Below are 57,330 nucleotides of genomic sequence, written 5' to 3' on the forward strand. Positions count from 1 at the left end.
GTTCCGGTCGCCGTGCTGGTAGCCGAGGTGGGCATCCATCTCGGCGTTGAGGCCCCGGTTGATCGAGGCCTGGAGCAGGCCCCGGACGAGATCGTTGGCATCCGTGGTGGAGGTGCCGAGCTCGTCGATCAGCTTCGCCATCTCAGGATTGGCGAGGAGCTTTTCCTCGATCGCTTTGATCTTTGCGGAGTCCTCTGGGTTTCGTCGTGCCACGGTAGTCATTCTGGTTCATCTCCTTGGTGTGAGGGGAATCCCTCACACACAAACCATCTGACACCCTCGGCTTCGGGCGTGCGCCTACGCAGCATCTTGGGTGCAGATTTCGCTATCGCGCGTGACGACGAGCACGTGCCCGCTTTGGCTGCTGGGGTCACGGTGGTGACCGGTGATATTCCGGAGGACCTGTTGACCGCTCCGCGTGACCGAGTAATCGTGGCTCCGCACTCCGCTGACTTATTTTCGGGCACGGTGGCCAGCAATATCCACGAGGACCAGGATGTGATTAACACGGCCTTGTACGTTGCTGCTGCCGACGATATCCCTGGAGGTGCCGAACGCGAGGTAGGGGAGAACGGCGGGCAACTGTCCGGCGGCCAGCGCCAACGCGTGGCCCTTGCCCGCGCAATTGCGGCTGATCCAGATATTTTGGTGCTGCAGGACCCGACCACCGCCGTGGACTCCATCACAGAACAGCGGATCACCGAACGCGTGGCACGCCACCGCGGCGAAAAACCTACCGTGGTCTACACCAACCAACCGGCCTGGAAACGTGTGGCCACCCGCGTCGAGGAGGAGGTGGAGCAGCCATGAGGTTTCCCCTCGCTACTTTTGGAGAGGTGCGCCGGACCCTGGGGCAGCACATGCGGCAGGTCCCAGGCGCTCGTCGTGACGCGTCCATCGCCCTGATCCTGCTGACGATCGGAGCTTTTGCCAACGTGTCGGTGCCGCGGATCTTGGGCGGGATCGTCGATATCGTCATCGAAGGCCGCGGGGTTGGGGCACTTGCCGCAGCCGGCGGGGTGTTGGTGGTCGTGGCTTTACTGGCGGCGGCACTGAGCGCTGCGGGTTTTTACCTTGTGGCGCGCATCGCTGAACGCGTGATCGCGGACCTGCGCGAGTCCATGGTGGGAACGGCGCTCGGCCTGCCGGTGCACCGCGTCGAAGAGGCCGGCACGGGCGATCTGGTGTCGCGGTCCACCGACGATGTCTCTGAGCTGTCCAAGGCCGTGACCGAAACGATCCCCGTGATGGCGTCCAGTGCGTTTACGCTTGGGGCGACACTAGTGGCCCTGGTCACGCTGGATTGGCAGTTCCTGCTCGTCCCCGTGGTGGCCGCGCCTGTGTATATCATCGGCGCGCGGCGTTACCTGCGCGTGGCCCCGCAGCGCTATGCCGGGGAGCGCGCTGCCATGGCCGAGCGTGCCCGACGCATCCTGGAGGCGATCCACGGCCGCGAGACAGTGCGCGCTTTTCAGATGGAGAAAGCGACGCACGACCGGATCTATAGCTCATCGATGGACGTGGTCACCCGTGGGTTTTCCGCACGTTCGACGATGACCACATTGCAGGTGTGGATGAGTTGCGGAGAATTCCTCATGATCGCCACGGGGCTGTTCGTCGGGTTCGTGACTGTGCAGTCGGAGGCGTTGTCGGTCGGCGCGGTGACCGCCGCGATGCTCATGCTGATTCGGTTGCGCGGCCCGATCATGGGCGTGATGCGCGTGCTCGACACCGTCCAATCCGGTTATGCCTCTTTAGCCCGTATCGTCGGAGTGACCGTGCACCCACCGGCCCCGGTGCCACCGGTTGGTGCTCCCGAACCGCGCGGGGAGGTCGTGATGGATCACGTGAGCTTTGCTTACAACGACACCGGCCTCGCCCTCGAGGACGTGAGCTTGCACATCGCGCCAGGCCAGACCGTCGCCGTCGTGGGCGCATCGGGCGCTGGCAAAACCACCGTGGCTGCCTTGGTGGCGGGCCTGCGCGTGCCGATGACCGGCTCTGTCACCATCGATGGCGAGCATGTCCACGAGCTTTCCGACGATGAACGCGTGGCACGTATCGCGCTGGTGTCGCAGGAGGTCTACGTCTTTTCTGGGTCGCTACGCGATGACCTCACGTTGGCGCGCCCCGAGGCGACCGACAAGGAGCTGGTAGAGGCCCTTCGTGCGGTGGGTGCCCAGTGGTACGAGGAGCTTGCCGATGGGCTGGATACTATTATCGGGGCCCGCGGCCACCAGCTTGAGCCTTACGAGGCGCAGCAGCTAGCGCTTGCCCGCATCCTATTGCTGGACCCGGCCGTGGTGGTGATGGATGAGGCCACCGCGGAGGCAGGCTCCTCGCACGCAGCGAACCTGGAGCACGCCGCGGCTCTGGTGGCGCGCGACCGGGCAGCGCTGGTTGTTGCGCACCGCTTGGACCAGGCTCGGCAAGCAGACACCGTCATCGTGATGGATAATGGTCGTATTATCGAGTTGGGGACCCACGATGACTTGGTGACGCGCGGTGGCGCGTACGCCCGCATGTGGGACGCGTGGCAAGAAGGACGAGACGAGCAGTGAAAAACAGGCACAAGACACCGTGGTTGAAGCGCACAGCCGCGGTGCTGAGTGTTCTCGGTGTGTTGGGGGTGGCCGGCTGCGGTTTTCCTTATGATGACGATGAGCTGCGTGACATCAACGACGCTTTTAGCGACACGCTGCAGCCGGAAGAGACATCAACAGAGAGCCCTACTGAAGCCGCCACGGAGACCAACACCGAGACCGAGACGCAGACGACCAGTGCGCCGAGCAACTCCAGCCAGTCGATCACCGTCGACGGCAAGAAGCGGACCTACTCGGTGACTGTCCCGCCGGAGGCCTCGGAGGGGACCCGGCTCCCGCTGATTTTCGCCTTTCACGGCAAGGGCGAAACCTCGGATGTACTGAGAGACTATTCAAACCTGGACCGCGCTCGCGCGTACGTGGTCTACATGGATGGGATTGATAAGGCATGGGCACCCGCGCCCTATGCACAGACCACGGGTGAGGAAGACTTAAAGTTTGTCGACGAAGTGCGCAAGAAGATGATCGCCGACTACAACATCGATACCGCACGTGTCTTCGCCACCGGGTTGTCCAACGGCGGTGGCTTTGCTGCATACGTGGGATGCCAGCGGCCCACGGCCTTTACTGCAGTGGCTACCGTATCGGCGGCGTACTACTGGAAAGTCTCCGATAATTGCTCCGTGATCCCCATGAAATTATTGGACATTCATGGCACGAACGATTCCGTTATCTCCTATGAGGGAGGCAGCCGGCATGGCACCGCCTATAGCTCGATCCCACAGATCCTGGACGATGCAGCGCGGCGCAATCATTGCACAGACTCAGTAACCATCAGCCAGATGGGCAGCAACGGGGTCAAGCAAAAATGGGATGACTGCGATGCGCCACTGGAACACATCCGGATCGGCACCGGCACTCACACGTGGCCGGGTGGGGAACGGGACCCGAATGAGAATGCGCCGAAAGACATTGGGACGGAACAGATTCTGCAGTTCTTCGGCGTTTCCATGCGTGAGAAATAATGCTTCATTCTCCGGGATGGGGTAGTGCCAGGTAGTATGACGCCCATGGCACCTGAGGACGGACCACGCTTCGCAACCATCATCTACAACCCTGTCAAGGCCACACGACGTGAGCTTGAGGCGCTTGCCATGCAGTACGGCGATGGTTACAGCGAAATCCATTGGGAAGAGACCACCGAGGAAGACCCCGGCTACTCTCAGGCGCAAAAAGCAGTTGCAGAGGGTGCCGATGTCGTCGTTGCGTGCGGTGGTGATGGCACCGTGCGCCTTGTCGCTGCAGCGCTTGCGCACACCGATACCTCGCTGGGCATCATCCCCGCAGGAACAGGTAATTTGCTCGCGCGCAACATCAAGCTTGATCCCGAATTCGACAAGTCAATGGAAACAGCACTCCAGGGCGCGGAGCGTTCTATTGATGTGTGCTACGCGAAGGTGGATCGCCCCAATGCCGACGAGGAGACGTTTCCCTTCGTCGTGATGGCGGGTGTCGGTATCGATGCGCAGATGATCAAGAACACCGACGATGATCTGAAGGCGAAGATCGGATTCCTGGCCTACGGCGTGGCTATTGCGAAGTCGCTCAAGGGCGGCGATCGGATCAAGTTAATGCGTCGCATTGATCGCGGACGCTGGCGCACGGCACGAGCACACAGCGTGATCGTCGGCAACTGCGGTGACCTAGTGAACAATATCGTGCTGTTACCGGACGCGATTCCCGACGATGGCAAGCTTGACGTGGTCATCATGCGCCCTAGGGGACTCTTCGGGTGGCTCCATATCTTCGGCCAACTGGCGTACCAGATGGTCCAAAAACTTTTTTATACCCTCCGGGGCCGCGGTGCCGAGGTCGATGGCGAGGACAATAATTCGAAGTCTTTGCGCTACCTGCAGGGAAAGCGGATCGACGTGAAATTCTCCCACCCCGAAGAATTCGAAGTTGACGGCGACCCCGCAGGAACAGTCGATGGTTTCAGCGTGACCGTGGACCCTGCGGCACTACGGGTGCGTGTACCACGGCGCTAGAGCTTTAGGACTTGCGCACGATCGAGGACTTCAACGTCATGGCGCCGAAACCGTCGATTTTGCAATCAATATTGTGCTCGTCGGTCGTATCGATGAGGCGGATGTTGCGCACTTTCGTTCCGGCCTTGATGGGCTGCTGAGCGCCTTTGACCTTGACGGTTTTTACCACGGTGACGCTGTCGCCGTCGGCAAGCTCGTTTCCTACGGAAGCCTTAATCACTACGGGTCCGTCGGCGGCATCTGTGTCGGCCCTAGCCGCGTCAGCGCTCCACTCATGGGCGCACTCGGGACACACCAACAGAGGATCCATCTCATAGGTGTACTCACTGCCACATTCTGGGCAGGGCGGCAAAGTGTCTACTGTGTTTGCAAAGTCAGTCATAGCTTTTGACCATACAGCTAGACCATGCAAAAGGCAGACGGCAGGGGACTGCGCCCGGTGGCCGCTAATACCAGGTCCAACTTCTCTTCTGGGGTAGCGATGTCCGCGATCAACGCCAGACACTGTTTCAGTGTCTCCATCGTCGTTTCGGGAACCTGGACTCCGATTGCCTTGGCTAGGTCGATCGTATGGACGCTGATTTCGAAAGCTCGGGTCTCGATATACGTTTCGATGTTGATGGTGCCGGACCCCGTATCAAGTAGCGCAGTAATAGCAGTTTTATCGAGGCGAGCCATGACTCGCTCGATGATCTCGCGGATGGTTGTTACGGGCTCGTCGCCAAGCTTCTCTCCGGCACCAGGCCCACGCTCAAAGTCGAACTGCGGGTCGGAGGCCACGTGCCTGGCTGCACGATAGTACCCCCGGCAGACTTCAGCTTGGGCAGCCCGGTCATCCCGTTCGCTTCGTCGAGGAAGTGCTCGATAAGCAGATAGGCCCGGGACGTGTGCCCCAGCAACGCGCGGACTGACCAGTCACCGATCGCCGGCTCGTCGAGGTGCTCGTGCACGGCTGGCAGAATCTCGATGAGTCCGCCGGTTGCAGCATTAAGCCAAGAACGTGAATCCATACGCCATAGGCTAGTGGGTTAACGAGGCCCTCGGGAGGAATTAGGTGTGTGCTTTCCAACAGAAAGGCGCCGTGGCCTCTGGCCACGACGCAATAATCTTTGTCGGACTGACAGGATTTGAACCTGCGACCCCCACACCCCCAGTGTGGTGCGCTACCAAACTGCGCCACAGCCCGTCTTCACCGCGCATGCAGTGTTAACAGGTTACAAGGTTACAACACTGTCATCTGCTATACCTAATCGGCACCTCAATCGACCTCGCCGGAGGAATAGACCCACTGGCCATCATCTAGCCGCCGGAAAGCAGAGCGCTCTCTTTGAGATCCCACCTGCCCGTCCACAGTGTAGAAAGCTTCAAACTCGACTACACCTTCGGCATCGAAGAAGCCCCCGGCGCGCTTATCGATGATCACAAGCCGCTCGAACTGCACGGGTGAATCTGCCCAACCGAGAGAATCCGGCCGCGTGTCAGGGTCCCAGGTGCGCAGCAAATAGTCCTCATCCCCAGTCACGAAAGCGGAGAACCGCGAGCGCATCAACGCTTCAGCGGTCGGGGCTGCTGTGCCGCGGTGGAAAGGGCCGCAGCATTCGTCGTAAAGCATTCCTGTGCCGCATGGGCAGGACTTATCCACGGGGCTGGCCTTCCACGTCGACGATCTTGTGCTTGTCCAGGATGGCGTTCGCCTCTGAGTTTCGGGCGGCGTCGAGGAGGGTGCGTCGCTCGGTGTCGGTCAGGTTGCCGATGAATGTGAACCTGCGCTCGAAGGTGGCGCCGGTGATGTGGGTGACTTCGACGCGAACGTCCTCAAGCTTCATGCCCTTGGCTGCCTCGCGGACGGCCTGGGACGCGGAGGTAGCGATCGCAGCCATGAACAGGCCCTTGGATGTTACGCCTTGACCCTTGCCGCCCTTGTTCTTGGGCCGGTCGGTGGTGATCGCGCGGTTCGAGGTGCGCACAATATCGCCGTACCTGGTGCCGCGGGCGGTATAGGAGATGGCGTTGTCGTCCCCGGTGGGTTCAGGCGTGAACTCAGGGACGATGTATTGCTTGGCCCAGGAGACGATCATGTCGGCGGCGCGCTGCGCGGTGCCTTGGCGGGTGACTAGGTGGTCGGCCTTGTCTAGCGCCACAAGCGACTTCGGGTAGCGGGTGGCAAGGAAAATGTTCTGGGCGTTGTCGATGCCCACGGTTTGGTCGATGGGGGAGTGCACCAGCAACAGTGGCGCGCGCAGGCCGGGCAGGTAGGCCTCCGGATTGGTGTCGGCGAGGTCCTCTAAGAAGCCGCGGGAAATCACCAGGTCCTTGCCGCCTAGGGTGACCGTGACGGCGCCGTTTTCGTCGGCTTCGGAAATTTTATCGGCGTAGTGCAGGACGGAGTGCGCGGGATCGAAGGGAGCGCCCAGCGTCGCCACGGCCTTCAAGGAGGGGATGCGGTTGGTGGAGGCGGCTTTCAGTGCGGCTGCACCTCCCAGTGAGTGTCCCATCAGCAGCTGCGGAGCGCGGTGGTTCTCAGCCAACCACGCGGCGGCAGCAGCGATGTCATCGACGTTGTGGCTAAAAGACGTGTCAGCGAAATCGCCCTCGGACTGTCCTAGGCCCGGGAAATCGAAACGCAGCGTGGCGATTCCAAACTCCGTCAACCGCTTTGAAATTCGCGACGCGCCCGGCGTATGGCGTGAGCCGGCGAAGCAGTGCGCAAAGATCGCGTAGGCCTCGGCGGGCCCATCGGGCCGGTCGATCGTGCCGGCCATCTTCAGGCCTGTCGATGATGGGACGATGACGTTCTCTGACTTCATAGTGGGTTTCCTCCGCGCGATAGTGATTATCTGTAACGAGTTTAGGCGAAGCAGTTCTGAAGACGCGCAGCCTTGTCACGTAAAGTCGTGGGGAGAAGATTTTATCGCGGAAAGGGTTGCGCAGGTATGGCTGCATTCGACTGGTTCTGGAAGGCGCTCGGCGCTTCGTCGGAACGCAATACGAAGAAGTCCAAGGGGATCGTCGACAAGGCGCATTCGCGTATCGACGAGCTCAGCTCGCTTTCCGACGAGGACGTATCCCAGCGTGCCCGAGCGCTTGTCGAAGGCGGTCAGATTACTGACAAGGCGGAGTTTCTCGCGCTGCTGACGGTTGCCTCGCAGCGGACTTTGGGCATGACGCCGTTTAACGTGCAGAACCAGGCGGTGCTGCGCCTGCTGGAAGGCGACGTGATCCAGATGGCTACCGGTGAGGGCAAGACGCTGGTCGGTGCGATGGCTGCTACCGGCTTCGCGCTGACGGGCAAGCGCACGCACGTGATCACGGTGAACAACTATCTGGCTGAGCGCGATGCGGAATGGATGCGCCCCCTGGTCGAGTTCTTCGGCTTGAGCGTGGGCGCGGTGACGGAAAAGACCCCGCGCGAGGCACGTGCTGAGATTTATCGTCGCGACGTGATCTACGCCCCAGTGACCGAAATCGGCTTCGACCACTTGCGCGACAACCAGATCACGCACCGCTCCCAACTTGTCCAGGCCCCGGCCGAGGTGGCGCTCGTCGACGAGGCCGACTCCGTGCTTGTCGACGAAGCCCTCGTGCCTCTCGTGCTGGCCGGTTCGGAGCCTGGTGTGCAGTCCACCGGCCTGATCACCGATGTAGTCAGCCACCTGCGTGAAAAAGAGCACTACACGATCGACACTGAAGGCCGTAACACGTTCCTCACCGATGCCGGCGCAGACGCGGTGGAACGCGCCTTGGGAATTGACTCGCTGTACTCCGACGAACACATCGGCACCACCCTGGTGAAGGTCAACCTGGCACTTCACGCCAAAGCGTTGCTGCTGCGGGACGTGCACTATATCGTCGCCGACGGCAAGGTCGCGCTCGTCGACGCCTCCCGCGGACGTGTGGCTGAGCTGCAGCGGTGGCCGGACGGGCTCCAGGCCGCTGTGGAAGCCAAAGAAGGCCTTGATGTCACCGAGGGTGGCCGCATCCTCGACTCGATTACACTGCAGGCCCTCATGCGCCGCTACCCAACGGTGTGCGGCATGACGGGTACAGCGGTGGAGGCCACCGATCAGCTACGACAGTTCTATGATCTGCATGTCTCTGTCATCGATCGCGACAAGGAGCTGCAGCGTTTCGACGAAGCCGACCGCATTTACCACACGATGGAGGACAAGAATCACGCGATTGTGGAGGAGATCGTCCACATCAACTCCACAGGCCAGCCGGTGCTCGTCGGCACGCACGATGTTGCGGAGTCAGAAGCCTTGGTCGATGCGCTGCAGGAACGCGGCATCGCGGTCAACGTGCTCAACGCCAAAAATGACGCGGAGGAGGCCCGCATCATTGCCGAGGCCGGCGACTTGGGGCGCGTGACCGTGTCCACGCAAATGGCCGGCCGCGGCACCGATATCCGCCTGGGCGGGGCCGACGAATCTGATCATGATGCCGTAGCTGAGCTCGGCGGATTGGCAGTGATTGGCACTGCACGGCACCGCACGGCACGTCTGGACAACCAGCTGCGCGGGCGCGCCGGACGCCAGGGTGACCCCGGCCTGAGCCTCTTCTTCGTCTCGCTGGAGGACGACATCGTGACCACCGGTGGGGCTGACGAGGAACTCACCGTTCACCCAGCAGCCGACGGGCGCTTGACCTCCAAGCGTGTGCAGGACTTCGTCGAGCACTGCCAGCGCGTCACCGAAGGTCAACTCCTGGAGATCCACGCCCAGACCTGGAAGTACAACCAACTGCTCGCAGACCAGCGCGAGATAATCGACGAACGCCGCGCCACTCTTCTGGACAGCGACAAAGCTTGGCAGGAATTGGCCCAGCGCGCCCCGGAACGCGCGGCTGAGTTGGAGGCGCTGGATTCGTCGATATGCGAACAAGCAGCCCGCGACATCATGCTCTTCCACCTCGACAACGAGTGGAGCGAGCACCTGGCTCACATGGATGACGTGCGCGAATCGATCCACCTACGCGCGATCGCACGTGAGACACCGATCGACGAGTACCACCGCATTGCAGTCGGCGAGTTCAAGCAGCTGGCGCAGCGCGCGGTCGACGCCGCGGTGGACACCTTCCGAGAGGTGCTTATCGACGAGGATGGCGCGCACCTTGAGGATGCTGGTTGGAAGCGCCCGAGCGCAACGTGGACCTATATGGTCTCCGATAATCCGCTCGCGGGAAGTGGAAATTCGGTAATCTCGGGTATTAGCAATATGTTCCGTTAAGAACAGCTGTTGTTGATCACCGCTGGTGGTAGCCACTTGGGGTGATTAAATAACACAAGATTGTGTTGCAATCGGCACGATCGGGCTACGTATCGCTATGATTGTAAGCAGCACTCAAAAGTTGAAAGAACCGTCAGGAGATGTAATGAGCCAAAACACCGGTACCCCCGAGCAGCAGGTTGAAACCACCTCGGTCTTCCGCGCCGATTTGCTGAAGGAGATGGAAAACGGTGCAGGCACCAGCTCTGAGAACCAGGGTGTCGATAACCTTCCTGAGGGCGCGGCGCTGCTGGTAGTAAAGCGTGGCCCGAACGCTGGTGCCCGCTTCCTGCTCGACCGTGAAACCACCACGGCAGGCCGCCACACTGAGGCAGACATCTTCCTGGATGATGTCACCGTTTCTCGTCGTCACGCGGAGTTCCGCAACAATGGCGGCGAGTTCGAGGTAGTGGACGTGGGCTCCCTCAACGGCACTTACGTCAACCGTGAGCCACGCAACTCCCAGGTTCTGGCATCGGGCGATGAGATCCAGATTGGCAAGTTCCGCTTGGTTTTCATTACCCAGGGCTAAGGTGGCCCGAAAGGATCACGGTCGCCGCACGCCGCGTCGGCGGCGGTGGGCGTGATCGACGCATGAATCAATAAGACCGTTAATACCGATGATGGATCCGCCCAGGAATGGATGCGGATCCCCGAGATAGAGCAAGAGACCTTTAGTGAGCGCAGTCCGTAAGACCCAATCGCGTCCCACCCCTTCTCGGGCAGGGAAGAAACAGGGCAAAAAGACCATGTCAATCGGCGTGGTCATTGAGCGCCTGCGCGAGGAATTCCCGGACGTCACCGTCTCTAAAATCCGGTTTCTCGAATCGGAAGGTCTCATCACCCCGCAACGCACGGACTCCGGATATCGCCGCTTTACCGACGATGATGTTGAGCGGCTGCGCTACATCCTGGTGACCCAGCGCGACAATTACCTGCCGCTGAAGGTGATCCGCGAGCAGCTAGAGGCCATGGACTCCGGCCAGGTCACGGCTATCCTGTCGGCCGCGGACGCGGAGCCCATCATCTCGCCGGAAAGCTTCCGGGCCCCGGCGCCGACTCGGTTGACTGATACCGATGTGGCTGAACAGGCAAACACGACTGGTGAGCAGATTCTTGAACTGGTCAACATTGGTGTCTTGAGCCCCGATGCTTCCGGCCTATTTACCGCCGATGACGTACGTACGGCGACTACCGCGCTGGCGCTGATGGAGTTCGGTTTTGATGCGCGGCACCTGAAGTCTCTGCGCAATGCCGCGTCCCGGCAAGCGGACCTGATCGGGCAGGTCGCTGGGCCCGTCGCGAAGTCCCATAAGGAGACCGCTAAGGCACAAGCCGAGGAAATCGGCCAGCAGATGTCCGCGCTGGTTGTTTCCCTGAACGCGTCACTGGTAAAAAACGAACTGCGCAACCGACTGGACTAATACCAGGACGGCTAGACTAGGGGACCATGACTATGGTCCCCTTAGATTTTTATGGCGTACACACGCTTGGCCCCGAGAATTTTGTTTGCGTGCTGTTGCATAGTCGCGAACGCGACCGTGTCCTGCCGGTGTGGATCTCGCCGGTCGAGGGAGCTCGTCTTGCTGCACGGCAGGCCCAGTGGGAGCCCGACCGCCCCGATACCTATGACCTGTTGGCCTCAATTATTACGCAGAGCACGTCCGGGGCGACCGCGGTGGAGATCACCAGCTACTACAACGGCACGTTTATTGCTGAGATCCAGATGCAGGATGGGGAAGAGATTGATTCCCGAGTATCTGACGCGGTCCTGCTCGCGCAGTTGCTAGATCTGCCGATTTCTGCCGATGGGCTCGTCGTTTCTCAGGCCGGCATTTGGGTCTCCCGCGAGGACGCGCGCCAGCATTTCGGTATCGATCTGCCAGAGCCTTTTGAGGACGTGGGGCAGGCTGACGCATCGGCTAGTGGTGACGCAACCGCGGATGAGGAATTCGCGGAAATGATGCGCAACATGGGCGTTGATGCAAGTGATCTTGGCGCCGATGACGCGGATGGTGCAAATGATACGGATGTGACTAAAGATGACAACGATGAAAGTTAAGTCTAAACTTGAAGTTGAGGGTTAGAGTTCGGCGTGTTATCGGCGCTAGGGCTTGACCAACGTCTACGCTTGACATTTAATAGCCATAAGGCGCTTTGCCAAACACCACGGGAGTAATTACGTGACTAGCAACGAAAACGACAAGGGCAACCAGCCCGTCCAGGAGTCCCTCTTCGACCTCGGCCCCTCCGACGAGGTGGGGTACCGCGTGCCCATCGCATGCCAGGTCGCCGGCATCACCTACCGCCAGCTCGACTACTGGGCACGCACGGATCTGGTGAAGCCGTCGATCCGTGGCGCGCAAGGCTCCGGTTCCCAGCGTCTCTACTCCTTCAGGGACATCTTGGTCCTGAAGATTGTGAAGCGCCTGCTGGATACTGGTATTTCGCTGCAGAACATTCGCCTGGCCGTCGATAAGCTACGCGACCGCGGTGTCAACGACATCGCAGAGATCACGCTCGTGTCCGATGGCACGACTGTCTACGAGTGCCGCAGCACCGACGAGGTCATCGACCTGCTCGGCGGGGGACAGGGCGTGTTCGGAATCGCTGTTCCGGGCATCATGAAGGAACTCACTGGCACGATTTCTTCCTTCCCATCTGAGCGAGTGGTCCCAGAGGAAGACAACGTTGTTTCCATGGACGAACTCGCGGCACGTCGTCGTCGGAAGTCCTCTTAAGGAATCGTTTGCCGTCACTCCCGCGGCACGATCAGCCACAATAAACCCCGTAACCACTTCTCGTGGCTATGGGGTTTCCGCGTTCCTAGTTCACTTCGGCGGCTGCCTGGACTGCGGCGGGGATGTCCCCTGCTGCATCTACGGTGGTAGCGCTGGTGGCCAGGCGTGCCAGAGCATCATCGGCGGGCGCATCGCCCACATGAACCACTGAGAGGCTCACCCCCTGAGCCAGGAGAGGCTCAAGCGCGGAGACATAGGCCTCATCGCTACCTGCATCACTTGTTCCGGCAGTCATCACGACGATGCGGACATCCTCATCGAAGCCAGCCACCGCCTCGACTGCCGCGCGTACCGCCTCCCGCGTGTTCGACTGTCCGCCAACACCAAGCCCTGCCGCGCTTTGTCCGACAGCATCCTTCTTAGAGGTGAACTGGACGTTGGAGCGCCAGCTCTTCGTCACACCAGGGTTCAACGGTGACGAGTAGTTCCACAGCGCTACCTCATGGCCCTCATCAATCACGGCGTTGGCGGCCTCACCGACTGCTCGGCTCGCGCTGTTCACGTATGGGTCCATCGCGAGCGAAGTATCAAGAAGGAAGAGGGTGTCGATCGCCTCTCCATCAGCACTAGACTCGGTTACCCCAGAACTGGGGTTCGGCGACGCGGCGGAAAAACCTCCCGCGACTTCAGCTGCGGCCGTCCATACGGCAGGATCGATCTCTACGGCCTCCTGTCCACCTTCGAAGGCTTCGGCGGCGAATTCAGCAAAGTCTGAGCCTGCCCGTGCTTGGTCTTCGCTCACCCCATCGCTGGCGGCCAAGGGGATCGCGGAGTACACGACCTGCGAGTCACCCAGTGCGGCGAAGTTCTCACCGGAACCGGACTCGGTTGCGGCTTGGTAGGCGCCGCCGGTCGTCTCCAGCGCGGTGCGCGCCTGCTCCGGTGTGTCCGTCAATACGGTTGCTACAGTCGCAGCGACAGCAGCATCGGATGCGGCAGAGTAATCCACGTCCTCGGCGGTGACGGCTTCAGGGTTCTGGATCGGCGAGCCAGCAGTCAAGCCCACACGCTCGGCGGCCGCGGCCTCGCGCTCCGAGGTCGAGGCGGCGCGGGAGGCATCCTCGAGTGCCTGGTCAGTCAGCGGCGAATCAGGAGCAACGACAACCGCAGCGGCTGCGATGTCGTCGACAAGTTCCGGCTGAACACAGTAATCGCGCACCACCGGCTGCGACTCGGCGTACTTATCGACGATCGGACGTGCGACCTCCTGATTCACCGCGGCGATCGGCAAGGTGAGATCCCCGGAGACGCAATCCGGCTGCGCGTTGGTGTCGGCGGTGTCATCACGGACGAAAAAGAACCATACCGCAATCGCGATAATCGCAGTGATCGCGATCAACGTTGCGATGGCACCTTTCGACAGGCTGTAGTTATTCTCACCGCTGCTGTGACGACCCACATTGCCTCCTCAAGCAAAAATTGCGCTATTACCCGCATCTTACCTAGTCAAGCGCGTGATCGAGTACAGCGACAAGCTGAGTTCGCAGATCTTTCCCGCGCCGCGCCAATTCGCGCTGTCTACGCACATACTCCGCCTTACCTGCAGCCGTCTCAATGGCCACCACACCCCACCCAAGCGCGGCGCAGTCATAAGGCGAGGCCTCCATGTCCAGCCGACGCGCCGCCACTGCCAGCTCAAAACAATCTAAGAGCAATTCGCCTGGGCATGCGGGACCCAGTTTGAACGCCCACTTGTATAAATCCATCGTCGCGTGCACACATCCGGGCTGCTCATGGCAGGTGCGTTCGTCGGAACGCAACACAGTCAGGTTCAGCGGGCGGGCAGGTTCGGTGAAGAAGCGATACGCATCGTAGTGCGTGCAGCGCAGGGTGTGCTTATCGACGACCGCATCAGTTCCTTCCGCACCCAAACGCAGCGGGAGACTGTGGCGTGGTTGACCGTGGTAGACCATCGCCCACTCGTGCAGCCCGAAGCAATCAAATTGTGCCGGTCGTGAGGCCGTGGCCACGAGTAACTCGCGGATCTGTTCAAAGGCGCGGCCCCGGCGCGCGAGCAAACTGTCGCGGTCCACCCGCACGGTCGATTTTTCTGTGACGTAATCGCGCCAACCAGCATGTTTGCTGTCGGCGGCATCGCAAAGATCGACTCCGATGCCAGGGTGCCACTTATATAAGTGGCTTGCCCGCATCCGGTAGTAATCGAAGAGGAAATCAATCCCCGCGTGGTTCTCGCCCCTGCGGCGGCGAGAGAGGTAAGGCTCCACCCAGGTGGCGGCACGCGCAAGGTGATCGTCGTTAAGCGCGCGCCACTGCTCACGTGCAAGTTGCATGCTACTGGTCTTCGTGCGTCCAGTCGGAGACCGTGCCGACGTACTCCTCGATGAGGTCTTCCAAAGCGATCAGGCCGACCAGTTCTCCCTTGACGCGGACCTGGCCCATGTGTGCGCTGCGGCGGTGCATGGCGGTCAGGGCCTCGTCGAGGGCGCCGGTGCCGTCGATGATGGTCAGCGGGCGAATGCGGTCGTAGGGGATCATGGTGTCCTCGGAGCCCTCCTCCAAGAGGTCGAGGACATCCTTGACGTGCAGGTAGCCCAGCAAGGCGTTGGATTGCCCGGAGATGGGGTAGCGGGAGTAACCGGTTTCTTGCACCCCGGTGATCACATCGCTGAGCGCCACGCCGCGCGAACGGTAGGGGATGGTGTACACGTCGTCGATGGGGATCATCACGTCCCGAAGGCTGAGCTGGTCGTTCTGCAGCGCCTTCGCCAGGCGCTCGGTCTCCTCGGCGTCGAGAAGGCCCTCTTGGCTGGACTCCTGGATCATCGTTGCCAACTGCACTTCGTCGACTGCGGAGTCCAGCTCGTCCTTTTGCTCCACGCCTACCGCGCGCAGGGTGATGCGGGCGACCCAGTTCAAAAACTCGATGAGGGGGCGGGTGATCTTCACCCACACGTCCATGGCGGGCGTCAGCCACATCGCCAGCGATTCTGGGCCGGCGATCGCGATATTCTTCGGGATCATCTCGCCAAACAAAATGTGCAGGTAGGTGATGAACGCTAGGGCGATCACGAAGGAGATCGGGTGCAGGAGATTGTCCGGAATGCCGAGGGCAACCATCGGCGCTTCCAGGAAGTGGGCGACGGCAGGCTCAGCGACCTTACCTAGCACCAGCGAACAGATCGTGATGCCGAACTGCGCTCCGGCAAGATAAATCGACAGGTGCTCGGTGGCGTTCTCCACGCGCCGTGCCGCCGGCTTGCCTTGGGCGACCAGTGCTTCGAGGCGGTCTCGTCGAGAAGAAATCAGCGCGAACTCGGCGGCCACGAAAAACGCGTTAGCAAGCAGCAACGCGACGATCAGAATTATGGTGGTCCAAACTCCCATTACTTATACTCCTCCGCGGCCTCGTTGCTGATCGGTGTCAAGATTGCGCGGTCGACGCGGCGGTCATCCATCACAGTGACACGCGCGATCCATCGTCCGCTGATACCGGATTCAAATTCCTCCATCGCATCGTTTTCCGTCTGGGGCAGCAAGACCACATCGCCGACCTCGGGCACAGCACCCTTGGCGGCCATGATGAGCCCGCCAAGGGTTTCGTAGGGCCCGTCCGCGGCGGTATAGCCGATCTTGTCCGGTAGCTCGTCGAGACGCACCAGCCCGGCGACCTCCCAGGAAGCGCCGAAGCGCTGGAAGTCACGCTCTGATTCGACGTCATCGTACTCGTCGTAGACCTCGCCCAAAATTTCCTCGACGAGGTCCTCGATGGTCACCAGCCCCTGGGTGCCGCCGTATTCATCGGCGACCAAGACCACCTGGGAGCCCGCGGAACGCACCTTGTCCAGCACGGAGTCCCCGTCGAGGGTGCCAGGCACGAAAGGCACGGGCTTCGCAAGCGTTTCCAGGCGCGTGGTGGCGCGTTCGGACTTGGGCACCGAAAAGGCGTCCTTGATGTGCACCACGCCGACCGTTTCATCGAGGTCGCCGCGGCGCACGGGGAAGCGGGAGTGCCCGGTTTCGCGGGCTAAGGCAATGAGGTCGTCGACATTGTCATCGGCATCCAGCGAGTTAATCGTCGAACGCGGTGTCATCACCTCGTCGGCAGTGGTCTCGCCGAAGCGCAGCGAGCGGTCCAGCATGGCTGCTGTGGACGCGTCCAGCCCGCCGGCCTCGGCCGAGTTGCGCACCAAGGCACCCAGCTCGTTAGCCGTGCGTGCCGACGCCGGCTCATCCGAAGGCTCAAAACCCAGCTTGCGCACGAAGAAGTTCGCGGACTTATTCATCGCCTGGATAAACCACTTGAATATGGTGTTGAACCAGTGCACCGGTGGGACAACGAATCGCGCGACGGTCAGCGGGTCTGTAATCGCCCAGTTCTTTGGCACGAGTTCGCCGAAGACCATCGACAGGAATGTCGCCACGATCAGGGCGAGCACGAGGGCTACGGCGCTTGAGGACGATTCACTCAGCCCAATCAGTTCCAGCAGGGGAGTGAAGTACTGGGCCAACACTGGCTCTGCGAGGAAACCCGTGGCCAAAGTAGTCACGGTGATGCCTAGCTGCGCGCCTGACAGAACGAAAGAGAGGTTCTGGTAGTCGCGCTGGACTGCCTTCGCCCGACGGTCGCCCTTTTCCTTAACGTGATTGTTAATGGTGGAGCGTTCCATACCGGTGAGCGCGAACTCAATGGCGACGAACATACCTGTCGAGGCCGTGAGCAGCACGAAACCGATCAACGAGAGAATCGATATGACTATGTCCATTAGTTGTTCGACGCCACATCAGGGTTTAGGTCGAGCGTCCATTCTTCCTTGGTTTCCGTCGCCCGGATCTCGAGCGTCCGTTATTCCTACCACGGTTCGACCCCGATCCACCGCGTAGGGAACGATTCTGGTTGCGTTGATTGCGGCCAGCACCGTTACCCTTCTTCGGGTGTGTCGCCTGCCCGGGAGGAGGAAGCGGAGACCCTTCGGGTTTCCGCGCTGAGGTAATTCTAACCAACTCCTCTGAGTCAGGGGTGACCCGCACCGCCTTTGCCTCGACCCCAGCCTTTTTCAACAGTGCGGCGACTTCTTTTTCCTGGTCATCCATGACCAAAGTGACGACAGTTCCGCTGGTTCCTGCACGCGCGGTGCGTCCCGCACGGTGCAGGTAGGCCTTGTGCTCCGCAGGCGGATCGAGGTGGACGACGAGCGAGACATCGTCGATGTCAATGCCGCGCGCAGCAATGTCGGTAGCCACCAGAACCGGGGTGCTGCCGTCAGCGAAGCCCTCGAGGGCGCGCGTCCGGGCACCCTGGCCCTTATCGCCGTGGATGCCATCGGCGTGAATCCCTACGCGGCGTAGCTTCTTCACTTGGCGGTCCACACCATGTTTGGTGCGCATGAACATAATCGTCTTGCCCTCGCGCGCCGCGATGCGCAAAGCGATTTCGTTACGCTGCTCCCTGCTACCGACAAGCAGCCGGTAGTGATCCATCGTGTCCACGGAGGCCTCAACGGGCGCGGTGGAGTGAGTCACGGGGTTGTGCATGTAGCGCTGGACGAGCTTATCGACGTCCCCATCCAGCGTTGCCGAGAACAGCAGCCGCTGCCCATCTTTCGGGGTGCGGTCTAGCAGCTTACGGACCTGGGGGAGAAAGCCCATATCGGCCATCTGGTCGGCCTCGTCGATCGCGGTGATCTCCACCTGGTCGAAAAACAGCTTCTTCTGGTTGAGCAAGTCTTCGGCACGCCCGGGCGTTGCGACGAGCACATCGACCGGTGAGGCCAGCGCACGAATGTGCTGGTTGATGTTGACACCACCCACGATGTCGAGCATCCGCATGCCCAGTGCTGCTGCAGGCTCGTCGAGACGCTCGCGGACCTGGCTTGCAAGTTCGCGGGTAGGGGTCAGGATGAGACCTCGCGGATGCCCGGGGCGTGAGGGTGCGCCGGCGAGGCGGGCCAGCATCGGCAAGCCGAAGGTGAAGGTCTTGCCAGAACCGGTAGGCCCGCGGCCAAGCACGTCCTTACCGGCGAGAGCGTTGGGGATCGCCGCCTCTTGGATGGGAAATGGTTCAGTGATTCCTTGCTTGTTAAACACGTTAACGATCTCACGTGGCAAGCCAAGGTCGGCGAAAGTAGTCATTGTCGCGAGTGTAGCCGGAATAGCCCACCCACCGTTAATGAACGGGACTGTGTTCGGACCGTGTTCACTCAGGCCCAAAAGGTCTAGCGCGGGCAGGTCCCCGACATTCCGTGGAAGATCAGGAACCTGCCCGCGCTAGAGAGCAGGGAACTTTTCGGCCTTACTCGATCGTGGTCTCGGAACGGTCACCGGACCACTCGGTGTGGAAGGTGCCCTCCTTGTCGATGCGCTTGTAGGTGTGCGCACCGAAGAAGTCACGCTGGCCCTGGACGATCGCTGCCGGCAGGCGATCGGAGCGCAGCGAGTCGTAGTACGCCAATGAGGAGGTGAACACTGGTGCTGGCAGGCCCAGGCGGGTGGCGTAGACCACTACGTTGCGCCAGGAATCCATCAGGCCTTCGAGTTCACCGTTGAAGTATGGGTCGAGCAGCAGGGAGGCAAGCTCAGGGTTCTTGTCATAAGCCTCCTTGATGCGCTCCAGGAAGACTGCGCGGATGATGCAGCCGTTGCGCCAGATCATCGCCATGTCGCCTGGGTTGATACCCCAGTTGTACTCGTCGGATCCAGCCTTGATCTCGTCGAAGCCCTGTGCGTATGCAACGAGCTTGGAAGCGTAGAGGGCCTTGCGGACCTCCTCGACAAAGTCATCCTTGGAGATGCCCAGATCATCGAAGGACTTCAACGCGCCGGTCGGCAGGTTGCCCTGTGCCGCCTTGCGCTGGTCCAGAGAGGAGCTCAGGGCACGTGCGAACACGGCCTCGCCGATACCGGTGGTTGGGATGCCCAAGTCCAGGGCCTCCTTGACTGTCCAGCGGCCGGTGCCCTTCTGGCCGGCAGCATCCAAGATGACGTCGACAAGCGGCTTACCGGTCTCCGCGTCAACCTGACGCAGGACCTCCACGGTGATCTCGATCAGGTAGGAGTTCAGGTCGCCCTTGTTCCACTCAGCAAAGATGTCAGCGATCTCGGCTGGCTCGAAGCCAGCGCCGTAGCGCAGCAGCTGGTAGGCCTCGCCGATGACCTGCATGTCTGCGTACTCGATGCCGTTGTGGACCATCTTCACGAAGTGGCCAGCGCCATCGGGGCCGACGTGGGTGACACATGGGGTGCCATCGTCGGCACGCGCTGCGATCTGCTCGAGCAGAGGGCCAAGGGTCTCCCAGGATTCCTTCGGGCCGCCCGGCATGATCGATGGGCCCTTCAGCGCGCCCTCTTCGCCACCGGAGATGCCGGCGCCGACGAAGTGGCGGTTGCGCTCTGCCATTTCCTTCTCGCGGCGGATGGTGTCATTGAACAGCGCGTTGCCGCCGTCAATGATGATGTCGCCGTCGTCCATCGCGTCTGCCAGCTGGTCGATCACCGCATCGGTAGCGTTACCCGCCTGGACCATGATGATGGCCTTACGTGGCTTCTCCAGCGAGTTCACGAACTCTTCGATTGATTCGCTGGCGACGAAATCGCCGGTCTCGCCGAATTCTTTCATGAAGTCTTCGGTCTTGGAGTAGGTGCGGTTGTAGACTGCAGTCTTAATATCACGGGATGCGAAATTACGTGCAAGGTTGGAGCCCATGACTGCAAGGCCCACAACACCGATCTGTGCAAGGTTGTTATCTGTGGTCATAGTCTCAACCATACTCGTGAGTGAGACGCTTTTCAGCAATAATTCCCTAAACGTACTACCTATTCCCATTTGGGGGTAGAAAGAGCGAACAATGATGTACGAAACTCTTATCAACGCAGGGCAGCGCGCGCTTAACGACGAAGAGCTCGCCGCAGTCAACGCCCAACGCCCAGTCTTCGACACCTTCATCGGCACGACATTTACTTCTATCGGGTGCGATGGCGTCGATGCCGAAACCAAGGTCACCGAGAACGTGCTCCAGCCAGCAGGCCTGGTCAATGGGGGAGTCCTCGCTGCCATCGCCGAGTCAGTCGGATCAGTCGCAGGCGTGAAAGCGGCGCTGGCGCCCGTGGTCGGCATGAGCAACTCGACGGACTTCCTCCGCGGCGTTAAAGACGGCACCATCGAGACCCAGGCGCGCCCCGTCCACATCGGCAAGACCACTCAGCTGTGGCGAATCGAAATGCGCAACAACGGGAGACTCGCCGCGGTGAGCCAACTGCGCACCATGGTCCTGCGGGAGAAAAACTAGCTAGATCCAGTCATTGCACTTGAACCACCACAGCATCAGCAACACCACTGCCAGCATGAGCAAAAGCGCGAAAGGGTAGCCCAAGTCCCAGGCCAGCTCCGGCATGTCCTCAAAGTTCATGCCGTACACACCCGCGATGAGGGTGGGCCCAGCGACCATACCGACCACGGCCGAAATGGTGCGCATATCCTTATTCTGCTGCAAGGTCACCTTCGCCACCGAGGCATCAAGCAGCGAGGACAGTCGCTCGTCGAAACCCGTGACCTGGTCCGTCACGCTTAAAACGTTATCCTGCACATCGCGGAAGTAGCTCCGCAATGGCTTCGACAGGAGGTCCTTGTTCGCACTCAAGCCTGTCCGCAAGGCGGCCCGAGCGGACGGACGGCGTGACGCATCTCCAGGATCTCACGCTTATACATGTAGATCTTGTCGATATTGATCTTCTTCTGGGGCGTAAACACCTCATTTTCAACCTCGTCGACGTCCTCCGAAAGCTCCTGAGTAATCCGCGCATAACCCTCGACGATGGCATTGGCGATCTTCCACGCCACAGCGCCCGGCCCCAGCGCCGCCGTTTCCGGTTCCCGGTCGAGCTCATCAGCAACGTCTGGCAACGCAGCTTTGTGGCGCACCGTGATGATGAAATCCGGGCCCACGAGCATCTGCACTTCACCTGTTGAAATGATCTGGCGCGTATCGACGACCTCTTCATCATCCGTGTACTTCACCGAGTGGACGACGAAGAACAGTTGATCGTCGTAACGCTCCACCTTCGGCCGTTGATGCGCAGTCACCGCATCCTCGACGATTAACTCATGGATCCCGAAAGCGATCGCAACCTTGGTCATCTGCTCGTCGCTCGGCTCATGCAGGGCAAGCCACACAAAGCCGTTGTCATGTTCGCGGGCTTTCTCCAAGGCGGAATCGATCTGGTAATCGCCGGCTAGGCGCAGACCGTCGTGAAAAACACGGCAATGGTCGATGGCACGTTCAACGGGCACCGAAAAACGCGTACGAGGATCACCAGCAGGTTCACTGGGCCTCAACATTCGTCGCGGTAAACGAGGTGGCATGTCAAGACCTTTCCGTCAAAGGGTTAAGACAAAGCGTAAGTTTACGCTTCCCTATACTGGGCTCCATGCCTACCTGGAAAGAAGTCACCGCAGCCAACCCCGACCATTCTGAAAACTATGCACGGCGTTGGCAAAATATGATCGATGCTGGCGACGACATCGATGGCGAAGCCCGTCTTGTCGATGCTATTGCACCACAGCGCGGATCCCGCATTCTCGACGCTGGCTGTGGCCAAGGTCGCCTTGGTGGCCGCTTGGCAGCGCTGGGTCATGAAGTTGTTGGCACAGATATCGACGAGGTCTTGATCGACCATGCGAAGCGCCAATTTCCCGATGCCACGTGGTATGTCGGCGACCTGGGAACCGACCCTATTGCTGAAAGCGGCTTCGATATTGCGGTCTCCGCCGGCAACGTCATGGGCTTCCTGGCCCCAGAAGGACGCGAGCCCGCCCTCCAGCACATTTATGATTCGCTGATCGGTGGTGGCCGCTTCGTCGTCGGCTTTGGCGCGGGTAGGGGATGGGCGTTCCCCGATTTCCTCGATACGGCGGCGCAGGTCGGCTTCACCCAGGACTACGTGTTTGAATCCTGGGACTTGAAGCCTTTCAGCAAGGACTCTCATTTCCTGGTCGCACTGTTCACGAAGCCAGCTTCGCTGGATTTCTAGGCGCCGGCCTTTAGAACGTGGTCAAGCCACGGCTGCGGAAAATCTCGCGGGTGGCCTCCACGGACTCAGGGGTGGGAGGATCCACGTCCCCCAACTCGTAGTCCAGACCTAAATTCTCCCACTTATCGGCGCCCATGTTGTGGAAGGGGAGGACCTCCACGCGTTCGACATTATCTTTCCAGCGCGCGGCGATGTCCGCGACGTTCTCCACGTTAGCGGGATCGTCCGTCAGGCCTGGGACGAGGACGAAACGCACCCACACCTTCTTGCCAAGTGCTTGGAGCCGGTCGCCGAAATCGATGGTGGGCTGCAGTTGCCTCCCGCCGGTGACCTTGGCATATGTTTCCTCATCGCCGGACTTCAGGTCCAACAATATGAGGTCGATATTGCCTAAGTCTTCGTCGGAGAGGCGCGAGCCCAAGAAGCCAGAGGTGTCGATCGCCGTGTGCACACCCGCCTCATGCACCTCGTCGAGGACCCGGCGGGTAAAAGCGATCTGAAAGAGGGGCTCGCCGCCGGAAATCGTGAGGCCACCGCCGGAGGCGTTGAAGACGGGGCGGTATCGCAGGACACGCTTCACGACGGCAGACACCTGCTCCAGGGTGCCTTCTTTCATCCCCATGGTGTCCGGGTTGTGGCAATACATGCAGCGCAGGGGACAGCCCGACATGAAGATAGTCATCCTCGTGCCGGGGCCGTCGACCGCGGTGACAAGTTCCCACGAGTGCACTAGGCCAACGTCGCCGGTGCGGCGTGCTTCCATGAGTTCGCCGCGGGTGAAATCATCAGCCGTGTCGTAGGGGGTAGCTCCCAACCCTGCAGCGACACCACGGACTTTTTCACCCTCCTCTGGGGTAAGAGTGACGACGCCGGTTATACCGTCTTGAGCGGGTGTAGACACGGTGGGGAACTGCCCTACTTTCTTGGTTTACTTGCCTTGGTGGAAGGTGCGCGAGATCACGTCGCGCTGCTGTTCCTTAGTCAGCTTCACGAAGTTCACGGCGTAGCCGGATACACGAACGGTGAGGTTCGGGTAGTTTTCTGGGTTCTCCATTGCGTCTTCCAGTGTGGACTCGTCGAGGACGTTGATATTTGCGTGGAAGAGGCCGGACTCCATGTTGTTTGCCTCACGGTTGGCCTTCATGGATGCGAGGCGTTCATCGAAAGTCTTGGTAGTCATTGTGTTCTCCTTTGAATGTGAAGGGGGGGTGTGCGTGTTATGCGATAGGTTCTGGGTCCATGATGAACCCGGCGTCGAGGACACCAACCAGGTTGGTGATCTGCTCGTCCTTCGTGCGTCCCAGGCCCGATGGGGTGATTGTGTTCGTCAGCGAGATACCGTCCAACGCATCGTTGTAGTCCAGCTTGCCCACTGAGAGCATCGAGGCGACCATGCCGTGGTTGTCGGCGCCGTTTTCTGGGTTAGCACCCGGTGCGAACGGCGTGCCGGCGCGGTGGCCGGATGGGAAGTTGCCGGTGGCCTTGCCGTACACCACGTTCGAGGTGATGGTCAGAACCGACTGGGTGGGGATCGCGTCGCGGTACATCGGGATGGCCTTGATCTTCTCCATCACGGTGTGCACGATGGTCGCGGCGATGTCGTCGGCACGATCATCGTCGTTGCCGTAGAACGGGAAGTCACCTTCCGTACGGTAATCGACGACCAGGCCGGTCTCATCACGCACTGGGTACACCTTGGCATACTTGATTGCGGACAGCGAGTCCGCCACGATCGACAGGCCTGCGATGCCGCACCCCATGGTGCGGATGATGTCCGAATCGTGCAGCGCCATCTCCATGGCCTCGTAGGCGTACTTGTCGTGGCAGTAGTGGATGATGTTGAGTGCCTCAACGTACGTGCCGACGACCCAATCCAGCATCAGCTCGTACTTCTCCCAGACTTCATCGAAGTCCAGCGGACCATCGCCCTCGATGGGGGTGTGTCCCTTCGTGACCTGCTTGCCGGTCATCTCATCGCGACCACCGTTGATGGCGTACAGCAGCGACTTTGCCGCGTTCACGCGTGCGCCGAAGAACTGCATCTGCTTGCCCACCTTCATCGGGGACACGCAGCAGGCAATGGCGGCGTCATCGCCCCATTGATCGCGGATCTGCTTGTCAGACTCGTACTGGATCGACGAGGTTTCAATCGAAATCGCCGAGCAGAATTCCTTATAACCGTCCGGCAGCTGCGGATCCCAGAAGATGGTGATGTTCGGTTCTGGTGCAGGCCCCAAGTTACGGAGGGTCTGCAGGAGGCGGAAAGCCGTCTTCGTCACCTGGTGGCGACCGTCTTCGGAGAAGCCGCCGTCAGACCAGGTGGCCCAGTAAGGATCGCCGGAGAAGATCTGGTCATAATCCTCAGTCCGCAGGAAGCGGACGATGCGCAGCTTGATCACCAACGCATCGATGATCTCCTGGGCGTCTTCCTCGGTGAGGGTGCCGTTGGCGAGATCGCGTTCGAAGTAGATATCGAAGAAAGGGGAGAGGCGACCGAAACTCATGGCGGCGCCGTCCTGGCTCTTCACAGAGGCTAGGTAACCGAAGTAGGTCCACTGCACAGCTTCCTGCGCGGTGGTGGCCGGTCCGGAAATGTCGAAGCCATAGGACTCCGCCATGGCCTTGAGCTTCTTCAGGGCCTTGATCTGTTCAGAGTGTTCCTCGCGGTAGCGTGCCCAGTCTTCTGAGAAGGGCTGATCAACGGTCCGATCCTTTGCGGCGACCTTTTCGTCGATAAGCGCGTCCACGCCGTAGAGCGCAACGCGACGGTAATCGCCGATGATACGCCCGCGGCCGTAAGCGTCCGGGAGGCCGGTGATGATGTGCGAGGAGCGCGCAGCTCGAATCCGCGGGGTGTAAATATCGAAGACGGCGTCGTTATGCGTCTTCCGGTACTTCGTGAAGACCTCTTCGACGTCCGGGTTAACCTCTTCGCCAGCTTCGAGGATGGCCTGCTTGACCATGCGCCAGCCGCCGTTGGGCATCATGGCGCGCTTGAGTGGCTCGTCCGTTTGCAGACCGACGATGATGTTGTCGTCCTCGGAGATATAACCAGGGCCGAAAGCATCGACATCAGCGGGTGTATCGGTATCCACAGCGTACACGCGGCGTTCGCGCTCGACTGAGAGATAGTTCTTCTCTAGATGATCCCACGTGCGCAGGGTCTTTTCGGTTGGCCCAGAGAGGAAAGAAGCATCCCCGTCATAAGGGGTGTAATTGCGCTGAATGAAGTCGCGCACATTAATGCTGGCTGTCCAAGGGCCTTCTTCGAAGCCTTCCCATGCGGTGTGGCTCGGTGCGGTGACTGTAGTCACAGGCGGTGCCTTTCAGTAGATTTTCGCTAAAACCATTCCGGAGTACACGCTACCCAAGTCCCATACCATCAGCTTCCTGCTGTTTTAAGCGTGGACCCCACTACATGCCCCATTATATAGGTGGTATTTAAATGACACAGTATTGCTTTAGTTATTAGAGGTCAGGCTTGCACGAAGAAGCCCGATCCCCCTCAAACAGGGGAGATCGGGCTGTATCGCTATTTATGCGGGCTGGAGTCGAGATCTACTTGTCGCCGAGCTTCGTGGTGTCACGAATCTCTGGCAACTCCTTGGCGTCCTTGTCGGTCGACTGCTTCAGCTTGCCCAAGCCGGTACGGCCGTGCATCTGTTGGGAGGTCGTCGCCAAGTTATAGCGGCGAGGCGACAGGGCATTGAGGCCCCACGTGATCATAGAGACGAAACGATTGCGGAATCCCACCAGGAACATGACGTGAACAACCAGCCACATAATCCAGCCGATGAAGCCAGTGACTTCCACCTTGCCCATCTTCACAACGGCGGAGAAGCGAGACACGATCGCCATGGAACCCTTGTCGAAGTACTCGAAAGGCTCGCGCTCGCGTGGGTCCTGATCTTCCTCGACGAACGCCTTGATGGACTGAGCGGCATACTCGCCGGTCTGGATGGCTACCTGGGCTACGCCGGGCAGGTTGTCCAGGCTCATCATGTCGCCAACCACATAGATGTTGTTAGTTTCGCCAACCAGAACCTGTGGGGTGACAGCGACGCGGCCTGCACGATCGACCTCAGCGTTGGTTTGATCAGCAATCATCTTGCCCAGTGGCGATGCCTGCACGCCAGCGGACCAGATCTTCGTACCTGACTCGATCGTGACTTCCTCGTCGGTCTTGGTGTCACGGAAAGTCACGGTGTCTGCGTCGAGGTCGGTCACCATCGCGTTCAGACGCACGGTCACACCCAGCTTCTCAAGCTGGCGCTGTGCGTTGCGGCCTAGGCGCTTACCGAATGGGGGCAGGACTTGGGGAGCGCCGTCGAGCAGGATGATCTTCGCCTGGCTCGGCTCGAAGCTATCGTAATCGTCCTTGAAGGAACGGTTCGCCATTTCGGCGATCTGGCCTGCGATCTCCACACCGGTGGGGCCGGCGCCCACGATCACGAAGGTCAGCAGCCGCTCGACCTCAGCTGGATCCTGAGCTACTTCTGCGCGTTCGAAAGCGGTGATGATACGTGCACGCAGCTCAAGCGCGTTGTCCACGGTCTTCAGGCCTGGTGCGTGCTGCGCAAAGTGGTCGTTGCCGAAGTAGGACTGGCCAGCGCCGGCGGCGACGATCAAAGAATCATACTCAAAGCTGCGCTCGTACTGGCTGGAGTTAATGGAGACAACCTGGTCTTCAACGTTAATGTCGACGACGTCACCTTTAATCACACGCGCGTTCTGCTGCTGTGACAAGATCTGGCGGGTGGAGACGGCAATTTCACCAGAAGACAGGATGCCGGTAGCCACCTGGTAGAGCAGCGGCTGGAACAAGTGGTGGTTGGTGCGATCGATCAAGGTGACGTCGACATCGGCGTCTGCTAGTTCCTTCGCCGCAAAAATGCCACCAAAACCGGATCCAATAATGACGACGTGGTGGCGATTTCCTGGTGGGCGAGTGGGTGTGTGAGACACAGATAAAACTCCTTGTACAACAGTGTGATCCGCAATGTATTAAAAATTCGTCTTCATTCTACGGGCGATTTCCCGAATCGGCTGAAGACGGTCATCTGCGATGATACGCTTCGCCATCGCAAGTGATGTCGACGCGCCTTACGAAGAATACCGCCCGTACTGGTTAAGGTGAAAAGCGTGACAGAAACTCCCCACACCCAAAGCATCGACGCCGCCGCGTGGCCCAGCGTCGCGCACGTACCTGATGGTTGGGGGATTCGCCTGCGCGCCCGCAGGTCAGAGGCCGCATTTGCGCGCGCCTGCGCTTCGGCAGGTCTCACGTTGGTGCCTAACGACGAGCAACCCACGCCAGACCTCGTCGTTAAGCACGAAGCTCTCTTTTCTCGTATCGCGGCGCACGGCTGGGTGGGGCTGGCGGAAGGATATCTAGCCGGGGAGTGGATGACCGAAACGCTGGAGACGCTTGTCGACGTTCTCGCCGCACTCCTGGCCGCCGATTACCACCCGAAGACGGCCCATGTTGATCCGGGAAGTGATTATCAGGGTGGGGAAGTGCCCCCTGAGCTCACCGAGCGGTATTCCGGTGATGGAATGAGCGCTTTTGCAGGCCGTTTCGCTACGGGCGTGCCGACGACGCAACGCATTAGCGTGCCTTCTCACGTTCGTGGCGCGGGCCGCGGTAGTGAACCGGCAACGCATTTCGTCGATATCACGGAGATCAGCGACCCGCTGGACATCCGACGAGTGGATCTGGGGGACGCGCAGCGTCGTGCAGCCATGGAGCTTCTTGACGCCGTGGGGGCCGGAGCTGGAACTCATATCCTTGAGTACCCCTCGGCTGGGGGTGCCATCGCCATCGAAGCTGCGCGCCGCAACACCACGGTGGATGCCGTCACCGCTGATCCGGACATGTTTGATGCACTGGATGAGCGGTTGACGTTTGCCGGTGTTGCAGACGCAGTTCATACCGAACTGATCGAACCGCCCATCTTTGCGCCAGGTCGCTGGCATGGGCGTTACGACGCAGTGGTCAGCGCCGAGAAGCTAGAGACGATTCCTGAGAATCAGCGCGCCAAATTTGTCTCAGCGGTGGACAAGCTGGTTGCACCGGGCGGAAAGGCCGCGCTGCAGACTGTGACGGCGACTGAGCGATTTTCGCCCGCGGCTGGTGCGGCTGTGGAATCTCTTCGCGCGTTCATTTGGCCGGGGCTGAGTTATCCGCAGTCCGACGACGTGCACAAGCTTGTCGACCGGAATACCGGCCTGCGCGTGATCGGCCAGGTGCACGCGCCAGGACATTTAATGTTATCGCTGAAGCTGCAGCGCGAGACATTTGTCAGTCAGCTTCGTGAGGCCGCCGCGGATGGTTTCGATGCGGTGTATCGCCGCCTGTGGTTGTGGCAGTTGGCGTTGCGTGAGGCGATGGCGCGGGAGGGCATGCTGGACGTCACGCAATTTACTCTGACGCATCGGCATCGGCGCGGCCTGCGTTAGCGGGTAGCGGTAGTGCCGGTCGCCCTCAACTTTAGTTGACATAATGTACATTATCGGACAATTATTGAAGCGAGGGTGCCCTAGGCGGGTTCTCCAGCGAACGGCCCCCCCTTTGGCCAATTAACGTAACAGTGACTTAAAAGAGTGACCCTCCACTATGTCCGCAGAAAGCCACTTTTCGGCCTATTCCGCCCGAATCAGGTTCAGTCGCACATTCACTTCGCCTTCTTCGGCGATCTTCGCCGCAACGAACTCAGGCGACTCCACTCCGTAGTCCAAGCGGTTGATCGGAATGTCACCCGCGACGACAAGATTGTTCCCATCGCGCGCCACATCAAAAATCTGCGTAATCGAATTGGTCTCTCCGTGGATCGTCATATCGCCGGTCAGCTCCACCTGGCCCACGGTGCCATCTTCCGGTAGCCCGGAGACGTCCGCGGGCTCGGTGACCTTAAAGGTTGCTACTGGGAATGTGTCGGTGTGCAAGATCTTCATTCGTACATTTACGTCACGGTTGTCCCGGTCTGTGACGATATTGCCCATGCCGACCTCAATCTCTCCTTCAGTCAGCGTGTCATTCTCAATCACCACACCGCCGGAGACGTCCTGGGTTGAGCCCGAGGTGCTCGTTCGCTCACCAGGCAAGACCTCGTCGAAAGTAAACCCAGCTGAGGTCGAATTGTGCCCGGCTCGCGTTGTCACGGTCCACTCGCCATTCACATCGGTAACTGCGGGCTGGACCTGCTGTTCGTTGATACCTTCGGTTTTGACACCCCCGCCCATCGCCAAGGTATACACCACGGGGCCAATGGCGACGGCGGCCAAGCCCAAGATGATGACAAGCGCTACCGCCAAGACTACCTTCGTGGTCGCGGTCATTTTCTGCACGTTTTCTACCTCAGTTTCTCGATTTGTTTCGCCATGGACACCAACTCTTCACACAGGTGTTGAATCTCCGCGTGGGAAGCATTCTCAGAGCACGCCGTCGAAATATCTTCTGCGGCACAGCGTAGTGCATATAATTCGTCACGCAGCGATTCCGCTTTCTCCGGCGCCATTATTACCGCCTTTTGTGGGATGCCGGTACCGGTGATGTTATGCCGCTGCTCGTAGGCCCGTTGTTTGCACGCTGGGCTGCAGTATTTCCGCCGCCGGCCTCTCCCCTTCTGGACGGCCATCTCTCGCCCACACCACTGACAGGTGGGGCGCGAGTTGGTCTGGGGTTGTGTCACGGACACCAACCTTAGCCCAACCGAGGGAACAAACTAAACAGCCCTACCGTTATAATGGGTAGACTGCCTGTACAGTGAAGCGAGCAGGCAACACTGATTTGAAGGGATGGATGCAACATGGCCGATCGCGTATTGCGCGGAAGCCGTATGGGTGCCGTCAGCTACGAGACTGACCGCGACCATGATCTGGCACCACGTCAGATGGTCAAGTACAAGACTCCATCGGGTGAGATTTTCGATGTTCCTTTCGCGGATGACGCAGAAATCCCCGAAGAGTGGATGTGCAAGAACGGCCAGCTAGGCACCCTGGTCGAAGGCGAAGGCGTTGAGTCGAAGCCGACCAAGCCACCACGCACCCACTGGGACATGCTTCGCGAGCGTCGCTCCATCGAAGAACTGGACGTCCTTCTTGAAGAGCGTCTCGAGCAGCTGCGCAAGCGTCGTCGTCACGCGGCACGGATCGCCAAGGAGCAGCAACAGCAGCAGGAAAGCTAGGCGCGCGCTTAACGACGAATAACCCCGGGCGGCTCAACCGAAAAGAGCTACCCGGGGTAATTTTGTGCCCGTTTAAGAGTTCTTGCGCTTGGCGTAGTCGATATCGTGCTTGAGCAGTTTGGTGCCCTCGTCGACAAGCCCGGTCGCGGTCTCTGCCGTGTCCTTCACGGTACCCGGCACCTTGGCCAGCGGGGAATGGCGCACCTCATAGTCGGCGAGCTTGCCCAGCTCCGCAGTTAGCCCGACTGCGTCGCGGAACAGGTTCTTCGTCTTGCGTGGCAGGCTCGCCAGTGGCGAACGCTTCAGCTCGTACAGGGCGAAGTCCTTGGTGTAATTGGCGATCTCCGCCAGCTGAGCACCGCGGTGCTCCAGGCCCCATTTGGTCACCTCGGCCAGGGAATCCTTCGCGAAGCTTGCATCAAGCTTGGACTCCCCCAGCTCGCGCTCGGTGAACGTGATGGGCACCTCGCGCACATCGAAACCAGCCTGGATGGCGCGGAAGGCCAGCTCCACCTGGAAGATGTACCCCTTCTTCGACAGCTCGTCCAGGTCCAGCGTTTCCAGCACTTCACGACGAATCGCGCGGTAGCCGGCGGTCATGTCCTTCACGTCACCTGAGAGCGCCAGGGAGATATAGAGGTTGCCGCCCTTGGACAGGATGTAGCGGTCCTTTGGCCAGTTGACCACCTTGCCACCGTCGACATAGCGGGAACCGATGACGAGGTCTCCGCCCTCCTCGATGGCCTCCAGCAGCAGGTGCAGCTGCTCGGGTGCGTGCGAGCCGTCAGCATCCATCTGGCAGAGCACGTTGTAGTCGCGTTCTAGGCCCCAATCGAATCCGGCGCGGTAGGCGCCAAGGAGGCCGCCTTTACCTTCGCGGTGGAGTACGTGGATGGAATCGTCGTCACGCGCCAGCTCATCGGCCTTCTCGCCGGTGCCATCGGGAGAGTTATCGTCGACGATGAGGACCTGGACCTCTGGGGTGGCCTTGCGGACCCGGCCGACGATCAGCGGAAGGTTCTCCAGCTCGTTGTAGGTGGGGATGATCACGAGCGTTTCATCGCAGACCTTGGCCACGGTGACTCCAATCTTTGTCAAACATCTTCAAAAACTTACTAGCGAGAATTAGTTTACCCGCGCCGGCGCAGGATCACCGACGCGACCATCGCTAGGACGCCAAGAGCGACGAGGATCCACTCCACATACTTGCCGTAGCGGGCCGAGAAAGTGATCGAATCACGCAGCGGCAACGTTTCGGTCAACGTATCTGCCTCGAAGATCTTAGTGTGCTGGGAGACGGTGCCGTCGGGGTGCACCATCGCCGACACGCCAGAGGTGGCCGCGACGACGAGCGCCCGGTCAAGTTCGATGGCGCGGAGGCGGCTCATCGCCAACTGCTGGTACGTCATGTCGGTAAAGCCGAAGGTGGCGTTATTGGTCGGCGTGGTCAAGATCTGGGCACCGTTGAGCACCGCGTCGCGGTAGGCTGCGTCGAAAGCGACCTCGTAGCAGGTGGCGATGCCAACGATGATGCCGCGCATCGACACGGTGCCGTCGCCGTTACCTGGCTGGAAATTGCCGGCGGCATCGACATAGGGGGAAAAGAGGCGGAAGAACTCGCGCATCGGCATCGTCTCGCCGAAAGGCTGCAGGTAAATCTTGTGGTGATAGTCCCCCGGCCCGGTCTCTGGGTCGAAAACGACCATCGTGTTGCGTGGCCCCACATGGTCTTCGGTGATCGTTCCGACCAGTACCGGCGTGTCCACAGCGGCAACGGCGTCGTCGATAAGCTCACGCGCCTGGGCGTCTGTAAAGGGATTGACGTCCGAGGAATTCTCGGGCCAAATCACGATGTCAGGCTCCGCGCCCGACGCGGCGAGCTCCTCCGTCACACGGGCATGATTGGCAAGCACGGCTCGGCGTTGCGCGTTGAAATCCAGGCCCATGCGCGGAACGTTGCCCTGGATCGCTGAGGCGGTGACCTCATCGGTGGTGTGCTCCGGGTTGTTCACACCCAGGCTTGCGATAAGGCCCAAGACGATGGGGACGATGACCGCCACCGCCCCTCCGACCTTCGAGGTACGGAAAAAGGCGACGATGCCACAGGCCACCAAGGCGGCCGCCAACGTCACCAGTGCGGGGCCTCCCCACGGCGCAAGAAACGCGAGCGGGCCGTTGATCTGGCCCCAAGCAAGACGCACCCACGAAAACCCGCCAAAGGGGAAGGAGGAACGCGCGAACTCCACCGCCAGGTAGATGAAGGGGAAAGCCACGAATCCCCAGCGGTGACGGGCAGCCCACGCACCGAAAGCCCCGGTGCCCAGCGCGTACAGCGCGCACGCGACCGCAAGGGCCACCCAGGGCAGCGGGCCGACGAACTCACCAATCCACGGCAGCAGAAAGATATACAGCACAAACCCGTGGGCGAAGCCGAGGCCTGCCCCACCCCACCCGGTGGGCTTGTGACGGCCCCACGGAATCAGGCTGGCGTACAGCAGCGCAATGCCGGCGATGCCAGCCCACCAGAATCCGTGCGGCTCGAAGGACCCGTAGGTGATAAAGCCGGAGAACGCCGCCAGAATTAGGCGCAGCACGTAGACCACTTACTTGTCCTCGTCCTTGACAGAGTCAGAATCCTTCTTGGGATCCTGGAAATCTTCAGGGTCTAGGTCGCGGGTCCAGCGTTCGATCTCGTCGGCATCGATCACCATGTCTTCGGCGTCCCCGGCGCCCGTGTCCTGCGCCCCGTGCGAAGGGTGCGTCGGGTGGGCGGCAGCGGTGGATCCGCCGAAGGAGCCGTAGTGGTCGTGGCGTTTCGCCATGGGCGAATGCTCGTACACGCTTACCCCGAAGTTTTCGATGTCGCGCGTCAATTTGGTTGCCACCGAGCGACGAATGATCGAGCGAGTGGGCCCGAACAGCAGAATCAAGCCCACAACGGAGCTGACGATGCCCGGGATCATGCTCATCGCCCACCCCGCCATAATCAGGCCGGAGTCCCCCGCCACTTTGCCAGGCGTGTCCCTGCCGGATCGCGCGCGCAGCATCGTCGCGCGTAACGACGCGCTTCCTGCAAGACCGCCGACGAGCATGAGCCCCAGCACGAGCAAAATTGCCCAGCCATAGCCGATCCAGGCACCGACGGCGATGAACACCAGTGCTTCCAGAAACACGAACCCTAGCAGTAATCGCATGTGGGTAACACTACCTGCCCAATCGGCCCATAAGCCATTGGGCATCACTAATCACGTGTTGAAAATAGGGCAGAAAATGGTTCAGCGCTTGGCGCCCAGGAATCCGTGGCATGCGGCGGGTGTGCAGGTCGACACCCCAGGCGTCGGCAAGTTCGACAACGGAGGGATAGGGCACGATGTCGTCGTTAATGCTGCCCCATAGCCGCACCGGGATCAGTGGCCGGCGGGAGCCCAGCCGGCGTTCATCGAGGATCTCGCTGGTGAGCGAGAGGTCGTCGAGAAGCTCCGCGAGCGGACGACCGGACTTAGTCCAAGCCGCTGTGGCCTGTCGTGTCACGCGCCTGGCTGCTCCCGAGACGCACACGTCGGCGGCGGCGCCCAGCAACGCGCGCCCGTGGTCGTTGAGGACAGAGTCAACCTCAGCACGGACCTCGGGGCCCAGGGCTGCCAAACCGGCCACGGCATAGGCGATAACGACGGTAGCCAGGCCGCCGTCGACATGGTTGAGCGTAGCGACGAGGTCTGCTGGCGGCGCACCCACCACCGCGGCCTGCGGCTGCAGATCAGGCGCGTATTCCGGCTGCTCAACGAGGGCACCCACTGCCCCACCGCCCTGGGAAAAGCCCCAGAAGCCCAGGTTCTCGTGGCCGACCCCAAGGTGGGTTGCGGCGCGGACGGCGTCGGCAAGCGCGTGCGAGGCAGCAATGTGGTCGCAGTAGAGCTGCACGTTGTCTTCCGGATCGCGGGGGTAGTCGGTGATAACCACGTGCGCACCAAGGGCGACGAAATAATTGATCACGGGTTGCTCGTAGGCGGCAATGAAGTCGAAATCCCCGCGAAACTGCAGGCCGACCGTACTGGAAAATGAGGGATCGCAGTGCGGGGCCACGCCCTGAGTGGAGGGAGCAAAGGCGATGGTCGGGCGAGGGCCTGGGCCGGACCACGGATTATTGGAGCGAAACACCGCGCCCGTGGTGGTCAGGGTGCGTTTCTCCGTATCGGTGGTGACGTAGTCGATGCGCCACGCGTGCGCGTCGTTCAGCCTGGTACCCAAACCCAGCGCGGGAATCCTCCGCGCGTTGATCAGCGTGCCGGGGCTATGGCCGATTACCCAGGTGGCGTGGCCGAAGTCGGGGTCGGCGCGCCGACGGTTGCGCGCGAGGTCGACGAGGAAAGGAATCAGCGTTCGGGCGAGCACAGCGGCCATGGTAGCCCCTAGCGCGGCATGTGGCGCCAGATCGAACGCGGCACCAGCCGCATCACCGCAGCTAAAAGGGCAAGTTGGCGCGGGATCCACACCGTGCGGGAGCCGGATTTCTCCATGGCGGCCACAACGTGCTCCGCGACGACATCGGGGGTCACCGACATGATCGCAGGCTTCATCCCCTCCGTCATCGATCCAATAACGAATCCGGGCCGCGCGGTAATCAAGGACAGCTCAGTGCCGTGCAGGCGGTCGGCCAAGCCCTGGCAGAAAGCGTCGAGGCCCGCCTTCGTAGAGCCGTAGACATAGTTCGCCCGGCGCGCACGCCAGCCCGCGATCGAGGAAAACGCGATGATGTGGCCGCGCGGCATTTCGTCGGCAAGCACGGTGAGCATGCTGACCTGGGCTGTGTAGTCCACGGTGGCGATGTCCGCGGCGTGGGTTTCGTCATGTTCGGCGCGTTGTTGGTCGCCGAGGATTCCGAATGCGACGATCGCCGTGGTCGGGGCTGCGTCGCGCACGATCTGTCGGTGCGATGCCAGGTCAGTCGCTTCGAAGGCGACGGTGTGCACATCGGTGGCGCCAGCTTCGCGCAGGCGCTTATCGACGAGTGCGAGCGCGTCCGGGCGGCGGGCCGCAAGGATGACGTCGCGGCCGGCACAGATGCGTGCTGTGATCTCTATGCCGATGTCGCTGGTGCCGCCGAGTAGGAGGATGGGTCCGGAACTCATGCAGGCGAGTCTACGGTAAACCCGGTCATCGATAGGGAGCCCCAGGTGCGCTTCTTGTTGAACTCTGTCACGTCGGTCTCCCCTAGCCCGGCGGCTGCACCTGCGACATAGGCCAAGGGCAGGAAGTGGTCCGGGGTGGGGACCGCGCGGGAGTAGGCGGCGTGGTCGGCTAGTGCGTTGAGGCGCTCCGGGTCGGTTTTCATGATGGCGGCGGCGTCCTCGTCGAACTGGTCGGCCCAGTCGAAGCCGGTATCTCCTGCGTGGCGCTGCACCATGTGCAGGTTGTGCACCACGTTGCCGGAACCGACGATCAGCACGTTCTTCTCCTGCGCGAGGCGGGCTAGCTTTGTGCCCATCTCTACGTGATGGGCTAAAGGCTTGGTGGCGTCGATGGAGAGCTGAACCACGGGGATGGTCGCGTCGGGGAACATGTGCTTGAGCACGCTCCAGGTGCCGTGGTCGAGGCCCCAGTTGTAGTCCTGGGCGACCAGGGTGGGCTTAACGATATCGGAGACTAGTTCGGCTACTTCCGGATCGCCGGGAGCGTTGTATTCCACGGCGTGCAGCTCCGGTGGGAAGCCCCAGAAGTCGTGGATCGTCTTCGGGTCCGTCATGGCGGTGACCCCGGTGCCGCGGGTGTACCAGTGCGCAGAGACGCTCACGATTGCCCGCGGGGTGCCGTCGGTGCGGATCTGCTCCCCTAGCTGTGCCCACTTCCGGGTGTAGTCGTTGTCTTGGATAGCGTTCATCGGCGTTCCGTGGCCGACGAAGAGTGCGTGAGTGGTCATCGAAGTTCCTTTGGTTGAAAGTTAAAGGGTTCGCTGCCAGTTGATGTTACAGCAACAATGTCTTCGATGCGCATTCCCCAGCTCCCAGGCTTATAAATGCCCGGTTCAATAGAAAACACCATGCCTTCCTCCAGCACCTGCGACGCCCCATCGATAATGAACGGCGCCTCATGCCCCGCCAGGCCAATGCCGTGACCCAGCCGGTGCGTAAACCACTCACCGAAGCCTGCTTCCGCAATGATGTCGCGGGCCACTGCATCCAACTCACCAGCAGTCATCCCCGGCCGCACTGCTGCCACGGCCGCCTCCTGCGCCTTCAACAGCACCTCATAAGCGCGCGAGGCTTCGTCGTCAAGCACAGGCGTGCCGCCCACCACATAGGTCCGCGTGCAGTCCGAGTGGTATCCCGCGCCCAGCGTGCCGCCCAGGTCCACTACGACCAGCTCGCCGTCGACCAACGGCCGATCCGAAAAGGAGTGGTGCGGGTTCGACCCATTCGGCCCCGAACCCACGATGATGAAATCCACCACGTCATGCTCCATCAGGATCAGCTTCTCAATCTGCTCCGCCACCTCGCTTTCCGTCTGGCCCGCCCGCAGCAGCGAGGGCACCTGCGCGTGCACCCGATCAATCGCCGCGCCCGCAAAACGCAACTGCTCGATCTCAGCGGCGTCCTTGACCATGAACACCTCAGCGAGCGCGTCGGTAGCAAGGACGGTGGCATCGTCGATACGCGACTGCAACGCAAAGACATGGTCCGCCGTCAGCGAAGACCCAAGCCCCACCGTGCCCGCGCCCAGAGGGGCGACAGCCATCTGGTGCGCATCCTCGCCGTCGCGCCACCCGCGCACCTTAATACCGGGCAGCGTGAGGTCCCCGATATCCGTCATCGGCGCGACCACCTGCGCTGTGCCCTCGGCGGGGATCGTCAGCGCCGTCAGCCGCTCATGCGACGACATCCACGAACCGGTGAAGAACGCGAACTCCGGGCCCGTCCCCACGATCACCCCGGCAAGACCACGATCGCGCGCGGCTTCCTGGGCCGCGGAGATCCGGCCCGCGTAGGTGGAGGAAGGAAATTCAGAACCAATACGAGTACTCATGCCCCCATGCTAGATCCACTACCATGGCCAAGTGTGCTGCCCTCTACACTCGTGCGGATCACCAACGGCCGAAAATACTGCAGCGGCGTGCTGATCACCCCCACCGAGGTACTCACCTGCGCTCACTTCTTCCGTGACCTGCGCTACCACACCTATCTGTGGGTGGCCGGCGTGCGGCGCGTGCCCCGCGAGATCGAAACGATCCCAGGCACAGACCTGGCCATCGTCCACGTGCCGACGATCACCCACGTAGCCCCCGAGGACATGCCACAGATCGGGCCCACCCCCGCCCCTTTGACGCAGACCGTGACCGTCGGATTCGGCGGTACGGTACGTGGGCGCGGCTCCTTCCGGATGCGCCGTGGCCGATTCCTGCTGCGCTCCCCCATCGCCGTGTCCCGCGGCATGGCCACAGTGGTGCGCCCGGCCGGCTTCATCTTCAACTACAACCCGGCTATCAAGGGTGATTCCGGCGGGCCCGTCTTCGCCGACGGACGAGTGATCGGCGTGCAGTCGCTCATCGTCGACCCGGCCGGGATCAACCTCCACGTGGCCGCCACCGCGCTGCTGGAACCGCTGGCGGGCAGGTGGCACACACCGCAAGACTAATTGCCGATGGCCACCACACCGCGCTGGATCGCGTCAATCGCGCGCCGCGCGTTGCGCCGGATGTCATCGGTATAGCCCGTCTTCGCGATCTGCCCCAGCAAATCCACCACCTGGCGGCACCAGCGCACGAAATCACCCGGGGTGAGTTCCGCACCGCTCTCCGCGGCCGCGGCCAGGCAGTAGCCCAGGGGCGCGCCCGCGGCCCACTGGTGCATCGACAGTGCAAAGCCCGCCTCCGGCTCCTTCGTCACCGGCAGGTTGTGGCGGCGTTCGTCGGCGATCAGCTCGTCGTAAATGCGCATGGTGTCGTTCATCGCATCCGCCATCCGGTCCGTCGCCGCATCGGGGCTGCCACCGCTGATCTTCCGGTTTTCAAACACGCATAACGACGAGACACCCGCCAACTCCGCCGGGTCCAACTCATTCCAGATCCCGCGCTTCAAACACTGGGCGACAAAGAGATCGGACACGTTGTGGATCTCCGCCAGGCGGGCGCCCTCGTCGGTGATCTGCGGTTCGCCGTCGACAATCTCCACGTAGTCCATCTCCGTCAGCAGCCCGACGATGCGCTCAAAGGTGCGCCCCAGCGAATCGGTGGCCGTGTCCACACGCTTTTCCAGCCGGCTGAGCTTGCGCTTCTCACGCGCTAACTCGTTGCCCACGCGCGCCAACATTTCGCGGTCCGTGGCCGGCCAGCTATGCACCGGGTGCTCGCGCAGGGCTGCCCGCAGCGCCACCACCTTCTTATTCGGGCGCGTGCGCGCCTGCTCCTTCAGCTTCTTTGGCCTGCGGAAATGCCCCTTGTGCAGCTGGTCGACGACGCGCCGCGTGTGCTTCCGCGGGCGTTCAGAAATATGGCGCGGCAGCCTGATCTCCCCGACCACCATCGGAATATTGCGGAATGACGCCGCATCGATCCGCCCCGACCAACCACGCTCCGTAGTGATCCACGGCCGCGGATCATCCTGCCGGCCAGCCGGCGCAACCACAGCAGCCAGCTCCGGGCGGCGCTTCGACGGCAGAACAATCACCTCGCCCACCCGCAAACGGCCAAGAATCTTCTTAATCTCCTCCTGCCGGTCTTCGACAGCCTCCCGCTTGGACTGCTTCTCCGCCTCCGACAATTCGGCGCGCAGCTCCACATAGTCGATCAACGATTCGGCCAAAGCATCGGTGTTGGGGTCGGTATCGGTGTGAAGGCCCTCGTCGTTAAGTCCGAAGCTCTCGACGTCACGACGCAGCTGCTCGCGGAGCTTATCGACGCGCACTCGGGCACGCTCAATCTCACGTACCTCGTCCACGACCGACCCGTCCGTCTGGTACTGGGCGAAAGACTTCTCAATCAGGCGCAGCGAATCCTCGTACCCATTCATGGAAATCAGGTTGACCGCCATGTTGTACCCGGGTGAGAAGGTCGAAATCAGCGGGTACGTACGTGTCGACGCCAGGCCCGCCACCGCGTGTGGATCCATCGCCGGCGCCCACTGCACCACCGCGTTACCCAACGCGTCGATCCCGCGGCGGCCCGCGCGCCCGGTCAGCTGCGTGTACTCGCCGGGGGTGAGATCCACGTGCGCCTCACCATTGAACTTGACCAACTTCTCCAGAACGACGGTGCGCGCCGGCATATTAATACCCAGCGCGAGCGTCTCCGTGGCGAAGACCGCCTTGACTAGACCTTTAACGAAAAGCTCCTCCACGATGTGGCGAAAACCGGGCAGCATTCCCGCGTGGTGGGCAGCGAAACCACGCGACCAGACCGACCGCAGCTGACGGAAGTTCAGTACAGCAAGGTCCTCCTCGGGAATGCCCTCGACGCCCTTGTCGACGATCTCCCGGATCTGCTGCGCTTCCTCCTTCGTGGTCAGCTCCATGCGGGAACGGTGACACTGCGCCAACGCCCCATCGCAGCCGGCGCGCGAGAAGATGAAGGTGATCGCAGGCAGCATGTCCTGGCCACCCAGAGTACTAATCACTTCAGGCCGGCCGAGGGGCCGGTAGCGGTCCTGGGGCCGGTCTTTGCCGCTGCGGCGACCTTCAGTGCGGGCGCGGAAGCCGCGGCCTTCCTCAAAGTCGCTGCGGCCCTCGGCGGCAAGGCCCGATTCGAGGCGCTCTATCTTGCGTTCCAGGGTGCGGTTGACGCGCCCGTCCTCCCCCGGTTCGAACAGCGGATAGAGGTTGCGGCCGACCATCATGTACTGGCTCAGCGGCACCGGGCGGTGTTCGGACACGATCACCCTGGTATCCCCGCGCACGGTCGATAGCCAGTTGCCGAACTCCTCCGAGTTGGACACGGTCGCAGACAACCCGATGATCGAGATGGATTCGTCCAGGTTGAGGATGATTTCCTCCCACACCGCACCGCGGTCACGGTCTGCGAGGTAGTGGATTTCATCCATGACCACGTGGGTGAGCCGATCCAGCTGCGGTGAGCGGGCATAGATCATGTTCCGCAGCACCTCGGTGGTCATGACGACGATCTCGGCAGAACCATTGATCGATACGTCGCCGGTGAGCAAGCCCACGGCATCCTCGCCGTGCTCGTCGACAAGATCGTGGTACTTCTGGTTGCTCAGCGCCTTGATCGGGGTGGTGTAGAAACACTTCGTGCCCCGTGAGAGCGCTAGGGACACGGCGAACTCGCCGACAACGGTCTTGCCGGCACCGGTGGGTGCGCAGACCAACACCCCCCGATCCTCCTCGACGGCCTGGCAGCCGGCGATTTGGAAGTCATCGAGGGGGTATGGTCGTGAAGCTCTAAACGTGTCCAAGTGGGTAGAGGTCATGCCACCAGACTAGGTCACGTCAGAGGACATCGTCGAAGTCCGAACGCTCAATGTTGTCGCGTGTCTGCGCAACGTCGCTTGACGACGACACCGGCTCCGCCCGACTGACAGGTGCGGGACGGTGGTTTAGCTCGCTGGTTTCCTCGTCATCCAGGTCCATCCACTCTGGGCGTTGTCGCGCCTGGCGCTTGTCGTTCCAGCGGCAGAACTGGAAAGAGAGCTCTACCAGCACACAGATGGATAGGGCAAGGACAATCATCGAAAACGGATCTTGGCCCGGTGTCATGAATGCGGCGAAGATGAACACGATGACGATGATCATTCGGCGCTTGTCTTTGACATGCTCATATTCCAAGATGCCCAGAATATTGAGCATGACGATGATCAGCGGAATTTCGAAACTCACGCCGAAAATCACTGTGAGTCCAAGGACGAAATCATAATATTGCTGACCTGTGAGCCACGCCTGTTGGAACTCATCACCGATGGTCAGCAGTACTGCCAGACCAACGTCCAAAATGAAGTACGCAAGCAAAGCACCTGCTACGAAGAGAAGCACTGCCAGAGTGACGAAGGTGAAAGTGTAGCGTTTTTCCTTCTTGTGCAGGCCAGGCACGATGAACAGCCAGATTTGTGTCAACCAGACCGGCGATGACAACACCAAGCCGGCCAGAGCGCCAACCTTGAGACGAAGCATGAACATCTCAAATGGGCTGGTTGCCAACAGGCGGCATTCCTCCCCGTCATTGAAGCTCACGCGCATGTCTTCGGGCAGATTACAGTAAGGGCCGCGAATGATTTCGCCGAGCGAAAACATGCCGAATGGCGCGTTTTGATACCAAATGAACCCAATAATCGTTCCGACCAGCAGGGCGGCAAGCGAAATCATCAAGCGACGCCGGAGCTCGACTAGGTGCTCACGAAGCGCCATCGAGCCGTCGTGGTTCTTTGGCTTTTTCTTCTTGCTGCGGAACTTCTTCTCAGCCACGGATCCTGACTACTGGTTCTGCGTGTTCTGTTGCTGCTGCTGTGGCTGATTTTCTGGACGGTCCCAGAAGTCCTGCTCCTGCTGAGCCTGGGTTATCTGGCCCTGCTGAGGTTGCTCGTTCTCATTCTGAAGTTCCTTGACCTCGGACTTGAAGATGCGTGCGGAACGCCCCACGGAACGCGCCAGATCCGGCAGCTTCTTTGCACCGAAGAGCAGGAGAATGACGACGAGGATGAGAATGATTTCCATCCAACCAAGGTTCGGCATGGTATTAGACCTTTCAAAAATTGAGCTATGCCCTATGAGTTACCAACTTAGCAGTTACTCAATGCTGTCCGGTTGATCATAGCGCTTGCGTGCCGAATCCGCTCGCCGAGCAATCTCCTCCGCCACATCCTGAGGGGAAACCACCTTCACACGGTCAGCTTGGCTGAGTGCGAACCGAACAAGCCACTCTGGTGAGCCAAACGGCATTGTGGCGGTCCACCACCCACCATCATCCGGCGTGCGGCTCCGCTCCCCGAGTTCGATGTCCCAGTAGTCGATCAGCCACGTGGCATCGGGCGCGATCAGCAACTCGGCGACCTGCTTATCGGTGAAACCGAAAGGATCCTCCGCGTCGAAACGGCTCCCTTTAGCGGCGGAGGGTTCGTCGAGAAGCGATGCGCGGCGCACCCGATCTAAACGGAACGACTTCTGCTCGCCATCCTCCCAGGCATTCAGGTAGGTGTACCCGTCGCGGTGGAAAAGCTTTTCGGGGCTGACCTGCCTGGTGCGGGTGGAGTTCGATGACGTTGAGTAGTAGTCGAGTTCTAGCTGGCGTTCGTCGGCAAGTGCCTGACTGATGACGGTGGCAGGTCCCGGATCAGTGTCGGCGATGGTGTCGGTCACGCCTGGTGCCTTGACGGCAGCGCGGATTTTTGCGGCGGCAGAGGTCACAGCGTCCTGATCGACAAGCCCAGGGATCGTCTCAAGTGTCTCCAGGGTGAGCAGCAGCGCGTTGGCCTCCGTGGGAGTCAAGCGCAGAGGCTTGTCGAGGCCTTGGTCGTCGATGAGGGTGACCCGCCTCCAGTCCGCGACGAGGTCGATCATCTCGCCGGGCCCCTTGCCCACGCCCGAAACGTGCAGGCGGTTGAGCGCATCCATGACGTGCTGCGGGCTGAGGTTGAGGTCGCGAGCAATCTCCATCACCGTCGCCTCAGGATGCTGCCGCAGATACGGCACGAGGTTCAGCGATCGGACCAGATCAGTGATCTTTTCGGGACTATCCTTCATGTGCAGCCTCCAACAGCGCTAAGACATCTGCGCGCACATCATCAGGCTTGACGACGACCACCTGGTCGGCATAACTAGCAACGGTGCGCACCAACCAATCCCGTTCAACATCACGCAGCACCCAGTGCTCGCCATCGCCGGTGGCCTTGTCTGTCAGCTCGGGGGCGGGCTCGTCGATAAGCAGCGTAGCGGTGGTCGTGGGACCGCGAAGGGACTCCTCGACGACCTCTTGGAGATCACGGTCGGTGGTGATGAATTCGTCGGAACGCACCTTGCGCACGTTGCTCACGCGGATGGCGCGGAAGCTGCGCGGGGCGCCGCGTTCTATGTCCCAGCCGGCGATATAGGCCTTATTGTGCAGCGCGACGATCCCCCACGGGTCCATCACGCGGCGCTGCACCTCGGCGGTGGGACTGGGCCGATAGTCAAAACTCATGCGGGTATGCGTCCGGATGCACGCGGTGACAGCTTTGACCAAATCGGCCGACAAACGCAGCACGTCATTATCCATAGAGGCCAAAGGGGCATCGTCGAAAGAGCGGGTCGCCCCGGAGGCGGCCAGCTTCGTCCACCCCGAGCGGGCGAAGGCACCCAAACTGCCGGCTTGGCCGAGGTCGCCGGCAAGGCCCAGCACGGTGGCCTCGGCATCGGTGAACTCGATGGGTGGCAGCTCGTAGGAGTCTTTATCCACCCACACCAGCCCGTTCTCGCTGCGTGCGGGCACCCCGGCGCGGCGGATGCTGGCCACGTCGCGCTGAATCAGCCGCTGGAAAGCTTGGTCGGTGCGGTCTTCGTAGCCGGCGACGTTGGCGCGCACCCAGTCATGCGTGCGCGGTGTTTCTGCGCCCAGCAGGCCGAAGGTGAGGTTGGTCAGGCGTGCGACGGCATCGTCATCAGCTGTCACGGGTGCCTAGCCTTTCTTTTCGTGGTGGGCGTCCATGTAGGCGATCAGTTCGTCGACACGCGGGTCTTCGTTAGCGAACGGGTCCAGCAGGTCCACCGTGCGCGGTTCCGGCCGGTCCACTTTCATGTGGACCCAGTCCACAGAGATTGGTGCGCCGAGCTCCTGTGCGGTGCGTAGGAACTTTTCGCGCAGGGCGGCGCGGGTGGTGTCTGGGGCGTGTTCGGCGGCGTGCGCGATGGCCTCGTCCGTCGTCCAACGCAGTACGCGCCCTTTGCGCTGCAGGAGGTAGAACAGGCTGCGCTCGGGGTGAATGTCGTGGTAGGTCAGGTCGATCTGGCGCAGTTTGGGGTGGTCGTAGCCCACGCCCAGCTTGTCGCGGTAGGCGTCCAGCAGCGTGCGTTTGATCACCCAGTCGATCTCGGTATTAACCTGGCTGAAGTCCTGCGTCTCGATCGCGCGCAGGACCCTGCCCCACAGATCGACCACACGCGCCATTTCCTCGTTCGGGGTGCCTTCGTCGGGACGGACCTCGAGCCAGGCGCGTGCCGACGAATAAATCGCCTGCTGCACCTCTAGCGCGGTAACGGTGGAGCCATCCTTCAGCTTCAGTACCGTGGAGCCTGTCGCATCGTCGGCGATGTCGCGCACGTGCTTGATCGCGTTCTCCAACTCGAAATCGGGCAGGTCAAAGCCGGCCTCAAGCATCTCGATGACCAGCAGCGTGGACCCGACCTTGAGAGCGAAGGTGGGCTCCGCCATGTTGGAATCGCCGGCGATCACGTGCATGCGGCGGAAGCGGTGTGAATCCCCATGCGGCTCATCGCGGGTATTGATGATGGGACGGGTCCGCGTGGTGGCCGAAGATACGCCCTCCCACACCTGGTCCGCCCGCTGCGAAAGCACGAAACGGCCATCCTTGATCAGGCCGGCGCCGCAGATCAGTTGGCGGGTAATCATGAAGGGAAGCAGCTGCTTGCCCAGGGACTTCAGCACCATTTCCCGGCTGATCAGGTAGTTTTCGTGTGCGCCATAAGAGTTACCGGCGGAGTCCACGTTGTTTTTGAACAAGTAGACGGTGCCGCCGATGTGATCGTCGGCAAGCGCCTGCTCCGCCTGAAGCGCCAGCTCGTGGTAGATCCGCTCCCCGGCCTTGTCGTGGTTGAGCAGTTGGGTGAGGCTATCGCACTCGGCGGTGGCGTACTCCGGGTGGCTGCCCACATCCAGGTAGAGGCGCGCGGCCGATGGGGTAAAGATATTCGATGACTGGTATTTCGCAACCACCGGCCGAAACAGGTAGCGGGCTACCTCCTCGGGGCCGAGTACCGGCCGCCCATCGCGGGTGGCGGTCACGCCGAATTCGGTCTCGACGCCCATGATGCGCCGCGCAAATACCTCACCCACGGCCTACTGGCCGCCCTTCTGCACAAACGAGCGCACGAACTCCTCGGCGTTCGTCTCCAGCAGGCCGTCGATTTCATCGAGCAGATCATCGGTGCCCGTGGTGTTGATCTGGACGCTGCCCGCGGCTTCCTCGCCGATGTTTTCGTCCTCGCCGGCGCCGCCGGTGCCGTGAACTTGTTGCTGTGCCATGAAAGTCTCCTTTTTCTTTTCTAGTGTACGTCTACGATGTCGTGACCCGCGTCGCGCAGGGCGCCCAGCAGGTCATCGGTGGAGGCGGCTGCATCGACGAGTGCGCCGACCTCCTCTTCGGTAAAGCCGTCCACGGCGTCGATGTTGATCTTGGCAACACCGTGCTCGTGCTTAACGACGATCGTCTGCCAGCTTGAGGCGACGACCTGTTCGGGGAACTTCGCCGCGACCGCACCGCGCAAAAAGGCGCGAGAATTCTTCGGAGGATGCTCAGCAGCCCGGCGGATGGTGTCCTCGTCGACAAGCGTGCGCATGCGTCCCGCCCGCACCAACGCGTGGTAGAGGCTTTTGGCGGGGTCGATGTCCGAATACTGGATATCCACCAGCTTCAGCTTCGGGTCGCTCCACGCCACTCCCCGATCGACATAGCCCTTGATCAGGGCGTATTTGGCGGTCCAATCAAGGCGGTCGGCGGTGGACAGCGGGTCGCGCTCCAGATCGTCCAATATCTCGGACCACAGTGCGATGACGCGCTGGTCGTGCTCGTCCTCGGCTGTCACGCGGGTGAGGTACTCGCGCTGGAGTTGGATGGCGGTGAGCTGGCGATCGTCGACAAGCGACATCTTGTGCGTGCAGCTGGGGTCATGCGAAATTGCCTTGAGCTCGGCCACGGGATCCTTGAGTGCAAGATCGCTGAAGTCCATGCCGTTCTCGATTGCATCGATGACCAGCTTCGTCGTGCCCAACTTGAGCACGTTGGAGAACTGGCTCATGTTCGCATCGCCGATAATCGTGTGGAAACGGCGGAAGTGGGCAGCATCCGCGTGGGGTTCATCGCGCGTGTTGACGATGCCGCGGTTCAGCGTGGTCTCCAGTGAGACCTCCTGCACGAAATAGTCCGCGCGCTGCGAAATCTGGAACCCATCGCGCTCCCCCGCCTCGCCGATCCCCACACGGCCCGCGCCAACGACGACCTGGCGGGAGACGAAAAACGGGATGATCGCCTTGGTCAACACATCGAAGTCCGTGGCGCGGAGGTACTGGTAGTTCTCGTGTGAACCATAGGACGCGCCCTTGCCGTCCACGTTGTTCTTATAAAGCTTTAGCGGCGGGCACGGATCATGGTTCTTCACCACGCTGGTTCCCTGGGCGGACAGATCGGCGACGGTCTGGGCTGCCTCATTCAGAATGATATCGCCGGCGGCGTCATAGACCATGGCGTCGAAAGCGTTATCCACCTCCGGGGAGGCATACTCCGGGTGGGCATGATCCACGTAGAAGCGCGCACCATTGGTGGGTACAACGTTGGCCACGCCGATCGCATCCCAGTCCACCACCGGCACCGTGCGGTAACGCCGCAGGTCAAAGCCGCGGGCGTCCGCGAGGGGGTGCTCATCTTCATAATCCCACCGGGCGCGCGCACCAGTTTTCATCGCCGCGTAGGCCACCACCGCGTGGGTGGAACTCACGATCGGGCTCAAGTCCGGCTGCTCGGGCGTAGAGATGCCGTACTCAGTTTCGGTCCCCATAAAACGGGCCATGTTTTCCTTTCTCATCGCGCCTAGGGCGCCACTTCAGCCGACACGACACGCTTGCCCTGGCGGCCAGAAATCCGCGACCACTCATCCGGGCTCGCGGTATTCGGCAGGTCTTCACTCTCATTCTGTTCTGCCGTGACCGCTTTGCGCAGGTGATCGGCACTCAAACCTGACGACGACACGCCAGCGATATGGTCCTTGATCGCCAGTTTCTTCGCCCGGTCCACAATATTGGCGATCATCGCGCCTGACACAAAGTCCGAGTAGTTCAGCACCTCAGAGGTGCCGTCAATAAGCTCCAAACGCACATAAGGACGCGGCGCAAACAGGGCCGCCACCGCGGAATCGATCAACTCCTCCACCGGCTGCGCCAGAGGAATCTCTTCGCTTAGGTGGCGCGAGAAAATATCTGCGGCGCCCGCCCGGTCCGGCCGGTCGATGCGCACCTTAATGTCTAGGCGCCCCGGCCGCAGGATCGCCGGATCGATCAGCTCCTCACGGTTCGTCGCGCCGATCACGATCACGTTCGCCAGCCCCTCCACGCCATCAATCTCGGTGAGAAGCTGCGGGACCACCGTCGTCTCCATATCCGAAGACACGCCCGAGCCACGGGTGCGGAAAATCGACTCCATCTCATCAAAGAAGATGATCACCGGGCGGCCCTCGTCGGCGAGCTCCCGTGCGCGCTCAAAAATCAGCCGAATGCGACGCTCCGTCTCGCCGACAAACTTATTCAGCAGCTCCGGACCCTTCACATTGAGGAAATAAGCGCGGCCACCATCGCCGATGCGCTGCGACAAAGAATTCGCCACCGCCTTCGCGATCAACGTCTTGCCACATCCCGGAGGCCCATAGAGCAGCAAGCCCTTCGGCGGCAGCAGATCGTACTGTTTGTACAGGTCAGGGTGGGCGAAAGGCAGCTCGACAGAATCCTTAATCGTCTCAATCTGCGCGCCCAACCCGCCGATATCGTCATAAGACACATCCGGAATCTGCTCGAGGCTCAGCTGCGAAACCTCCGTCTTCTCCACGCGCTCCACCGCAAAGCCAGCCTTCACGTCGATCAGCACCGTATCGCCCGCCCGCGCCTTCGTCCGCAGCGGAATAGTCAGGTGCACCAAGGACTCATTGCCCAGCTGATCAGCGACAATGGCGCGCCGGGTGCCCACCTTTTCGATCAGCGTGGCAAGCGAGCCGCTCGTCGGAAAGCCGCACGATTCGACGACCACCAAGCCCTCACCCAGGCGCACAAGGTGACCGGGCTCGAGCGTGCCAGGCTCCAGATTCGGCGAGACCTTCACGCGCATCTGCCGGCCGGACGTAAACACCTCAGCCTCCTGGCCGCGGTGCGCAGCGGCCAGAAAAATGCCGTAGGTCGACGCCGGCTCGCCGAGCGCCTCGACCTGCGCGTGCAAATCCTGCAACTGATCGCGCGACTGACGCAGCAGCTGCGCCAACTTCGCGTTGCGGGAACTTAGCGTCTGGTTGGTGCGCTTCAGCTCCTTGTTCTCGTTAACGATCTCCTCGTTGGCCATGGCCCTAGCTTACAGCGTGCGCTTATCGACGAGCCTTGCGCTGCGGACGAGGTGGCGTGACACCGTCGGCAAGCCGACGCGTCCACACCAAAAAGGCGGTGTGCGCATTCATCCGGTGCTCCGGGCGGGTAGCCAGGCCGTCGACCTTCCACTCGCGCAACAACGTCTCCCACGCGCGCGGCTCGGTGAAGCACTTGGCCTCACGGATGCCTTCCATGATGTTCATCAGCTGCGGCACCGTGGCCACATAGGTCATGAACACCCCGCCGGGGATGAGGATATTCTTCACCGTCTCGACGAAGTGCCAGGGCTCCACCATGTCCAGGATGACGCGGTCGACCGGTCCGCCAAGGTCCTCAGGGGTGACTTCGCCGAAGTCGCCCAGGCGCGGCGACCACCACTGCGGTGCCTCACCGAAGTACTCCGCGACGTTGTCCTTGGCGAACTGCAGGTGATCGTCGCGGATCTCATAGGAAAACACGTGGCCCTCAGGGCCCACGGCGCGCAGCAGGCTCATCGACAGCGCACCGGAGCCCGCGCCGGCCTCGAGCACGCGCGCACCCATGAAGATATCGCCCTCGACGAGGATCTGGGCGGCATCTTTCGGGTAGATGACAGCGGCGCCGCGCGGCATCGATAGCACGTGGTCCACCAGCAGGTGGCGGAAGCAGAGATAGTCGCTGCCCATGGTGGACTTGACCACGGAGCCTTCGTCGGAACCGATGATGTCATCGTGGAGAATCGCACCCTTATGGGTGTGGTACTCGGCCCCCGGCACCAACTCGATGGTGAAATGGCGACGCTTCGCGTCAGTCAACTGCACTTTGTCGCCTGCCTGGAAAGGTCCAGAATACAACGGCGGCCTCCTTGAAACGGGAAAATGTACCGATTAGTTACCGGTCAAGTATGCCGTAAGAGCCCGCGCAAACCATAGTTGGTCCTGGGTACCGGCCAGCTCCCGTGCCGAGTGCATCGACAACAGTGGCACGCCCACATCCACCGTTGGGATACCCAGTCGCGTCGCCGCGATCGGCCCGATCGTCGACCCGCACGGCACCGAATTATTCCCCACGAACGTCTGCACCGGCACATCGGCCGCGCGGCAGGCGTTAATCCACAGCGCCTCCGTCACCGCGTCCGAGGCATAGTGCTGCTTTGCGTTGATCTTCAACACCGGCCCCTCGTTGAGCAGCGGGCGGTGGGTCGGGTCGTGCTTGGCGGCATAGTTGGGGTGCACCGAGTGGGCGGCATCGGCAGACACCATGGTGGACGCCGCGAACATGGTGAACGGATCCCCGAAGGCGCGGGCGATCGTCGTTAAGCACCGTTCAAGCAGCGGTCCCCCGGCACCCGTCGTGGACTGCGAACCCACCTCCTCATGATTAAACGCGGCCAGGACCAGGATGTCCTTCGCGTCCGCGGTGGCGTCCAGCAACGCCGTGACGGACGCATGCACGCTGCTCAGGTTGTCCAGACGGCCGGCGGCCAGCATGTCGTTGAACACCGCGCCCTCCTGCGCCTCGGCGCTAATCAGCTCATGCGCAAGGATCGAGTGCTTATCGACGCCCGCCGCCTCAGCCACCACATCCATGATCGACTCCGCGTGCCCCGCCCCCATGATCGGCTGCATGTGCGCCTGCTGGTCCGGCTTCAACTCATTGGAACGCTCCAGGTGGATCGCCAAGTGCGGGATGCGGGCGACGGGACCGGTGTTGACGAGGCGGGAGGTGCCGTCGTCAAGCACGATGCGCCCCGCGAAGGTGAGCTCCCGGTCGAACCACGACGCAAGAATCGGCCCACCGTAGACCTCCACCGCCAACTGATGGAAACCATGCGCGTGGAAATCCGGCGTGGGCTTCAGCATGAACCCCGGCGAATCCGTATGCGAGCCGATGATCCGAAACGCCGGGTTCGGGTCCTCCGGGATCCAATAGGCGATCACCGCACCGCCGTCGACAAGCACATGCCCGCCCGGCTGCGTTCCCAGCGCGCCGGGGCCGTGCTCGGTGAATCCGGCGGCTGTGAGGCGGTCTGCCACCTCGCGCGCGGCGTGGAAGGCGGAGGGGGAAGCGGCGATGAAATCGATAAGGTCGCGAATCTGGCTCATACCTCACACTCTATGATGGAGACCATCATGACACCACGACCACTCGCCCTGTCCCCCTCCCGCGCCTCCGACTACCAGCAGTGCCCGCTGCTCTACCGGTTCCGCGCCATCGACAAACTGCCCGAGGAACCCACCCTCGCGCAAGTCCGCGGCACCCACGTGCACGCCGTGTTGGAGGACCTCCACTCGTGGCCTCGCGAACAACGCACCTACCCCGCCGCCGTCAAGCGCATCAAGCCGAATTGGGAGGCCCTCGTCGATAAGCACCCTGAATACGCAACGCTTGTCGACGACGAAACCGCCTATTTCGTCGAAGTCCGCAGTCTTGTGCGCGGCTACTTCGAAATGGAAAACCCCCAAGGTTTCGATTCCTCATCGCAGGAAATGTACGTGAACACCGTCTTGCCCAACGGGGTGCCCGTGCGCGGATTCATCGACCGCGTCGACGTAGCACCCACCGGCGAAGTACGCGTCGTCGACTATAAAACCGGCAAAAAGCCCCTGCCGCGCTACTCGGCGTCCGCGCAATTCCAGATGCGCTTCTACGCGCTGGTCTACTGGAGGCTTTACGACGAAATCCCCACCCAACTGCGGCTGATGTACCTGAAGGTCATCGATTCGATGTTCCTCAGCCCCTCGCGCGAGGAACTCGAATACTTCGAACGCGACCTAGGCGAGCTGTGGGCCAAAATCGAAGCCGACGGCCAGCAGGGAAATTTCCGCCCCAAGACCTCCAAGCTGTGCGGATGGTGCAATTTCCAAGAATTATGCCCCGCCTTCGGAGGGGTGCCGCCCGAGTACCCAGGCTGGCCAGGCAGCGTGGCCGATAAACCTACAGATCCTAGCTAAGTAGCCGGCGCCCGCAACCGTTGTGATCTGCGCCACCGAAAATCTGTGGATAACAATGTTGTTTTCCACAGATTTCGGACATTTGCGGCTTGTGTCCGGCGGCGTTGGGGGCAGCGTTTTAGCGTTGGGGCCATGAACCTGATCGACGCGCTGGTACAGATGGGCACCGCAGCCATGACGCTGCTGGGCCAGCTTGCCGACGTGCCCGCCGACAACCTCCTCGCCCGCGGTGCCGAGGCAGACACCGTGCGTGGCTACTACAAGCTCGTCGACGTCTACTACGGCACCACCGGGTCAAGGAAGCAGCAGCGCCTGGCTCGGGAGGCCGCGGTGCGCAATGGCCACGGCATGGACCGGCTGCGCCACATCGAAAACTACGTTGCCCGGGCGCACAACAACGCCGACAAGTGGCCGCTGCGCCGCCGGCTCGCCGAGTTCTCCGGGCACACGAAGGATTTCCGGGTGTTTGCTCGGGAGCAGCTCGCGGCGTTGAGCAAGCCCGGCAAGGAGGCTGGCACCCGCGACTACCGCGTGACCAAGCACGCCGACACCAACGATGCCACCATGAGCCTGCGCGGCACTCAGGCCGAAATCAGCGAGATTGACGCCCGGATCCGCGACTATGCGGAGCAGAACGACGTGCCTGTCGACGAGGCCGCCGTCGCTGTGATGAGCACCGGGGGCGGCGAGGCGATCTATGGCGCGAAAATTTTGATCCCGCTCGATGTGGGTCTGGCTTTGCTCAATGGCGAAGGCGACGATGCGATCCTGACCACCAGCCTGGGCGCCACCATCACCGGGCACGAGGCGATGGCGATGAAACTTGGCCCGATCGCCGAATTCGTCGGCCTGACCAACGTCGACGGGCCCATCAGCTTATCGACGGGGCACCTGACCGAAGGCAACGAACCCATCACCACGCGAGAAGCGCTCGAGCGGCTGCTGGAGGCGTGCAAAAAGTCCGGGGCCGAACCTCCACCGCCCGAAGCCATCGAGGTAGCGCTGCGGCGCACCCCCACCCGAAAGCAACGCGCGCTGCTCGAAGCTTCGCAGATCGTGTGCGGTGGCGAGGAGTGCACCGTGCCCGCCCACCGCTGCGAAGTCAACCACAACGTGCCCTATTCGCGCGGTGGGCTGACGGTCATGTCCAACTTGTCGAAGCTGTGCGGCTACCACAACGGCAAAGCGGGCGCTGCGGAGCAATACCGCAACGTCGCGGGAGAGGTACACCGGATTCTGCCGGGCGGGCGCCTCGTACGCAACGAACACCCAGTAGCGCAGCGCAACCCGATCCGCACCCTGTTCGAGACGGGGTTTAGGACAGGCCCGTGATCTCCCCGTCGTCGTCGATGTCGATGCTGTAAGCGGCAGGCGTCTTGCCCAGGCCCGGCATCGTCATGACATCGCCGGTGAGCGCTACGACGAAACCCGCACCAGTACGTGGCTGCAGCTTGCGCACGTGCAACGTGTGGCCCTCGGGTGCGCCCAGCTGCTTTGGATCGTCCGAGAAGGAGTACTGGGTCTTCGAGATACACACAGGAAGGGTGTCCCAGCCGTTGTTCTTGAGCACCTGCAGGTCTCGGGCGGCGTTGACTGAGTACTCCACCTTGTCCGCGTGATAGATTTCGCGGGCGATGGTTTCGATGGAGGCCTCGATGCCGTCGGAGGGATCGTAAAGTTGGCGCGACCCGCTGGACAGGTTCGCGACCACCTTCTCGGCCAAGTCGATGGCTCCGTCTCCGCCATCGGCCCAGGCTGAGGTCTCAGCGACATCCACGCCAAACTCTGCCGCCCAGTCGCGCATGAACTCGCGTTCCGCATCGGTATCAGAGGTAAAGAGGTTCACAGCCACCACCGGCTTCACGCCGAACTTGCGCACGTTGTCCACGTGACGCTCTAGGTTGCAGATGCCTCGTTTTAAAGCGTCGAGGTTCTCGTCGGTCAGGTCCTCTCGGGCTACACCGCCGTTGTACTTCATGGAGCGGATCGTCGTCACGATCACCGCGCCCGCAATATCCAGCTCACCGTAGCGGGCCTTGATGTCGAAGAACTTCTCCGCGCCAAGGTCCGAGCCGAAACCGGCCTCGGTGCACACGATGTCGGCGTACTGCTGCGCCGTCGTCGTCGCGATCAGCGTGTTGCACCCGTGGGCAATATTGGCGAACGGGCCGCCGTGGATGAAGGCCGGGGTGCCACCCAAAGTCTGGACCAAGTTCGGGTTGATCGCGTCCTTCAGCAAGACGGTCAACGCGCCCTCGGCACCCAAGTCGCCTGCGGTCACCGGCGCGCCGTCATAGGTCAGGCCGACAGTCAGGCGGGCCAGGCGCGCCTTGAGGTCCTGCAGGTCGGTGGCAAGACCCAGCACCGCCATGATCTCGGAGGCGGCGGTGATGGTGAAACCGGTCTCCGTCGGCGTACCCTGCTTGGGGCCACCCAGACCGGTAACGACCTCACGCAGCGAACGATCGTTGACATCGAGGCAGCGGCGCCACGTGATGCGGCGCGGATCGATGCGCAGCTCATTGCCCTGGTGAATGTGGTTGTCCACCAGCGCCGCGAGGGTGTTATTGGCGGCGGTAATCGCGTGGAAATCGCCGGTGAAGTGCAGGTTGATATTCTCCATCGGCACCACCTGGGAGTAGCCGCCGCCGGCCGCACCACCCTTGATGCCGAAGACGGGACCCAGCGATGGCTCACGCAAGGCCACCATCGCCTTGTGGCCCAGGGAGGCCAGGGCGTCGGTAAGCCCGATCAGGACGGTGGATTTGCCCTCCCCCGCCGGTGTGGGTGAGACCCCGGTGACCAGGACGATCTTTCCGGGGTTCGAGGATTTTTGAACGTGAGCCAAGTCCACCTTGGCCATGTGCTTGCCATATGGGACAAGGGCGTCGTCGGAAATGCCCGCCTTCTCGGCGATCTCGGTGATCGGCCGGAGCGTGTGGGCTTGAGCGATAGATACGTCTGAGAGCATGCTCCTAGAGTATTACGGCGCCGAACAGATAACCCAGCAACACGGCGATCGCGATGCACAAAACACCGGGGACAAGGAACGGGTGGTTGAAGACGAACTTGCCGATGCGGGTGGAGCCTGTGTCGTCCATCTCCACGGCGGCCAGCAGCGTCGGGTACGTCGGCAGCACGAATAGAGCCGAGACTGCGGGGAAGGCTGCCACGGCGGTCAGCGGGGACACGCCAATCGCCAGCGCGGCGGGCATCAGGGCCTTCGCGGTGGCAGCCTGGGAGTACAGCAGTGCCGCGGCGAAGAAGAGGACCACGGCCAGCAGCCACGGCTGGGCGCTGAGCACGTCACCGGCGAGCACCTGGATGTCGTCGAGGTAGTGGTTGATGAAGGTGGTGCCCAGCCACGCCACGCCCAGCACGCACACCGACGCCGACATGCCGGAGCGGAATACCTGGGTGGTCAGGATGTCTGCGGCCGGAACCTTGGTGATCAACAGGATGACGGTGGCGGCTGCCAGCATGATCGTCATGATGGCTTCGTTGCGCGGCAGCGTTGGGTCGGCGATCAGGCCCACTTGCTCGGAGATGGCGGTGGCGTACAGCATCACCGCGATGATCGCGACGAGGAACACCCCCACCGAGGCCTTAGCGCCCTTCGGTGCAACGTAGTCACCAGCCGCCTGCGGCTTGCCGACGAGCCCTCGGGCCACACGGTCCTGGTACACGGGGTCGTCGTCAAGCTCCTTGCCCAGCCGGTTGGCAACGAATGCGGTGGGGAAAATCGCGAGGAAGGTGGATAGCATCATGATGCCGACCAGCTGGAGGTAGCCCACTCCGTAGGGCTCCAAAAGGTCCGCCATGAACACGACGGCGGCTGAAATCGGCGAGGCGACAATGGCCATCTGGGAGGCGATCACCGCCACCGACAGCGGGCGCGAGGGGCGCACGTGGCCTTCTTTGGAAACTTCGACGATGACCGGCAGCGTCGAGAACGCGGTGTGGCCGGTACCGGCGAAGACCGTCATCAGCCACGTCACGATCGGCGCGTAGAGCGTGATGCGCTTCGGGTTGCGGCGCAGGAAACGCTCCGCCAGGTGCACCAGGTAGTCCATGCCGCCGGCGCGCTGCATCGCGGAGATCGCGGCGATGACACACATGATGATGCCGATCACGTCGAACGGAATATCCTCCGCGGACACCGTCATGCCCGTTGCACCCAGAAGGAGCACGCCAAGGCCGCCGGCGAAACCGATCGCGATTGACCCCAAACGCGCGCCCAGAATGATCGCGCCAAACAAAATAATCAGGTGGATGAGGAAAAGCATGAGATCCACTTTCCAAAACAAAGAGATAGTACCTACCTACAAGTATCATGGAAGCACGATGTCCGAAACAACTCAGTCGGGCGTGATCTAAAGCACCCACACCCCCAGATCTACGCTTAACGACGAAAAACCCGCCGAGCCGGAGGCAACTGGGCACATCCGGAGGCGGCGGGAATCGTCGTTAAGCGTGCTTATTCTTCGTCGAGGTAAACCTTGCCCCGGTACTCTGGGTGCATCAGATTCGACTTGGACAGCACCTTGTCCAGGGTCTCTTCGTCGAGAAGTTCCTTCTCCAGCACGAGCTCGCGCACGCCACGACCGGTCGCTGCGGCCTCCTTGCCGATCAGGTCGCCGTTGTGGTGGCCGATGAAGGGGTTGAGGTAGGTGATGATGCCGATCGAGTTGTCCACGTAGCCCTGGCACACGTCCTCGTTGGCGGTAATGCCGTCGACGCACTTCTCGCGCAGGGTCTTCGCGCCGTTGCCGAGGATGGAAATGGACTCGAACAGGGACTCCGCGATGACCGGCTCCATCACGTTGAGCTGCAGCTGGCCTGCCTCCGCGGCCCAGGACACCGTGACGTCGTTGCCGAAGACCTTGAAGCAGATCTGGTTGACAACCTCTGGGATGACCGGGTTGACCTTGGCCGGCATAATCGACGAACCGGCTTGGCGTTCTGGCAGGTTGATCTCGTTCAGGCCGGCGCGCGGGCCGGAGGATAGTAGTCGCAGGTCATTGCAGGCCTTCGAGACCTTCATCGCGGCACGCTTGATGGCGGCATGGGCGGAGACGTAGCCGCCGGTGTCGCTGGTCGCCTCGATCAGGTCCGGGGAGGAGCTGATGTTCAGGCCTGTGACCTCGCGCAGGGCCTCGATGACCTTGTCGCGGTAGCCGGACGGGGTGTTCACGCCGGTGCCGATCGCCGTCGCGCCCAGGTTGACCTCCAGCAGGTCCTCCGCAGCTTCCTTTAGAGTTTTCTGCTCCTCCGCCAGGTTCGCGCCGAAGGCCTTGAACTCG

Annotated in this window: 55 protein-coding genes, 1 tRNA gene and 1 pseudogene (1 of these 57 only partly in view); 16 read left to right on the top strand and 41 right to left on the bottom strand. The window is 61.5% G+C overall.

The window, feature by feature from the left end; translation table 11 throughout:
* Positions 1-222 (bottom strand): annotated as a pseudogene (locus B097_RS13730) (IS256 family transposase); the annotation flags it as partial.
* Positions 223-291: 69 nt separating this feature from the next.
* On the opposite strand from B097_RS13730, the gene B097_RS13810 reads away from it, so the two are divergent.
* Genes B097_RS13810 through B097_RS0107470 form a run of 4 tightly spaced genes read left to right on the top strand, consistent with a single transcriptional unit; the run spans position 292 to position 4,591 of the window.
* Positions 292-810, top strand: a complete 519-nt coding sequence (locus tag B097_RS13810; protein WP_018581908.1) for an ATP-binding cassette domain-containing protein — start codon at positions 292-294, stop codon at positions 808-810.
* Positions 807-2,561, top strand: coding sequence for an ABC transporter ATP-binding protein (locus B097_RS0107460; RefSeq protein ID WP_026254378.1), 1,755 nt, complete (start codon positions 807-809; stop codon positions 2,559-2,561). Before B097_RS13810 ends, B097_RS0107460 begins: the two co-directional genes overlap by 4 nt.
* Positions 2,558-3,568, top strand: coding sequence for a CE1 family esterase (locus B097_RS0107465; RefSeq protein ID WP_018581910.1), 1,011 nt, complete (start codon positions 2,558-2,560; stop codon positions 3,566-3,568). Before B097_RS0107460 ends, B097_RS0107465 begins: the two co-directional genes overlap by 4 nt.
* A gap of 45 nt (positions 3,569-3,613) precedes the next feature.
* Positions 3,614-4,591, top strand: coding sequence for a diacylglycerol/lipid kinase family protein (locus B097_RS0107470; protein WP_018581911.1), 978 nt, complete (start codon positions 3,614-3,616; stop codon positions 4,589-4,591).
* 4 nt (positions 4,592-4,595) lie between these two features.
* On the opposite strand, the gene B097_RS0107475 is transcribed toward B097_RS0107470, so the two are convergent.
* From B097_RS0107475 to B097_RS0107495, 6 genes are all read right to left on the bottom strand, one after another.
* Positions 4,596-4,973, bottom strand: a complete 378-nt coding sequence (locus B097_RS0107475; RefSeq protein ID WP_026254380.1) for a zinc ribbon domain-containing protein YjdM — start codon at positions 4,971-4,973, stop codon at positions 4,596-4,598.
* Positions 4,974-4,990: 17 nt separating this feature from the next.
* Positions 4,991-5,371 (bottom strand): DinB family protein, encoded by a 381-nt coding sequence (locus B097_RS0107480; RefSeq protein WP_018581913.1) that lies wholly within the window; start codon positions 5,369-5,371, stop codon positions 4,991-4,993.
* The gene (locus tag B097_RS13490) at positions 5,299-5,601 is read right to left on the bottom strand and encodes a hypothetical protein (RefSeq protein WP_048402998.1); all 303 of its coding nucleotides are present in this window, start codon (positions 5,599-5,601) and stop codon (positions 5,299-5,301) included. Before B097_RS13490 ends, B097_RS0107480 begins: the two co-directional genes overlap by 73 nt.
* A 102-nt stretch (positions 5,602-5,703) precedes the next feature.
* Positions 5,704-5,777: transfer RNA gene (locus tag B097_RS0107485), tRNA-Pro, on the bottom strand.
* Between the two features lie 72 nt (positions 5,778-5,849).
* Entirely contained in the window at positions 5,850-6,203 is a 354-nt protein-coding gene (locus B097_RS0107490) for a YchJ family protein (protein WP_018581914.1), read from the bottom strand.
* Positions 6,204-6,225: 22 nt separating this feature from the next.
* A complete protein-coding gene (locus B097_RS0107495) occupies positions 6,226-7,398 on the bottom strand; it encodes a bifunctional alpha/beta hydrolase/OsmC family protein (protein WP_018581915.1) in 1,173 nt (390 codons plus the stop codon).
* A gap of 126 nt (positions 7,399-7,524) precedes the next feature.
* Between B097_RS0107495 and secA2 the strand changes: the two genes are divergently transcribed.
* The 5 genes from secA2 to B097_RS0107520 all read left to right on the top strand — a co-directional run bounded on the left by secA2 (position 7,525) and on the right by B097_RS0107520 (position 12,596).
* Entirely contained in the window at positions 7,525-9,816 is a 2,292-nt protein-coding gene (secA2, locus tag B097_RS0107500; RefSeq protein WP_018581916.1) for an accessory Sec system translocase SecA2, read from the top strand.
* 145 nt (positions 9,817-9,961) lie between these two features.
* Positions 9,962-10,387, top strand: a complete 426-nt coding sequence (gene odhI, locus B097_RS0107505; RefSeq protein ID WP_018581917.1) for an oxoglutarate dehydrogenase inhibitor Odhl — start codon at positions 9,962-9,964, stop codon at positions 10,385-10,387.
* A gap of 145 nt (positions 10,388-10,532) precedes the next feature.
* Entirely contained in the window at positions 10,533-11,279 is a 747-nt protein-coding gene (gene ftsR / locus B097_RS0107510) for a transcriptional regulator FtsR (RefSeq protein WP_081618029.1), read from the top strand.
* 26 nt (positions 11,280-11,305) lie between these two features.
* On the top strand, positions 11,306-11,917 hold the full coding sequence (locus tag B097_RS0107515) for a bifunctional nuclease family protein (protein WP_026254382.1): 612 nt from the start codon (positions 11,306-11,308) through the stop codon (positions 11,915-11,917).
* 121 nt (positions 11,918-12,038) lie between these two features.
* Positions 12,039-12,596, top strand: coding sequence for a MerR family transcriptional regulator (locus B097_RS0107520; protein WP_018581920.1), 558 nt, complete (start codon positions 12,039-12,041; stop codon positions 12,594-12,596).
* Between the two features lie 85 nt (positions 12,597-12,681).
* Here B097_RS0107520 and B097_RS0107525 read toward each other — a convergent pair whose 3' ends face one another.
* The 6 genes from B097_RS0107525 to gnd form a co-directional block, all read right to left on the bottom strand.
* On the bottom strand, positions 12,682-14,055 hold the full coding sequence (locus B097_RS0107525) for a vWA domain-containing protein (RefSeq protein WP_018581921.1): 1,374 nt from the start codon (positions 14,053-14,055) through the stop codon (positions 12,682-12,684).
* Between the two features lie 43 nt (positions 14,056-14,098).
* On the bottom strand, positions 14,099-14,947 hold the full coding sequence (locus tag B097_RS0107530) for a hypothetical protein (RefSeq protein ID WP_018581922.1): 849 nt from the start codon (positions 14,945-14,947) through the stop codon (positions 14,099-14,101).
* Position 14,948: 1 nt separating this feature from the next.
* Positions 14,949-16,001, bottom strand: a complete 1,053-nt coding sequence (locus tag B097_RS0107535; RefSeq protein WP_018581923.1) for a hemolysin family protein — start codon at positions 15,999-16,001, stop codon at positions 14,949-14,951.
* Positions 16,001-17,380, bottom strand: a complete 1,380-nt coding sequence (locus B097_RS0107540) for a hemolysin family protein (RefSeq protein WP_026254383.1) — start codon at positions 17,378-17,380, stop codon at positions 16,001-16,003. Before B097_RS0107540 ends, B097_RS0107535 begins: the two co-directional genes overlap by 1 nt.
* Before the next feature lie 25 nt (positions 17,381-17,405).
* Positions 17,406-18,746, bottom strand: a complete 1,341-nt coding sequence (locus B097_RS0107545; RefSeq protein WP_018581925.1) for a DEAD/DEAH box helicase — start codon at positions 18,744-18,746, stop codon at positions 17,406-17,408.
* A 160-nt stretch (positions 18,747-18,906) separates the two neighbouring features.
* A complete protein-coding gene (gene gnd / locus B097_RS0107550) occupies positions 18,907-20,367 on the bottom strand; it encodes an NADP-dependent phosphogluconate dehydrogenase (RefSeq protein WP_018581926.1) in 1,461 nt (486 codons plus the stop codon).
* A 91-nt stretch (positions 20,368-20,458) separates the two neighbouring features.
* Here gnd and B097_RS0107560 point away from each other — a divergent pair, with 91 nt between their 5' ends.
* Positions 20,459-20,899, top strand: coding sequence for a PaaI family thioesterase (locus B097_RS0107560; RefSeq protein WP_018581927.1), 441 nt, complete (start codon positions 20,459-20,461; stop codon positions 20,897-20,899).
* Here the strand turns inward: B097_RS0107560 and B097_RS13845 are convergent, their stop codons facing one another.
* Together B097_RS13845 and B097_RS13850 are read right to left on the bottom strand one after the other, a co-directional pair.
* Positions 20,900-21,250, bottom strand: coding sequence for a CorA family divalent cation transporter (locus tag B097_RS13845; RefSeq protein WP_336884564.1), 351 nt, complete (start codon positions 21,248-21,250; stop codon positions 20,900-20,902).
* Entirely contained in the window at positions 21,247-21,900 is a 654-nt protein-coding gene (locus B097_RS13850) for a CorA family divalent cation transporter (RefSeq protein ID WP_336884563.1), read from the bottom strand. The genes B097_RS13845 and B097_RS13850 overlap by 4 nt, the downstream gene beginning before the upstream one ends.
* 137 nt (positions 21,901-22,037) lie before the next feature.
* Here B097_RS13850 and B097_RS0107570 point away from each other — a divergent pair, with 137 nt between their 5' ends.
* Positions 22,038-22,640 carry a class I SAM-dependent DNA methyltransferase gene (locus tag B097_RS0107570; RefSeq protein WP_018581928.1) on the top strand — a complete coding sequence of 201 codons (603 nt, stop codon included), beginning with the start codon at positions 22,038-22,040 and terminating at the stop codon, positions 22,638-22,640.
* A 10-nt stretch (positions 22,641-22,650) separates the two neighbouring features.
* Here the strand turns inward: B097_RS0107570 and pflA are convergent, their stop codons facing one another.
* The 4 genes from pflA to B097_RS0107590 form a co-directional block, all read right to left on the bottom strand.
* Positions 22,651-23,454 (bottom strand): pyruvate formate-lyase-activating protein, encoded by an 804-nt coding sequence (pflA, locus tag B097_RS0107575; protein WP_018581929.1) that lies wholly within the window; start codon positions 23,452-23,454, stop codon positions 22,651-22,653.
* A gap of 114 nt (positions 23,455-23,568) precedes the next feature.
* Positions 23,569-23,820 (bottom strand): autonomous glycyl radical cofactor GrcA2, encoded by a 252-nt coding sequence (gene grcA2, locus B097_RS0107580; protein WP_018581930.1) that lies wholly within the window; start codon positions 23,818-23,820, stop codon positions 23,569-23,571.
* A gap of 37 nt (positions 23,821-23,857) precedes the next feature.
* A complete protein-coding gene (locus B097_RS0107585; protein ID WP_018581931.1) occupies positions 23,858-25,954 on the bottom strand; it encodes a pyruvate formate lyase family protein in 2,097 nt (698 codons plus the stop codon).
* Positions 25,955-26,198: 244 nt separating this feature from the next.
* Entirely contained in the window at positions 26,199-27,605 is a 1,407-nt protein-coding gene (locus tag B097_RS0107590) for an NAD(P)/FAD-dependent oxidoreductase (RefSeq protein WP_018581932.1), read from the bottom strand.
* A gap of 177 nt (positions 27,606-27,782) precedes the next feature.
* Here B097_RS0107590 and B097_RS0107595 point away from each other — a divergent pair, with 177 nt between their 5' ends.
* Positions 27,783-29,099 (top strand): cyclopropane-fatty-acyl-phospholipid synthase family protein, encoded by a 1,317-nt coding sequence (locus B097_RS0107595; protein WP_018581933.1) that lies wholly within the window; start codon positions 27,783-27,785, stop codon positions 29,097-29,099.
* A gap of 183 nt (positions 29,100-29,282) precedes the next feature.
* Here B097_RS0107595 and B097_RS0107600 read toward each other — a convergent pair whose 3' ends face one another.
* Positions 29,283-29,978 carry a YceI family protein gene (locus tag B097_RS0107600; RefSeq protein WP_018581934.1) on the bottom strand — a complete coding sequence of 232 codons (696 nt, stop codon included), beginning with the start codon at positions 29,976-29,978 and terminating at the stop codon, positions 29,283-29,285.
* Positions 29,979-30,448: 470 nt separating this feature from the next.
* On the opposite strand from B097_RS0107600, the gene B097_RS0107610 reads away from it, so the two are divergent.
* A complete protein-coding gene (locus tag B097_RS0107610; protein ID WP_018581936.1) occupies positions 30,449-30,826 on the top strand; it encodes an RNA polymerase-binding protein RbpA in 378 nt (125 codons plus the stop codon).
* 72 nt (positions 30,827-30,898) lie between these two features.
* Here the strand turns inward: B097_RS0107610 and B097_RS0107615 are convergent, their stop codons facing one another.
* Genes B097_RS0107615 through B097_RS0107645 form a run of 7 tightly spaced genes read right to left on the bottom strand, consistent with a single transcriptional unit; the run spans position 30,899 to position 37,846 of the window.
* Positions 30,899-31,903, bottom strand: a complete 1,005-nt coding sequence (locus tag B097_RS0107615) for a polyprenol monophosphomannose synthase (protein WP_018581937.1) — start codon at positions 31,901-31,903, stop codon at positions 30,899-30,901.
* Positions 31,904-31,956: 53 nt separating this feature from the next.
* Positions 31,957-33,429 carry an apolipoprotein N-acyltransferase gene (gene lnt / locus B097_RS0107620; RefSeq protein ID WP_018581938.1) on the bottom strand — a complete coding sequence of 491 codons (1,473 nt, stop codon included), beginning with the start codon at positions 33,427-33,429 and terminating at the stop codon, positions 31,957-31,959.
* Entirely contained in the window at positions 33,430-34,020 is a 591-nt protein-coding gene (locus tag B097_RS0107625) for an FxsA family protein (RefSeq protein WP_018581939.1), read from the bottom strand.
* Between the two features lie 10 nt (positions 34,021-34,030).
* Positions 34,031-35,227: a lipase family protein gene (locus tag B097_RS0107630; RefSeq protein WP_018581940.1), complete on the bottom strand. Its 1,197-nt coding sequence runs from the start codon at positions 35,225-35,227 to the stop codon at positions 34,031-34,033.
* An 8-nt stretch (positions 35,228-35,235) separates the two neighbouring features.
* Complete coding sequence (locus tag B097_RS0107635; protein ID WP_018581941.1) at positions 35,236-35,955, bottom strand: SDR family oxidoreductase; 720 nt, start codon at positions 35,953-35,955, stop codon at positions 35,236-35,238.
* Positions 35,952-36,743 carry a 4,5-DOPA-extradiol-dioxygenase gene (gene ygiD / locus B097_RS0107640; RefSeq protein ID WP_018581942.1) on the bottom strand — a complete coding sequence of 264 codons (792 nt, stop codon included), beginning with the start codon at positions 36,741-36,743 and terminating at the stop codon, positions 35,952-35,954. The genes B097_RS0107635 and ygiD overlap by 4 nt, the downstream gene beginning before the upstream one ends.
* Positions 36,740-37,846 (bottom strand): M24 family metallopeptidase, encoded by a 1,107-nt coding sequence (locus B097_RS0107645; protein WP_018581943.1) that lies wholly within the window; start codon positions 37,844-37,846, stop codon positions 36,740-36,742. The genes ygiD and B097_RS0107645 overlap by 4 nt, the downstream gene beginning before the upstream one ends.
* Before the next feature lie 33 nt (positions 37,847-37,879).
* Between B097_RS0107645 and B097_RS0107650 the strand changes: the two genes are divergently transcribed.
* Positions 37,880-38,455: a trypsin-like serine protease gene (locus B097_RS0107650; RefSeq protein WP_237559392.1), complete on the top strand. Its 576-nt coding sequence runs from the start codon at positions 37,880-37,882 to the stop codon at positions 38,453-38,455.
* On the opposite strand, the gene B097_RS0107655 is transcribed toward B097_RS0107650, so the two are convergent.
* The 11 genes from B097_RS0107655 to B097_RS0107705 form a co-directional block, all read right to left on the bottom strand.
* Entirely contained in the window at positions 38,452-41,241 is a 2,790-nt protein-coding gene (locus B097_RS0107655; RefSeq protein ID WP_026254387.1) for a DEAD/DEAH box helicase, read from the bottom strand. The genes B097_RS0107650 and B097_RS0107655 overlap by 4 nt on opposite strands.
* A 19-nt stretch (positions 41,242-41,260) precedes the next feature.
* Positions 41,261-42,172: a twin-arginine translocase subunit TatC gene (tatC, locus tag B097_RS0107660; protein WP_040429510.1), complete on the bottom strand. Its 912-nt coding sequence runs from the start codon at positions 42,170-42,172 to the stop codon at positions 41,261-41,263.
* A 66-nt stretch (positions 42,173-42,238) separates the two neighbouring features.
* Positions 42,239-42,496: a Sec-independent protein translocase subunit TatA gene (gene tatA, locus B097_RS0107665; protein ID WP_018581947.1), complete on the bottom strand. Its 258-nt coding sequence runs from the start codon at positions 42,494-42,496 to the stop codon at positions 42,239-42,241.
* Between the two features lie 54 nt (positions 42,497-42,550).
* Positions 42,551-43,504 carry a helix-turn-helix transcriptional regulator gene (locus tag B097_RS0107670; protein WP_018581948.1) on the bottom strand — a complete coding sequence of 318 codons (954 nt, stop codon included), beginning with the start codon at positions 43,502-43,504 and terminating at the stop codon, positions 42,551-42,553.
* Positions 43,494-44,408 (bottom strand): helix-turn-helix transcriptional regulator, encoded by a 915-nt coding sequence (locus tag B097_RS0107675; RefSeq protein WP_018581949.1) that lies wholly within the window; start codon positions 44,406-44,408, stop codon positions 43,494-43,496. Before B097_RS0107675 ends, B097_RS0107670 begins: the two co-directional genes overlap by 11 nt.
* A 6-nt stretch (positions 44,409-44,414) precedes the next feature.
* Complete coding sequence (gene pafA / locus B097_RS0107680; RefSeq protein WP_081618035.1) at positions 44,415-45,782, bottom strand: Pup--protein ligase; 1,368 nt, start codon at positions 45,780-45,782, stop codon at positions 44,415-44,417.
* A gap of 30 nt (positions 45,783-45,812) precedes the next feature.
* The gene (locus B097_RS0107685) at positions 45,813-45,998 is read right to left on the bottom strand and encodes a ubiquitin-like protein Pup (protein WP_018581951.1); all 186 of its coding nucleotides are present in this window, start codon (positions 45,996-45,998) and stop codon (positions 45,813-45,815) included.
* 20 nt (positions 45,999-46,018) lie between these two features.
* The gene (gene dop, locus B097_RS0107690) at positions 46,019-47,539 is read right to left on the bottom strand and encodes a depupylase/deamidase Dop (protein ID WP_018581952.1); all 1,521 of its coding nucleotides are present in this window, start codon (positions 47,537-47,539) and stop codon (positions 46,019-46,021) included.
* A gap of 20 nt (positions 47,540-47,559) precedes the next feature.
* Positions 47,560-49,071, bottom strand: coding sequence for a proteasome ATPase (gene arc / locus B097_RS0107695; RefSeq protein ID WP_018581953.1), 1,512 nt, complete (start codon positions 49,069-49,071; stop codon positions 47,560-47,562).
* A 22-nt stretch (positions 49,072-49,093) separates the two neighbouring features.
* Complete coding sequence (locus tag B097_RS0107700) at positions 49,094-49,927, bottom strand: tRNA (adenine-N1)-methyltransferase (protein WP_018581954.1); 834 nt, start codon at positions 49,925-49,927, stop codon at positions 49,094-49,096.
* A gap of 33 nt (positions 49,928-49,960) precedes the next feature.
* On the bottom strand, positions 49,961-51,178 hold the full coding sequence (locus B097_RS0107705) for a M18 family aminopeptidase (RefSeq protein ID WP_018581955.1): 1,218 nt from the start codon (positions 51,176-51,178) through the stop codon (positions 49,961-49,963).
* Positions 51,179-51,205: 27 nt separating this feature from the next.
* Here B097_RS0107705 and B097_RS0107710 point away from each other — a divergent pair, with 27 nt between their 5' ends.
* Together B097_RS0107710 and B097_RS0107715 are read left to right on the top strand one after the other, a co-directional pair.
* Complete coding sequence (locus B097_RS0107710; RefSeq protein ID WP_237559391.1) at positions 51,206-52,027, top strand: RecB family exonuclease; 822 nt, start codon at positions 51,206-51,208, stop codon at positions 52,025-52,027.
* 132 nt (positions 52,028-52,159) lie between these two features.
* Positions 52,160-53,359: an HNH endonuclease signature motif containing protein gene (locus B097_RS0107715; protein ID WP_018581957.1), complete on the top strand. Its 1,200-nt coding sequence runs from the start codon at positions 52,160-52,162 to the stop codon at positions 53,357-53,359.
* Here B097_RS0107715 and B097_RS0107720 read toward each other — a convergent pair.
* The 3 genes from B097_RS0107720 to aspA all read right to left on the bottom strand — a co-directional run.
* Positions 53,343-54,998: a formate--tetrahydrofolate ligase gene (locus B097_RS0107720; protein ID WP_018581958.1), complete on the bottom strand. Its 1,656-nt coding sequence runs from the start codon at positions 54,996-54,998 to the stop codon at positions 53,343-53,345. The two genes, B097_RS0107715 and B097_RS0107720, sit on opposite strands and share 17 nt — an antisense overlap.
* 4 nt (positions 54,999-55,002) lie before the next feature.
* Positions 55,003-56,313 carry an anaerobic C4-dicarboxylate transporter gene (locus B097_RS0107725; RefSeq protein ID WP_018581959.1) on the bottom strand — a complete coding sequence of 437 codons (1,311 nt, stop codon included), beginning with the start codon at positions 56,311-56,313 and terminating at the stop codon, positions 55,003-55,005.
* A 191-nt stretch (positions 56,314-56,504) separates the two neighbouring features.
* Positions 56,505-57,330 carry the 3' portion of an aspartate ammonia-lyase gene (aspA, locus tag B097_RS0107730; protein ID WP_018581960.1) on the bottom strand. The gene runs 599 nt beyond the window's last position, so only the last 826 of its 1,425 coding nucleotides appear in the window; the start codon falls outside the window, past its right edge; its stop codon occupies positions 56,505-56,507.

It is taken from the genome of Corynebacterium pilosum DSM 20521 = CIP 103422, assembly GCF_000373805.1.
In the GTDB taxonomy this organism is placed as follows: domain Bacteria; phylum Actinomycetota; class Actinomycetes; order Mycobacteriales; family Mycobacteriaceae; genus Corynebacterium; species Corynebacterium pilosum.

Bases quoted from the DNA above. Each gene is read 5' to 3' on its own strand.
- B097_RS0107670 (WP_018581948.1), bottom strand. From the start codon at position 43,504: ATGAAGGATAGTCCCGAAAAGATCACTGATCTGGTCCGATCGCTGAAC.
- B097_RS0107560 (WP_018581927.1), top strand. From the start codon at position 20,459: ATGATGTACGAAACTCTTATCAACGCAGGGCAGCGCGCGCTTAACGAC.
- B097_RS0107530 (WP_018581922.1), bottom strand. From the start codon at position 14,947: ATGCAACTTGCACGTGAGCAGTGGCGCGCGCTTAACGACGATCACCTT.
- B097_RS0107475 (WP_026254380.1), bottom strand. From the start codon at position 4,973: ATGACTGACTTTGCAAACACAGTAGACACTTTGCCGCCCTGCCCAGAA.
- odhI (WP_018581917.1), top strand. From the start codon at position 9,962: ATGAGCCAAAACACCGGTACCCCCGAGCAGCAGGTTGAAACCACCTCG.
- B097_RS0107490 (WP_018581914.1), bottom strand. From the start codon at position 6,203: ATGCTTTACGACGAATGCTGCGGCCCTTTCCACCGCGGCACAGCAGCC.
- B097_RS0107535 (WP_018581923.1), bottom strand. From the start codon at position 16,001: ATGGGAGTTTGGACCACCATAATTCTGATCGTCGCGTTGCTGCTTGCT.
- B097_RS0107710 (WP_237559391.1), top strand. From the start codon at position 51,206: ATGACACCACGACCACTCGCCCTGTCCCCCTCCCGCGCCTCCGACTAC.
- B097_RS0107470 (WP_018581911.1), top strand. From the start codon at position 3,614: ATGGCACCTGAGGACGGACCACGCTTCGCAACCATCATCTACAACCCT.
- B097_RS0107630 (WP_018581940.1), bottom strand. From the start codon at position 35,227: ATGGCCGCTGTGCTCGCCCGAACGCTGATTCCTTTCCTCGTCGACCTC.
- B097_RS0107570 (WP_018581928.1), top strand. From the start codon at position 22,038: ATGCCTACCTGGAAAGAAGTCACCGCAGCCAACCCCGACCATTCTGAA.
- B097_RS0107655 (WP_026254387.1), bottom strand. From the start codon at position 41,241: ATGACCTCTACCCACTTGGACACGTTTAGAGCTTCACGACCATACCCC.
- B097_RS0107705 (WP_018581955.1), bottom strand. From the start codon at position 51,178: ATGAGCCAGATTCGCGACCTTATCGATTTCATCGCCGCTTCCCCCTCC.
- B097_RS0107610 (WP_018581936.1), top strand. From the start codon at position 30,449: ATGGCCGATCGCGTATTGCGCGGAAGCCGTATGGGTGCCGTCAGCTAC.
- tatA (WP_018581947.1), bottom strand. From the start codon at position 42,496: ATGCCGAACCTTGGTTGGATGGAAATCATTCTCATCCTCGTCGTCATT.
- arc (WP_018581953.1), bottom strand. From the start codon at position 49,071: ATGGCCAACGAGGAGATCGTTAACGAGAACAAGGAGCTGAAGCGCACC.
- B097_RS0107635 (WP_018581941.1), bottom strand. From the start codon at position 35,955: ATGAGTTCCGGACCCATCCTCCTACTCGGCGGCACCAGCGACATCGGC.
- dop (WP_018581952.1), bottom strand. From the start codon at position 47,539: ATGGCCCGTTTTATGGGGACCGAAACTGAGTACGGCATCTCTACGCCC.
- B097_RS0107600 (WP_018581934.1), bottom strand. From the start codon at position 29,978: ATGACCGCGACCACGAAGGTAGTCTTGGCGGTAGCGCTTGTCATCATC.
- tatC (WP_040429510.1), bottom strand. From the start codon at position 42,172: ATGGCGCTTCGTGAGCACCTAGTCGAGCTCCGGCGTCGCTTGATGATT.
- B097_RS0107720 (WP_018581958.1), bottom strand. From the start codon at position 54,998: ATGCTCTCAGACGTATCTATCGCTCAAGCCCACACGCTCCGGCCGATC.
- B097_RS0107515 (WP_026254382.1), top strand. From the start codon at position 11,306: ATGACTATGGTCCCCTTAGATTTTTATGGCGTACACACGCTTGGCCCC.
- B097_RS0107725 (WP_018581959.1), bottom strand. From the start codon at position 56,313: ATGCTTTTCCTCATCCACCTGATTATTTTGTTTGGCGCGATCATTCTG.
- B097_RS0107460 (WP_026254378.1), top strand. From the start codon at position 807: ATGAGGTTTCCCCTCGCTACTTTTGGAGAGGTGCGCCGGACCCTGGGG.
- B097_RS0107495 (WP_018581915.1), bottom strand. From the start codon at position 7,398: ATGAAGTCAGAGAACGTCATCGTCCCATCATCGACAGGCCTGAAGATG.
- secA2 (WP_018581916.1), top strand. From the start codon at position 7,525: ATGGCTGCATTCGACTGGTTCTGGAAGGCGCTCGGCGCTTCGTCGGAA.
- B097_RS0107540 (WP_026254383.1), bottom strand. From the start codon at position 17,380: ATGGACATAGTCATATCGATTCTCTCGTTGATCGGTTTCGTGCTGCTC.
- pafA (WP_081618035.1), bottom strand. From the start codon at position 45,782: ATGGGCGTCGAGACCGAATTCGGCGTGACCGCCACCCGCGATGGGCGG.
- B097_RS0107625 (WP_018581939.1), bottom strand. From the start codon at position 34,020: ATGCGATTACTGCTAGGGTTCGTGTTTCTGGAAGCACTGGTGTTCATC.
- gnd (WP_018581926.1), bottom strand. From the start codon at position 20,367: ATGACCACAGATAACAACCTTGCACAGATCGGTGTTGTGGGCCTTGCA.
- ygiD (WP_018581942.1), bottom strand. From the start codon at position 36,743: ATGACCACTCACGCACTCTTCGTCGGCCACGGAACGCCGATGAACGCT.
- B097_RS0107715 (WP_018581957.1), top strand. From the start codon at position 52,160: ATGAACCTGATCGACGCGCTGGTACAGATGGGCACCGCAGCCATGACG.
- grcA2 (WP_018581930.1), bottom strand. From the start codon at position 23,820: ATGACTACCAAGACTTTCGATGAACGCCTCGCATCCATGAAGGCCAAC.
- B097_RS0107645 (WP_018581943.1), bottom strand. From the start codon at position 37,846: ATGAGTACTCGTATTGGTTCTGAATTTCCTTCCTCCACCTACGCGGGC.
- B097_RS13490 (WP_048402998.1), bottom strand. From the start codon at position 5,601: ATGGATTCACGTTCTTGGCTTAATGCTGCAACCGGCGGACTCATCGAG.
- B097_RS0107545 (WP_018581925.1), bottom strand. From the start codon at position 18,746: ATGACTACTTTCGCCGACCTTGGCTTGCCACGTGAGATCGTTAACGTG.
- B097_RS0107685 (WP_018581951.1), bottom strand. From the start codon at position 45,998: ATGGCACAGCAACAAGTTCACGGCACCGGCGGCGCCGGCGAGGACGAA.